Annotated in this window: 48 protein-coding genes and 1 pseudogene (2 of these 49 running past the window's edge); 25 read left to right on the plus strand and 24 right to left on the minus strand. The window is 72.6% G+C overall.

Features of this window, described 5'->3' with window-relative positions; translation table 11 throughout:
• The 8 genes from QSK22_RS22180 to QSK22_RS22215 form a co-directional block, all read left to right on the plus strand.
• Positions 1–90 carry the 3' portion of a hypothetical protein gene (locus tag QSK22_RS22180; RefSeq protein WP_285496220.1) on the plus strand. Its footprint begins 183 nt before the window's first position, so only the last 90 of its 273 coding nucleotides appear in the window; the start codon falls outside the window, past its left edge; its stop codon occupies positions 88–90.
• A 147-nt stretch (positions 91–237) separates the two neighbouring features.
• Positions 238–1,875, plus strand: coding sequence for a hypothetical protein (locus QSK22_RS22185; protein ID WP_502872351.1), 1,638 nt, complete (start codon positions 238–240; stop codon positions 1,873–1,875).
• 147 nt (positions 1,876–2,022) lie between these two features.
• Positions 2,023–3,564, plus strand: coding sequence for an SseB family protein (locus tag QSK22_RS22190; RefSeq protein WP_285496221.1), 1,542 nt, complete (start codon positions 2,023–2,025; stop codon positions 3,562–3,564).
• A gap of 85 nt (positions 3,565–3,649) precedes the next feature.
• Positions 3,650–5,269, plus strand: a complete 1,620-nt coding sequence (locus QSK22_RS22195) for an SseB family protein (RefSeq protein WP_285496222.1) — start codon at positions 3,650–3,652, stop codon at positions 5,267–5,269.
• Positions 5,266–5,634 carry a UCP033725 family protein gene (locus QSK22_RS22200; protein WP_285496223.1) on the plus strand — a complete coding sequence of 123 codons (369 nt, stop codon included), beginning with the start codon at positions 5,266–5,268 and terminating at the stop codon, positions 5,632–5,634. Before QSK22_RS22195 ends, QSK22_RS22200 begins: the two co-directional genes overlap by 4 nt.
• Before the next feature lie 37 nt (positions 5,635–5,671).
• Complete coding sequence (locus QSK22_RS22205; protein ID WP_285496224.1) at positions 5,672–6,424, plus strand: LamB/YcsF family protein; 753 nt, start codon at positions 5,672–5,674, stop codon at positions 6,422–6,424.
• The gene (locus QSK22_RS22210) at positions 6,421–7,038 is read left to right on the plus strand and encodes a 5-oxoprolinase subunit B family protein (protein WP_285496225.1); all 618 of its coding nucleotides are present in this window, start codon (positions 6,421–6,423) and stop codon (positions 7,036–7,038) included. The genes QSK22_RS22205 and QSK22_RS22210 overlap by 4 nt, the downstream gene beginning before the upstream one ends.
• A complete protein-coding gene (locus tag QSK22_RS22215) occupies positions 7,035–7,895 on the plus strand; it encodes a 5-oxoprolinase subunit C family protein (RefSeq protein ID WP_285496226.1) in 861 nt (286 codons plus the stop codon). Before QSK22_RS22210 ends, QSK22_RS22215 begins: the two co-directional genes overlap by 4 nt.
• Here QSK22_RS22215 and QSK22_RS22220 read toward each other — a convergent pair.
• Positions 7,883–8,623 (minus strand): SDR family NAD(P)-dependent oxidoreductase, encoded by a 741-nt coding sequence (locus QSK22_RS22220; RefSeq protein WP_285496227.1) that lies wholly within the window; start codon positions 8,621–8,623, stop codon positions 7,883–7,885. The two genes, QSK22_RS22215 and QSK22_RS22220, sit on opposite strands and share 13 nt — an antisense overlap.
• 81 nt (positions 8,624–8,704) lie before the next feature.
• Between QSK22_RS22220 and QSK22_RS22225 the strand changes: the two genes are divergently transcribed.
• Entirely contained in the window at positions 8,705–9,292 is a 588-nt protein-coding gene (locus QSK22_RS22225) for a TetR/AcrR family transcriptional regulator (protein ID WP_285496228.1), read from the plus strand.
• A 100-nt stretch (positions 9,293–9,392) separates the two neighbouring features.
• On the opposite strand, the gene QSK22_RS22230 is transcribed toward QSK22_RS22225, so the two are convergent.
• On the minus strand, positions 9,393–10,475 hold the full coding sequence (locus QSK22_RS22230) for a winged helix DNA-binding domain-containing protein (RefSeq protein ID WP_285496229.1): 1,083 nt from the start codon (positions 10,473–10,475) through the stop codon (positions 9,393–9,395).
• Positions 10,476–10,532: 57 nt separating this feature from the next.
• Positions 10,533–13,160, minus strand: coding sequence for an AAA family ATPase (locus tag QSK22_RS22235; RefSeq protein WP_285496230.1), 2,628 nt, complete (start codon positions 13,158–13,160; stop codon positions 10,533–10,535).
• Positions 13,161–13,448: 288 nt separating this feature from the next.
• Between QSK22_RS22235 and rnhB the strand changes: the two genes are divergently transcribed.
• Together rnhB and QSK22_RS22245 are read left to right on the plus strand one after the other, a co-directional pair.
• Positions 13,449–14,198 carry a ribonuclease HII gene (gene rnhB, locus QSK22_RS22240; RefSeq protein ID WP_285496282.1) on the plus strand — a complete coding sequence of 250 codons (750 nt, stop codon included), beginning with the start codon at positions 13,449–13,451 and terminating at the stop codon, positions 14,196–14,198.
• 156 nt (positions 14,199–14,354) lie between these two features.
• Entirely contained in the window at positions 14,355–14,993 is a 639-nt protein-coding gene (locus QSK22_RS22245) for an HhH-GDP family DNA glycosylase (RefSeq protein ID WP_285496231.1), read from the plus strand.
• A 1,338-nt stretch (positions 14,994–16,331) separates the two neighbouring features.
• Here QSK22_RS22245 and QSK22_RS34045 read toward each other — a convergent pair.
• The 3 genes and pseudogenes from QSK22_RS34045 to QSK22_RS22260 form a co-directional block, all read right to left on the minus strand.
• Positions 16,332–16,847, minus strand: a pseudogene (locus tag QSK22_RS34045) (TerD family protein); the annotation flags it as partial.
• Positions 16,848–17,009: 162 nt separating this feature from the next.
• The gene (gene lplAB / locus QSK22_RS22255; protein ID WP_285496233.1) at positions 17,010–18,059 is read right to left on the minus strand and encodes a lipoate-protein ligase LplAB; all 1,050 of its coding nucleotides are present in this window, start codon (positions 18,057–18,059) and stop codon (positions 17,010–17,012) included.
• Between the two features lie 82 nt (positions 18,060–18,141).
• Positions 18,142–18,759, minus strand: coding sequence for a TetR/AcrR family transcriptional regulator (locus tag QSK22_RS22260; protein ID WP_285496234.1), 618 nt, complete (start codon positions 18,757–18,759; stop codon positions 18,142–18,144).
• A gap of 127 nt (positions 18,760–18,886) precedes the next feature.
• Between QSK22_RS22260 and QSK22_RS22265 the strand changes: the two genes are divergently transcribed.
• Positions 18,887–20,017, plus strand: a complete 1,131-nt coding sequence (locus QSK22_RS22265) for a Gfo/Idh/MocA family protein (protein ID WP_285496235.1) — start codon at positions 18,887–18,889, stop codon at positions 20,015–20,017.
• Positions 20,018–20,350: 333 nt separating this feature from the next.
• Here the strand turns inward: QSK22_RS22265 and QSK22_RS22270 are convergent, their stop codons facing one another.
• The 3 genes from QSK22_RS22270 to QSK22_RS22280 all read right to left on the minus strand — a co-directional run bounded on the left by QSK22_RS22270 (position 20,351) and on the right by QSK22_RS22280 (position 25,080).
• On the minus strand, positions 20,351–23,179 hold the full coding sequence (locus QSK22_RS22270; RefSeq protein ID WP_285496236.1) for a vitamin B12-dependent ribonucleotide reductase: 2,829 nt from the start codon (positions 23,177–23,179) through the stop codon (positions 20,351–20,353).
• 109 nt (positions 23,180–23,288) lie between these two features.
• Positions 23,289–23,765 (minus strand): transcriptional regulator NrdR, encoded by a 477-nt coding sequence (gene nrdR / locus QSK22_RS22275; RefSeq protein ID WP_285496237.1) that lies wholly within the window; start codon positions 23,763–23,765, stop codon positions 23,289–23,291.
• Positions 23,766–24,777: 1,012 nt separating this feature from the next.
• Complete coding sequence (locus QSK22_RS22280) at positions 24,778–25,080, minus strand: LysM peptidoglycan-binding domain-containing protein (protein WP_285496238.1); 303 nt, start codon at positions 25,078–25,080, stop codon at positions 24,778–24,780.
• Positions 25,081–25,376: 296 nt separating this feature from the next.
• Here QSK22_RS22280 and lexA point away from each other — a divergent pair, with 296 nt between their 5' ends.
• Positions 25,377–26,078, plus strand: a complete 702-nt coding sequence (gene lexA, locus QSK22_RS22285) for a transcriptional repressor LexA (RefSeq protein ID WP_285496239.1) — start codon at positions 25,377–25,379, stop codon at positions 26,076–26,078.
• Positions 26,079–26,387: 309 nt separating this feature from the next.
• Here lexA and QSK22_RS22290 read toward each other — a convergent pair whose 3' ends face one another.
• On the minus strand, positions 26,388–26,729 hold the full coding sequence (locus QSK22_RS22290; RefSeq protein ID WP_285496240.1) for a YciI family protein: 342 nt from the start codon (positions 26,727–26,729) through the stop codon (positions 26,388–26,390).
• A complete protein-coding gene (leuS, locus tag QSK22_RS22295; protein ID WP_285496283.1) occupies positions 26,726–29,188 on the minus strand; it encodes a leucine--tRNA ligase in 2,463 nt (820 codons plus the stop codon). Before leuS ends, QSK22_RS22290 begins: the two co-directional genes overlap by 4 nt.
• A 636-nt stretch (positions 29,189–29,824) precedes the next feature.
• On the opposite strand from leuS, the gene QSK22_RS22300 reads away from it, so the two are divergent.
• The gene (locus tag QSK22_RS22300; protein ID WP_285496241.1) at positions 29,825–30,415 is read left to right on the plus strand and encodes a lytic polysaccharide monooxygenase auxiliary activity family 9 protein; all 591 of its coding nucleotides are present in this window, start codon (positions 29,825–29,827) and stop codon (positions 30,413–30,415) included.
• Positions 30,416–30,645: 230 nt separating this feature from the next.
• Positions 30,646–32,187, plus strand: a complete 1,542-nt coding sequence (locus QSK22_RS22305) for a long-chain-fatty-acid--CoA ligase (RefSeq protein WP_285496242.1) — start codon at positions 30,646–30,648, stop codon at positions 32,185–32,187.
• Between the two features lie 160 nt (positions 32,188–32,347).
• Here QSK22_RS22305 and QSK22_RS22310 read toward each other — a convergent pair whose 3' ends face one another.
• The 5 genes from QSK22_RS22310 to QSK22_RS22330 all read right to left on the minus strand — a co-directional run bounded on the left by QSK22_RS22310 (position 32,348) and on the right by QSK22_RS22330 (position 39,643).
• Positions 32,348–34,339 carry a glycosyltransferase gene (locus QSK22_RS22310; protein WP_285496243.1) on the minus strand — a complete coding sequence of 664 codons (1,992 nt, stop codon included), beginning with the start codon at positions 34,337–34,339 and terminating at the stop codon, positions 32,348–32,350.
• Between the two features lie 139 nt (positions 34,340–34,478).
• On the minus strand, positions 34,479–35,726 hold the full coding sequence (locus QSK22_RS22315; protein WP_285496244.1) for a cytochrome P450: 1,248 nt from the start codon (positions 35,724–35,726) through the stop codon (positions 34,479–34,481).
• 102 nt (positions 35,727–35,828) lie between these two features.
• A complete protein-coding gene (locus tag QSK22_RS22320; protein ID WP_285496245.1) occupies positions 35,829–36,719 on the minus strand; it encodes an alpha/beta fold hydrolase in 891 nt (296 codons plus the stop codon).
• 218 nt (positions 36,720–36,937) lie between these two features.
• Positions 36,938–38,203 carry a class I SAM-dependent methyltransferase gene (locus QSK22_RS22325; RefSeq protein WP_285496246.1) on the minus strand — a complete coding sequence of 422 codons (1,266 nt, stop codon included), beginning with the start codon at positions 38,201–38,203 and terminating at the stop codon, positions 36,938–36,940.
• Positions 38,204–38,278: 75 nt separating this feature from the next.
• Positions 38,279–39,643 carry an FAD-binding oxidoreductase gene (locus tag QSK22_RS22330; RefSeq protein WP_285496247.1) on the minus strand — a complete coding sequence of 455 codons (1,365 nt, stop codon included), beginning with the start codon at positions 39,641–39,643 and terminating at the stop codon, positions 38,279–38,281.
• 94 nt (positions 39,644–39,737) lie between these two features.
• Between QSK22_RS22330 and QSK22_RS22335 the strand changes: the two genes are divergently transcribed.
• The gene (locus QSK22_RS22335) at positions 39,738–40,289 is read left to right on the plus strand and encodes a pyridoxamine 5'-phosphate oxidase family protein (RefSeq protein WP_285496248.1); all 552 of its coding nucleotides are present in this window, start codon (positions 39,738–39,740) and stop codon (positions 40,287–40,289) included.
• Here QSK22_RS22335 and QSK22_RS22340 read toward each other — a convergent pair.
• Both QSK22_RS22340 and QSK22_RS22345 read right to left on the minus strand, forming a co-directional pair.
• The gene (locus QSK22_RS22340; protein WP_285496249.1) at positions 40,282–40,794 is read right to left on the minus strand and encodes a DUF1707 and DUF4870 domain-containing protein; all 513 of its coding nucleotides are present in this window, start codon (positions 40,792–40,794) and stop codon (positions 40,282–40,284) included. The genes QSK22_RS22335 and QSK22_RS22340 overlap by 8 nt on opposite strands.
• 87 nt (positions 40,795–40,881) lie before the next feature.
• Positions 40,882–41,712, minus strand: a complete 831-nt coding sequence (locus tag QSK22_RS22345; protein WP_285496250.1) for a polysaccharide deacetylase family protein — start codon at positions 41,710–41,712, stop codon at positions 40,882–40,884.
• Between the two features lie 164 nt (positions 41,713–41,876).
• Between QSK22_RS22345 and QSK22_RS22350 the strand changes: the two genes are divergently transcribed.
• On the plus strand, positions 41,877–42,245 hold the full coding sequence (locus tag QSK22_RS22350; RefSeq protein WP_285496251.1) for a hypothetical protein: 369 nt from the start codon (positions 41,877–41,879) through the stop codon (positions 42,243–42,245).
• Between the two features lie 451 nt (positions 42,246–42,696).
• The gene (locus QSK22_RS22355; RefSeq protein ID WP_285496252.1) at positions 42,697–43,773 is read left to right on the plus strand and encodes a hypothetical protein; all 1,077 of its coding nucleotides are present in this window, start codon (positions 42,697–42,699) and stop codon (positions 43,771–43,773) included.
• Between the two features lie 413 nt (positions 43,774–44,186).
• On the opposite strand, the gene QSK22_RS22360 is transcribed toward QSK22_RS22355, so the two are convergent.
• From QSK22_RS22360 to QSK22_RS22370, 3 genes are all read right to left on the minus strand, one after another.
• On the minus strand, positions 44,187–44,468 hold the full coding sequence (locus QSK22_RS22360) for a GlsB/YeaQ/YmgE family stress response membrane protein (RefSeq protein WP_285496253.1): 282 nt from the start codon (positions 44,466–44,468) through the stop codon (positions 44,187–44,189).
• Positions 44,469–44,954: 486 nt separating this feature from the next.
• Positions 44,955–45,977, minus strand: a complete 1,023-nt coding sequence (locus QSK22_RS22365) for a DUF4192 domain-containing protein (protein ID WP_285496254.1) — start codon at positions 45,975–45,977, stop codon at positions 44,955–44,957.
• Positions 45,978–46,045: 68 nt separating this feature from the next.
• Positions 46,046–46,543 (minus strand): phosphoribosyltransferase, encoded by a 498-nt coding sequence (locus tag QSK22_RS22370; RefSeq protein WP_285496255.1) that lies wholly within the window; start codon positions 46,541–46,543, stop codon positions 46,046–46,048.
• Positions 46,544–46,641: 98 nt separating this feature from the next.
• Here QSK22_RS22370 and QSK22_RS22375 point away from each other — a divergent pair, with 98 nt between their 5' ends.
• On the plus strand, positions 46,642–48,741 hold the full coding sequence (locus tag QSK22_RS22375) for an ATP-dependent DNA helicase (protein ID WP_285496256.1): 2,100 nt from the start codon (positions 46,642–46,644) through the stop codon (positions 48,739–48,741).
• A 55-nt stretch (positions 48,742–48,796) separates the two neighbouring features.
• Here QSK22_RS22375 and QSK22_RS22380 read toward each other — a convergent pair whose 3' ends face one another.
• Genes QSK22_RS22380 through QSK22_RS22390 form a run of 3 tightly spaced genes read right to left on the minus strand, consistent with a single transcriptional unit; the run spans position 48,797 to position 52,367 of the window.
• Complete coding sequence (locus QSK22_RS22380; protein WP_285496257.1) at positions 48,797–50,023, minus strand: pyridoxal phosphate-dependent aminotransferase; 1,227 nt, start codon at positions 50,021–50,023, stop codon at positions 48,797–48,799.
• A 50-nt stretch (positions 50,024–50,073) separates the two neighbouring features.
• Complete coding sequence (locus QSK22_RS22385; protein WP_285496258.1) at positions 50,074–51,588, minus strand: FtsX-like permease family protein; 1,515 nt, start codon at positions 51,586–51,588, stop codon at positions 50,074–50,076.
• The gene (locus tag QSK22_RS22390; protein WP_285496260.1) at positions 51,585–52,367 is read right to left on the minus strand and encodes an ABC transporter ATP-binding protein; all 783 of its coding nucleotides are present in this window, start codon (positions 52,365–52,367) and stop codon (positions 51,585–51,587) included. The genes QSK22_RS22385 and QSK22_RS22390 overlap by 4 nt, the downstream gene beginning before the upstream one ends.
• A 298-nt stretch (positions 52,368–52,665) precedes the next feature.
• Here QSK22_RS22390 and QSK22_RS22395 point away from each other — a divergent pair, with 298 nt between their 5' ends.
• The 6 genes in view from QSK22_RS22395 to QSK22_RS22420 are tightly spaced (each overlapping or abutting the next) and all read left to right on the plus strand, a layout consistent with a single transcriptional unit that may run on beyond the window.
• On the plus strand, positions 52,666–53,982 hold the full coding sequence (locus tag QSK22_RS22395; RefSeq protein WP_285496261.1) for an MFS transporter: 1,317 nt from the start codon (positions 52,666–52,668) through the stop codon (positions 53,980–53,982).
• The gene (locus QSK22_RS22400; RefSeq protein ID WP_285496262.1) at positions 53,979–54,530 is read left to right on the plus strand and encodes a VOC family protein; all 552 of its coding nucleotides are present in this window, start codon (positions 53,979–53,981) and stop codon (positions 54,528–54,530) included. The genes QSK22_RS22395 and QSK22_RS22400 overlap by 4 nt, the downstream gene beginning before the upstream one ends.
• Complete coding sequence (locus QSK22_RS22405) at positions 54,527–55,291, plus strand: SDR family NAD(P)-dependent oxidoreductase (protein WP_285496263.1); 765 nt, start codon at positions 54,527–54,529, stop codon at positions 55,289–55,291. The genes QSK22_RS22400 and QSK22_RS22405 overlap by 4 nt, the downstream gene beginning before the upstream one ends.
• Positions 55,288–56,208, plus strand: a complete 921-nt coding sequence (locus QSK22_RS22410) for a beta-keto acid cleavage family enzyme (protein WP_285496264.1) — start codon at positions 55,288–55,290, stop codon at positions 56,206–56,208. The genes QSK22_RS22405 and QSK22_RS22410 overlap by 4 nt, the downstream gene beginning before the upstream one ends.
• Positions 56,196–57,071 carry a hypothetical protein gene (locus QSK22_RS22415; RefSeq protein ID WP_285496265.1) on the plus strand — a complete coding sequence of 292 codons (876 nt, stop codon included), beginning with the start codon at positions 56,196–56,198 and terminating at the stop codon, positions 57,069–57,071. Before QSK22_RS22410 ends, QSK22_RS22415 begins: the two co-directional genes overlap by 13 nt.
• A protein-coding gene (locus QSK22_RS22420) for a dihydroxyacetone kinase subunit DhaK (protein ID WP_285496266.1) crosses the window boundary here: on the plus strand, positions 57,071–57,076 show its start. Its footprint extends 1,005 nt past the window's final position; the window shows 6 of its 1,011 coding nt (coding positions 1–6); its start codon is at positions 57,071–57,073; the stop codon falls past the right edge of the window. Before QSK22_RS22415 ends, QSK22_RS22420 begins: the two co-directional genes overlap by 1 nt.

Consider the following 57,076-nt stretch of genomic DNA (forward strand, 5'->3'; position numbering starts at 1 on the left):
CACCTGGTCGGGATGGTCAAGTCCCGGCCGCCGTCCGGGCGCGGCGACACGCCGTCCGGCACCCGGCGCCCAAGGCTCGTGGACGGCTGAACCGCCCCGTCCGAACGGCGGTGTCCGGGGGCCCGGCAGGGGTTCGGGTGGCCGCGGCGGGCGGGCGCCCGTATTCCGGCACGTCCCTTTTCGGCAGACCCCTATGTCATGGGCGATGCGCGGCGCCGAATCTGAGAAGCTAGGGACGTGAGTCCCCAGAGCAGCCGCCGTTCCTCCGGGGATCCAGCGCGCAACGGCCCGCAGCCTTCGGACGAGGTCTCCGCCATCTACGACGGCATGCTCCGGCACGCCCGCGAACTGCTGGCGGTGCGCAGCCCGCTGGACGCCGAACTGATCGTCAGCGAGATCCTCGGCTCCTGGTGGGGGCACCGCGCCGAGGGCGGCGACGTCGAGCAGATCATCGGCGAGGGGCTGATCGACCACGCGGTCCGCGCGGGCACCCCGGCGGCGCTGGCACTGCTGACCGGTATGGCCTACCTGGGCACCACCCGGCAGGCGATCAAGGCGGAGCGCGGGGCCCTGGAGCTGATGGACCGCGGCGTGCCGCGCCCCGGCTGGGCCGACCGGGTGGGCATGGTGGCGCCCGAGGCGTGCTACGTGACCCGCGACGTGTACGGCGACCAGGACTCGGTGGTGTGCCTCTACACCTACGGCGGCGCGGAGCGGCACGCCCTGGTGGTGCTGGTCGACCGCACCAGGCCGGGCACGCTGCTGGCGTCCCCGTCCCATGGCGGCGCGCACGGCGGCCGGGCCGCCGGCGAAGGCGGCCGCGTGGCGGCGGCGGGGATGGTCCGCGACGCGTGGGTGTCGTCCCGGGTGGACCGGCTGCTGGAGCACTGCCGCCGGGAGGGCCGCGACAACCCGCTGGTGCGCTTCGAGGCGCTGGACCCGCGGCAGGCGCGGGCGATGCTGGACGCGGCGCTGCGGCTGACCGACGAGACCGACGACCCGCCGGTCGCCGAGGGCTTCGCCGCCTACCACGCGTTCGTGCGGGCCCGGGTGCGGGCGCTGCCGCCGGGCGGCCGGCTGCCGCAGCCGCCGGTCTACGGCAGCGACCTGCGCGCCAAGATCGGGGTGGAGTTCCTGGCGTCCGACGAGGCCGAGGAGCTGTCCGACCGGTCGGCCGCCCTGCGCTGCGTCGACCACATCATCGACTACGGCTGCACCCACGACTTCGGCCGCCCGCTGCGGGTGAGTCCCGCCAAGTGCGAGCGGTTCCTGCTGGACTGGCTGCCGCGCAAGGTGCTGCTGTCGCCCAGCGAGCAGGAGGCGGTGCCGCACGTGCTGGCCGCGTGGGTGCGGTGGGCGGGCCGCCGCACCGGGCTGCCCGAGGAGGGCATCCGCGCCACGCTGGACGCGGTGTGGGACGCCACCGCCAAGTTCACCGCGGCCTACCACGACCCGTCGGCGTTCGGGCTGGGCCGCGAGCTGGTCGACCGGCTGCTGCCGGACGGGGACATGGAGGCGCTGCCCCGGCGTGCGTTCGCGCTGCCGTTCCTGTCGGGCACGCACCGGCTGCCGGACCGCGTGATCGACCTGGCCTCCCTGGACCCGGCCGATCCGCACGACCGGCGCATCATGATCGAATTCGAGCATCCGGGGGCGGCGCCCGAGCATGTGGCGGCGCACGAGCGGCTGGCGGAGCGGCTGTGGGACGGCGATCCGCCGCAGCTGTGGGAGACGGCGCAGGCGCTGCTGGACGTGGGCTACGAACGGCACGCGATCCTGCACAAGCTGATCGACCTGCTGGACGTCTACCACGGCGACCCGCAGGGGCTGCGCCGCGCGCTGCGTGTGCTGCGTCACGAAGCACCGCCGGAGTGAACTCCCGGTTTGCCAGAGGCGTCCGGGACGACAATCATCGGGATCTCGGCATCGTCTCGGCCGGCGGTCCCGCGCAAGGATCGGCCGGGTCGGCCGGTGAGGGTCGGCGGGCCCGGGGGTCGCGTGCCCCGGCCGTAGGGAGTGATCTTGTTGGAGTGGTCCGAGTTCGCCCGGCGTCTGGGACGCGAACTGGCGGTGCTCGAACGGGACACCATCCTGATCGTGCGCGAGCGCGACGAGAGCCGCCACTACGTCCAGGCGATGCGCGAGCCGGACCGGCTGTACGCCGAGGCGGTCAGCAACAACTTCCTGGACGGTCCGCTGCTGCTGACCCTCGCCGACGAGGAGGTGCTCAGCGAGGCGGGATGGCGTCCCCCCGAGGACCCCGCCCCGCGCAACTGGTGGACCGAGCTGCCCGCGTTCGCCGCCCTCGACGACCACGCCCGCCTGTCGGACATGATGGTCACCGCGCTGCGCGACGTGCAGGGCGTGCGGCGGCCCTCCGACCTGGTGTACGAGTCGTTCCACCGGCTGGGCACGGGCCAGATCGAGCTGCCGGACTTCGGCATCGAGGCGGCCAGTCCCGGCCAGCTCACCCGCCGCCGCAGCTCGGCGGAGGCGCTGGCGCAGGGCGGGTTCGGGCCGGGGCGCCCGCCGGCGCCGCGCGAGCCGCTGGACGGGCTGGTGGGCCGGGACATCGCCGTGCCGCCGACCGAGCCGAAGGGGCTGACCGGTCCGGAGGGGCCGACGCCGCCGCTGTCGGGCGGGGCGGGCCCGTCGGCGGCCGCCGGGGGCGGGGTCGACCTGGCGCAGCGGATCGGCCCGGCGCCGCTGGGCGCGCCGGTCCCCGACGCCGAGCCGGGCCCGTCCGCCGGACGGACGCCGCCGTGGCCGACCGTCGGCCCCGACGAGCTGGAGTCCCGGCTCGCCGACGCCAAGCAGCGCGGCGACCACACCACCTACTTCGAGCTGCTGCTGTCGGCCGAGCTGGTGCTGCCGGTGTCGGCGGCCCATCCGCGCGCCGCCGGGTTCCCCACGACGACGCTCGGCACGCGCACCTACATCACGGTGTTCACCTCGCCGCAGTCGCTGGCCCGGTCGATCGGGCGTCCCGGCGACCCGCCGTCCAGCCTGTACCGGCCGACCTCCTTCGCCCAGCTCGCCGCCGAGTGGCCCGACCCGGCCTGGCAGCTGGCCGTCAATCCGGGGCTGCCCAGCGAGGTGCACCTGGACGCGGCCGCCGTCGCCCGCCTGGACGCCCAGCAGCGCGCCCAGGGGCGGCACACCGCCCCGCGTCCCGCGGTCTCCGAGACGCCCGCCGGGCCGCCCGCCGAGCCGTCCACCGAAACGCCGTCTGCGCCGCCGTCGGCGCCTGCGCCCGCGTCGGCGGCCGACGGCCCTGCCCCGGACGCGCCGACGGCTCCCGCGCCGTCTCAGGGCCCTGTGGCGCCCCCTTCGTCGCCCGCCCCCGCCTCGGCCGCCGAGCCGTCCGCCCCGCCGCCTGCCGGGCCCGGGCCGATCGTGCTGCGGCCGCCGCACGGCGCGCGGCTGTGGCACTGGGCCGGCGAGGGCGAGGAGAGGCCGGTGGCGGTGTACGACGCGATCGGCGGCGTGTGGACGCCCGTGCGGTCCGGCCCCGGCACCGGCGCGGACGGCGCCGGTGCGCCTCCCGCTCCCCGTTCCGAATGATCTTCTGGGCCGCGCCCGCGCGCGGGCTGCCGGAAGGCTACCGTCGGGTACGGCACATCACCACGGACGCGGGAGTGGGGCCCGATTGGACTGGAACGACTTCGCCAAACGGCTGACCATCGAGCTGCTGCGACTGCCGGTCCGGGCGTTTTTGATCGTGGAGGCGCCGGGCGGTCTGCCGTACACCCAGGCGATGCGGACGGAGGACGGCCTGGAGGCCGAGGCGGTCAGCAGCGCGTTCCTGCCGCGGCCGCTGTCGCCCGCGCAGGAGCGCCGCCTGGCCGCGCTCGGCTGGCAGCGTCCCGACGAGCAGGGCGGTGGGGACGGCGCCGGCGGCGAGGTGCGGCGCAACTGGTGGTACCGCTTCGAGGAGAGCGACGGGTCCTCGCGCGACGACAAGCGGTTCGCCGAGGACTGCGCGATCCTGGCCGGGATGATGATCAACGCCTTCCGCGAGGTGCACGGCCTGCCCGACCCCCGCGGGCTGGTGTACCAGGCGGCGCGCACCGGGCCGGACGGCGGCGTCCTGGCGCTGCCGGAGCTGGGCATCCCCCCGGCGCCCGCCGAGGGCGGCGAGGTGGCGGCGCCCGTCGCCGCCGGGTCCTCGTCCGTGGCCGGCGGCGCGTCCGCGGACGTGGACGCGGCGCTCGCCGCCGCCCGTGAGCGCGGCGACCAGGAGGCCTATCTGCGCCTGCTCTCCGGGGCCACCCTGTATCTTCCGGCCCCCGGCCGGTCCGAGGGCCCCGGGCGCGGCGACGGACGGCACTACGCGACCGCGCGGATCGGCGAGGGGACGTTCGTGCTGGCGTTCACCTCTCCCGAGGCCATGGACACGTCCCTGCGCGGCCAGGCCGTCCACCATCGGACGAGCACCCTGGAGGAGCTGGCCCGGCACTGGCCGCATCCGGACTGGCAGCTTGCGGTCAATCCCGGCCTCCCCAGCGCCGCCTACCTGGACGCCCCGGCACTGGCCCCCCGGCGTCCCGGGGACGACGGGTCGGCCCCCGGGCAGGAGGCCGCGCCGGACTCCGGGCAGAACGCCGGGCGGGGCACCGGGCGGGAAGCCGGGCAGGGGGACGCCCCGGAAGGTGCTCCCACCGTCCGCAAGGCCGCCGCGCAGGCCGCGGCCAAGGGCGGCGAGGCCGTGCGGCCCCCGCTGCACGAGAAGGCCACCGACACGACCGTGATGCAGAAGGTCGTGCGTCCCGACCACGTGGCGCACTACGTGGAGGGCGGCTACGACCTGGTCGCCGGGTACGTGCACCGGTTGCAGGACGTACGCGAGCTGAACACCCCGTCGCGGCTCGTGCACGGGCTCGGGCTGGTGTGGGAGGGGTCGCCGTTCTCCGCGCAAAACGAGGAGATCCACGTCATCCGCTGGCAGGCCGTCCGCCCCGCCCTCTACCGCAGGCCGCTGGGCGGCATCGACGAGTGGAGCATGAGCATCATCCCGGGGGGCTGGGTCATCGAGAAGGCGCCGTTCCACGGTTCGGGGTACGCGTCCGGGGACGGACCGGCCATCCCCGAGTTCAAGGTGGACAGCCTGCGTCTTCCGCACGGCGCCGAGATGTGGCGCCTCGACCGTTCCGGGGCGGAGACGCTGGTGGCCGCCTACGACGCCGACCACCGCCGTTGGAGGCGGCACGACGGCGGCGACGCCGCCCCCGGGCGGTACCCACGGGAACGGGCGGGAGGACAGGGATGACGATGCGGCACGGGTACTACGCGCAGTGGCGCGGCACCGACTACGAGGCGAGCCCGGACGGCGACGTCGTCCGGCTGTACGTGTCGCGTCCCGCGGACGGGTTCACGCAGGTCGCCCCGGACCGGTACGTGCGGGTGGTGCCGGCCGCCGAGGTCGGCCGCCTGCACTACGTCAGAACGCGGTGCAGTTGGCGCGGCGAGCCGTTCGTGGTGCTCGGCGAACAGGGTGAGTGGCTGCGCGTGGAGTACACGGGGGGCAAGGCGCCGGTCGCCGAGCGGCTCGGCCTGGAGCCGTTCGACCGGGGCGTGTACCAGGCGTGGGCGCCGCGGGGCGAGGTCCGGGACGTGCACGAGGAGACCGTGTAGGCCGCCTCGGTGGTGGATCTGGGGTAGATCTGATGGCATGGCGGTCATCGACATCAACGCCGATCTCGGCGAGGGGTTCGGCATCTGGACGCTGGGCGACGATGCCGCGCTGCTCGACGTGATCACCAGTGCGAACGTGGCGTGCGGGTTCCACGCGGGAGATCCGCTGATCATGCGGCGGGTGTGCGCGGCCGCGGTGGAGCGCGGGGTGCGGATCGGCGCGCAGGTGTCGTACCGCGACCTGGCGGGGTTCGGGCGCCGCGAGATGGACGTGGCCCCGGCCGAACTGACCGCCGATGTGCTCTACCAGATCGCGGCGCTGGACGGCATCGCCCGTGCCGAAGGGGGCCGCGTCTCCTACGTCAAGCCGCACGGCGCGCTCTACAACCGCATCGCCCGTGACCCCGTCCAAGCGCGCGCGGTGACGGACGCGGTGCGCGCCTATGACGCGTCCCTGCCCGTCCTGACGCTGCCCGGGTCGTCGGTGTACAAGGTCGCCGACGGCCTGACCGTGGTGGCCGAGTGCTTCGCCGACCGCGCCTACACCCCGGAGGGGGCGCTGGTGTCGCGCCGCGAGGCGGGCGCGGTCATCCACGACCGCGACGCCGTGGTGGAGCGGGCCGTGCGGATGGCGGTCGACGGCACCGTCGTGGCGGTGGACGGCACCGAGGTGACGCTGAACGCGCGCTCCCTCTGCGTCCACGGCGACACCCCCGGCGCGGTGGAGCTGGCCCGGGCCGTGCGCGCCGCGCTGGCCGAGGCCGGGGTGCGGCCGGAGCCGTTCGCATGAGGGTCCGCAGGGAGGGCGACACGGCGCTGCTGGTGGAGGTGGACGACCTGGCGACCGCGCACCGGCTGAACGCGGCCGTCCGCGCCGCGGGGCTGCCGGGCGTGATCGACGTGGTTCCGGGCGAGCACACGGTGCTGGTGGTCGCCGACCCGGCGCGCTGCGACCTCGCCGCCCTGGCCGCCCGCCTGCCCGGGCTGCCGCTGCCCGCCTCGGCGTCCGGCGACGCGCCGCCGGTGGAGATCCCGGTGGTGTACGACGGGGCGGACCTGGACGAGGTCGCCGAGCTCACCGGGCTGCCGCGGGCCGAGGTGGTCCGGCGGCACGCCACGGCGTCCTACACCGTCGCCTATCTGGGCTTCTCCCCCGGCTTCGGGTACCTGACCGGCCTGGACCCGGCGTTGCACGTCCCGCGCCGCACGTCGCCCCGCACGGCCGTGCCGGCGGGCTCGGTGGCCATCGCCGGGCCGTACAGCGCGGTGTACCCGTCCCGGTCGCCGGGCGGCTGGCGGCTGCTCGGCCGCAGCGACCTGCCCCTGTGGGACGTGCGGCGCGACCCGCCGTCCCTGCTGCAGCCGGGCACCCGCGTGCGGTTCGTGCCGCAGGAGACTCCGTGATCGAGGTCGTGCGGCCCGGGCCGCTGGCGACGGTGCAGGACCTGGGCAGGTCCGGGCACGCGCACCTGGGCGTCCCCCGGTCCGGGGCGGCCGACGAGCGCGCGCTGCGGCTGGCCAACCGACTCGTCGGCAACCCCGAGGGCGCGGCCGGCGTGGAACTCACCCTCGGCGGCGCCGCGCTGCACTTCCACGCCCGCGCCTGGATCGCCGTGACGGGCGCGCCCCTGCCGGTGCGGATCGACGGCCGCCCCCACGGCATGAACGCGCCCTGCCACGTACCGGCGGGCGCCACCGTGGAGTTCGGCACGCCGCTCGCCGGGCTGCGCAGCTACGTCGCGGTACGGGGAGGTGTGGCCGTCGAGGAGGTGCTGGGGAGCCGTTCCACCGACCTGCTCTCCGGGCTGGGGCCCGCGCCCCTGTCGGCGGGCGAGTTGCTGCCGGTCGGCCCCCTCGGCGACCATGCCGACATCCACGTGGACGTTGCGCCCGTCCCGGCGTTGCCCCGGATGCCGCAACTGCGGGTGGTGCCCGGCCCCCGCGACGACTGGTTCGCCGAGGACGCGCTCACCACGCTCACGTCCACCCCCTACGAGGTCACCGCGGACAGCAACCGCGTCGGCGTCCGCCTGGACGGCGCCCCCCTGACCCGTGCCCGGCACGAGGAGCTGGGCAGCGAGGGCATGGTCACGGGGGCGATCCAGGTGCCGCCCAGCGGGCTGCCCATCATCTTCCTCACCGACCACCCGACGACGGGGGGCTACCCGGTGGTGGCGGTCGTGGTGTCGGACGACGTCCCGCTGGCCGCCCAGCTCCGCCCGGGCCAGCACGTGCGCTTCCGGACGGGTCAGGCCAGGTAGCCGCCGTCGATCGGCAGCACGGCACCGGTGATGAACGAGGCGCCGGGGCTCGCCAGGAACACCACACCGGCGGCGACCTCCTCCGGGCGCCCGTACCGGCCCATCGCGTTCATCGCGCGCTGGGCGTCGGAGGTCGGGCCGTCCGGCGGGTTCATGTCGGTCGCCACCGAACCGGGCTGGACGACGTTCACCGTGATGCCGCGCGGCGCCAGGTCGTGGGCCGCGCCCCGGCTGTAGCCGATGACCGCCGCCTTGGTCGCCGCGTAGTCGGCGACGGCGGGCTTGCCGGCCCGGGCGGCCAGGTTGGAGCCGATCGTGATGATCCGCCCGCCGTCCTCGAGCACCTGGGCCGCGGCCCGGATCGCCGCCGCCACGCCGGTGACGTTCACCGCGTACATGCGGTCCAGCGCCGCGCGGTCGGCGTCGGCCTCGTCGGTGCGCGCCCGCGTGATGACGGCCGCGTTGTTGACCAGGATGTCCAGCCGCCCGAACTCTTCGGCGACCGCCTTGACCAGCCGTTCGACCTGGGCGGGGTCGCCCTGGTCGGCGCGGTGCGCGGCGGCGCGGCGGCCCCGCCCCTTGATGTCGGCCGCGACCGCCAGCGCCTTGTCCTCCGCGGCCGCATAGCTGATCGCCACGTCGGCGCCCGCGTCGGCCAGTGCCCGCGCGGTCGCCGCGCCGATGCCCCTCGATCCGCCGGTCACCAGCGCCACTTTGCCGTCGAGCATGCCGCCCCTCCATTTCATACCGATCGGTACTGATTTCGGGGAAGTACTATACCGATCGGTACGAAACGAGGTGGGGAGCACATGGGAGCGGGCCGACCACGCGCCTTCGACGTCGACGAGGCCTTGGACCGCGCGCTGGAGGTGTTCTGGCGGCAGGGCTACGAGGGCACCGCCCTGTCCGACCTGACCGCCGCGATGGGCATCAGCCGGCCCAGCCTCTACGCCGCCTACGGCAACAAGGAGGCGCTGTTCCGCAAGGTCCTGGACCGCTACCTCGACGGCCCCGGCGGATACCTCCGGCAGGCCCTCCTCGCACCAACGGCCCGCGCCGTCGCCGAGGAGCTGCTGCGCGGCGCCATCCGCGCCACCACGGCCGAGGGCCGCCCCCGCGGCTGCCTGGTCGTGCAGTCCGCACTCGCCACCGGGGAGGACGCCGCACCCGTCCGCCGGCACGTCCGCGCGCACCGCCGCGCCTCCCAGGCGGCGCTGCGCGAGCGTTTGGAACGCGCCCGGGCCGAAGGCGACCTCCCGCCCGACGCCGACACCGCCGCCCTGGCCCGCTACCTGTGGACGACCGTCTACGGCCTGTCCGTCCAGGCCGCGGGCGGCGCCGCCCGCGAGGACCTCGAACGGGTCGCCGAGCTGGCCCTCAGCACCTGGCCCTCCTGACCCCAGCCCCCGCGCGGCCGGCGCCCCACGACCGGCATGTCATCGGCCGCGTGCGGCAAGCCGGGCTGCGCGCCCGGCCACGGCGCGGCGGGGCCTCCGGTCAGGCCGCCGACAGGGACCGCACGCGGGTGATCTCGGCTTCGAGAGGTTCGGCCGGGAGGTCCTCGAAGGGGGTCACGGCGACCTCGCCGTCCTTGGCCTCCCAGGTTCCGGCGACCCGGCCCTCGTAGAGGACCACCGGGGAGATCCAGCCCGCGGCGCGGCTGACCTCGGCGCGCCGCTCGGCGGGGATGAGGTACACGGCGTTCGTCCCGGCGCCGAGCACGTACGGGTCGAAGCCCCCGAGCAGGCGCACCGACCGCGACGGCTCGGTTTCCGCCAGCTCGTCGGCGTGCTCGGCGAGCACGTACATCGGCTCCCCGTCGACCTCGACGGTCGCCAGCTCGCCGCCGAGCGCCGCGAACCAGCCCTTGAGGTCCCTTTTGCGGCTGCCGCCGCGGGTCAGCCAGTTGTCGAACGCCTGCGGCGTCGCGGGGCCGTGCGCGCCCAGATAGGCCCGGATGACGGTGCGGGCGGCCTCCGCCGGCGGCGGCAGGCCGCGCCAGCCGGGCAGGTTCTCCGGCGACGTGAACGTCACGCGGTTGCCCTGGGAGGGGCCGTGGCACAGCACGCCCCACCAGGCCAGCGGCTTCAGCAGCGTGCCCCAGCCGGAGCCGAGCACCTCGGCCAGATGAGCCGAGCCGGTCTCGTCGACGATCGCGGCGGTGAGCTCCTGGCGGGTGAGCGCCTTCCCGCCCGCCAGCGCGCCGGCCGCCGCGGCCGCGATCGCCTCCAGGTCGGCGGGTGTGGCGCCGAAGGTCCGCTGCCAACTCGGTTTCTCCCAGTTGCGGAGCGTGCCGCACAGGGCGAGGTAGGCGCCGGCCTCCTCCGCGGGCAGCAGATGCAGGGTTCCGCGCATCGCCCAGGTCTTGACGAGCGTCCGCTCCTCCCACAGCGCCCGCGGCACGTCGCCCGGGACGGGGCGGGCCTGCCGCACCGCCACGGCCAGCTCGGCCGCCGAGGCGACCTGGGCCTGCACCCCGGCCAGCCGCCGCGCGATGCCGACGGCCGACCCGTCCCCCGGCGGATCGACGTACTGCCGCCGCATCCGCCAGGCCAGCACCTGCCCCCACGAGACCGTCATGCACCGATTGAACCGCGCCCCACCGACAATCCCGGACGGGGCGGCGTCGGGGCCGGGTCAGCCGATCCGGCCCGCGAGCTCGGCCAGGGCGGCGCGGACGTCCTCGGCGGTCAGGACGGTGAGGTCGGCGGGGGTGGCGGCCGCGCCGAGCCCGGCCGCGCGCAGCGCCCGCGACGCGCACGCCTTCTCGTAGACGGAGCGGGCGAAACGGCCGTTGCCCAGCTCGTCGACGCGCCCGAGCCCGCACGCCCGCTGGAACACCAGGGCCAGGTCGTCCAGCGCGCGCTCCTCCCAGCGGTCCCCGTTCTCCTCGGCGATCAGCTGCGCGATCTGCAGCAGCTCGTCGGGACCGTAGGAGGGGAAGTCGACGCGGACGTCGAACCGCGAGGCAAGGCCAGGATTGGACGCCAGGAAGCGCTCCATCTCGTCGGCGTACCCGGCCAGCACGATCACCAGGCGGTCGCGGTCGTCCTCGGCGCGTTTCAGCAGCGTCTGCACGGCCTCGGCGCCGAACGCGTCGCCGCCGGTGTAGCCGGGGTTGCTCAGCGCGTAGGCCTCGTCGATGAACAGCACTCCGCCCAGCGCCGAGTCGATCACCTTGTTGGTCTTGATGGCGGTGCCGCCGAGGTGGTCGCCGACCAGGTCGGCCCGCTGTGCCTCCACCACCTCGGGGCGGGCCAGCAGGCCGAGCGCGGCGAACACCCGGCCGAGCACCCGCGCCACCGTGGTCTTGCCGGTGCCGGGCGGGCCGGTGAACACGAAGTGCCGGGTCGGCGGGCGGGTGACCAGGCCCTGCTCCTCGCGCATCCTGGCCACCTGCAGCTGCGCGGCGATCTCCCGGACCTGCCGTTTCACCGGGGCCAGCCCGATCATGGCGTCCAGCGAGCCGAGCGCCTCGTCCAGGGTCGGGGTCTCGGCGTAGCCGCGGTACCGCTCGGTGATCTCGGCGAACGCGGTCTCGACGTCCTCGGCGCGCAGGGTCACCAGCTCCTCGGCGCTGGGCCGCCGCCCCTGCGCGGCGGCCGCGTCCATGACCCGCACGTCGCGGGCGCGGGCGGCGGCCTCGGTGAGCGACCGGACGAACCGGCCGTTGCCCAGCTCGTCGACGATGCCGCGCCGCTCCACCTCCTCGAACCGGGCGCGCAGGCGGCGCCGCGCGGCCTCGTCCAGCCGGTCGTCGCGCAGCCCGACGTGGTACTCGGCGATGCGCAGCAGCTCGGCGGGCCGGTAGGTGGGGAAGTGCACGCGGGTGGCGAACCGCGAGGCCAGGCCCGGGTTGGACGCCAGGAACTCGGTCATCTGCGGCTCGTATCCGGCCAGGATGACCACCAGGTTGCCGCGGTCGTCCTCGGCCCGTTTCAGCAGCGTCTGCACGGCCTCGGCGCCGAACCGGTCGATCTGCCCTTCGGCGGCGTTGACCAGCCCGTACGCCTCGTCCACGAACAGCACCCCGCCCAGCGCCGAGTCGACCAGCCGGTTGGTCTTGATCGCGGTGGCGCCGAGGTACTCCCCCACCAGGTCGGCGCGGTGCGCCTCCACCACCTTCGGCGTGGGCAGCAGCCCGAACGCGTAGAAGATCTTGGCGAGAACGCGGGCGACGGTGGTCTTGCCGGTGCCGGGCGGGCCGACGAACACCAGGTGCAGCAGCGGCTTCTCGGTGGGCACCCCGGCGGCGGCGCGCAGATGCGCGGCCTCGATGGACGCGGCGATCGCCCGGACCTGCCGTTTGACCGGCTCCAGGCCGACCATCGCCTCCAGTTCGGCCATCGCCTCGTCGACCGAGATCTCCGGCTGCCCGTCCGCACCGCGCCCGTCCGATCCGGCGACCGGGGCGGACAACGGGGCGGCGGCCGCGCGGGCCTGTTCCTGGGCGGTGACGGCGGTTCGGGCGTGGGAGGCGGCGCGTTGCTCGTAGGCGGCCTGTGTGGCCGCGGGCACGCCCGTAGGAAAAGCGTCGGTGTGTCCAGGCCCGCCCCCGGGGCGCTTCCCCGGGGGGCGCTTGCGCGGTTGCGGCCTGCCGTCGAGGGGCGGCGTGGGAGCGCCCTCGCCGGACGTGCGCGGCGGTGTTTCGACGCCCCCGGACGTGCCGGCCTGCTCCTGCACCCAGCCGGTGTCGTACGCCTCCGCGGCCATGGCCCGGCGCGCCTGGTCCCACCGGTAGGCGAGCACGGCCGCCGCGGCCAGCCAGGCGGGTGCCACGTGCAGGTCCGGCAAGGGATGGACGGCCGCGGCCGCGGTGAGCCCGGCCGCCCCCAAGGCGAGCAGCGCGGTGCGCCAGGGCGCGTACCCGCGCAGCCGCAACGCGACGAACGCCACCGGCAGCGCCAGCAGCCCCAGCAGGAGCGGGGCGTTCAGGTACGGGTCGTCGGCCCGTTCGGGGTACAGCCGTCCCAGCGGCACCGACACCGCCAGCCACGCCACGATCACCGACACGACGGCCATGCCCGCCGGCGACCGCAGCGTCAGGTGCACCACGACCATCAGGATGACCGTGAACACGGCGGCGCTGAGCACCGGCCCGTTAAGGACCACCGTGACCGCCACCACCAGCGCGACCCCCAGCACCGCCCCCAGGAACCGCAGGCCGGGCTGTATTTGGAAGTAACGTACACGCAGGCGCTCGAAAAGATCCCGCGCCGCGGTGCCCAGCGGCGGGCGGGAGCGGGACCTGCCGAACAATGCCATCAAGGCGAGTAAAGCGCAGGACCCCCCGGATCGGCACCATCTGGACGCGGTTCGTTGCCACGTGCCGAACCGGGCGCGTCCCCGGCCCCCGCGCCTTCCCCACCGACGGGCGGCTGTGTGCCGCACGTCACGGTGGGCGCCGCCCGCCGTTTCGCGGTCGGCCGCGGTATGCCCGCACGCGACGGGGCGGCGCCTCTACGATCGAACGGCCGCGGACACCCCGTCCGCTAGGGACAGCACCTTCGTACGGGAGGCCATGTGACGGACGCCACCGACGCGCTGCCGGGCCTGGAGCCGTCGGCCGGACCGGAGGCGGCGCCTCCGTCGGCCGGGTACGGGATCGAGCACGAGCTGCGCACGGCCCTCGGCGCGCGGCGCATCGCCGGGGTGGACGAGGTGGGGCGCGGCGCGTGGGCCGGGCCCGTCGTGGTGTGCGCGGCGGTCACCGACCTTTCGCCGCCGCCCGAGCTGCCGGGGCGGGGCGGCCGCACGGTCCGGCTGACCGACTCCAAGCTGCTGTCGGCGGCGCACCGGGAGGCGTTCGCCGAGGTGCTGCCCGGCTGGCTGACGGCGTACGCGTTCGGCTCGTCGGCCCCGGAGGAGATCGACGAGGTCGGCATGACCGAGGCGCTGCGCCGGGCCGCCGTCCGGGCCCTGGAGGCGCTGCCGGAGCCGCCCGACGCCGTCATCCTGGACGGCAAGCACGACTACATCGGCCCGGCGTCCGGGGGGTGCCGGTGGCGTGTCCGCTGCGAGATCAAGGCCGACCAGCGCTCGGTGACGGTGGCGGCGGCGTCGGTGCTGGCCAAGGTGCACCGCGACCGGCTCATGGCCGTTCTCGACGCGCAGTTCCCCGGGTACGGCTTCGCCGACGGCGCCGGGTACCCGTCCCCCGCCCACCAGAAGGCCCTCGAGGAGTCCGGCCCGACGCCGCACCACCGGCTGTCCTGGTCCTATATGGACGAGTTGCCCCGCTGGCGGCATCTGAAGAAGCATCGCGACCCGCTGGCGGGCGAGGGGCAGCTGAGCCTTCTGTGACCGTCTCTGCAACCGTCCACCGCGATACGAACGCTCCAAACCGACAAATACTACTTATCGCACATATTCGGGCGCGTGGCCGTGTCCGGCACCGCGCCGGCGGGAGTCATCCGCGCCTGCCTGGGTAAAAGCGCCGAATGACGGGAGGTGCGTGTCATGGACGCTGTCGTGAAGAGGCTGCTGCGCGAGGCGGGCGAGACCTACGCCGAGGAGGCCGGTGTCCCGCTCAAGGACCAACCCGCCGCCCTGTGGAAGCTGCTGGTCCTGTCCAACCTCCTCAGCGCCCGGATCTCCGCCGAAATCGCGATGGCGTCCGCCCGCGAGCTGTTCGAGGCAGGCGGCGGCACCGCACGCGGCATGGCCCGGCTGACCTGGCAGCAGCGGGTCGACGCGCTCGGCCGCGGCCACTACGTCCGCTATGACGAGAGCACCGCCAGTCACCTGGGCGATATGGCCGAGCTCGTCCAGGAGAAGTACAACGGCGACCTGCGGCGGCTGGCGATCGAGTCGGAACGCGACAGGGAGCGCGCCGGCCAGCTGCTCCGCGAGTTCCCCGGAATCGGCCCGGCAGGCGTCGACATCTTCTGCCGCGAGGCCCAGGCCATGTGGCCCTGGCTGCGCCCCTACTTCGACGAGCAGGCCCTCAAGGGCGCCGAACGCCTGGGCCTGCCCAAGGACCCCAAGCGGCTCGCCGACGAAGTCCCTGAAAAGGACCTGGCCCGCTTCGCCGCGGCCCTCGTCCGCGTGGCCCGCGACAAGGATTTGGCCCACTCCATCACCAAGAACGGCACGTGACCAAGAACGGCACGTGACCAAGAACGGCACGTGACCAAGAACGGCACGTGACCCCCGGTTTCCGGTAGTAGGCGGCCCCCGCGAGCGTCTGTCGTTCAGGGGGCCGCCCTGGGAACCGCACCCCGGAGAAGATCATGCGCAGCGCCAGCGGCGGCAAGACCAGATGTTGCGGCGACGCTCACCTCACCGCCACGCATGGACGGGCTGGCCACCTGCCGCCGGATGCGGGCCTGAGGCGCGATGATGCCGATGCTGATGTGAGCGCCGACTCATGGAACACCAGGCAGCGCTACGCCACGTCGCCTCCGGCCCCTGGACGACGATCGGGAGGGGCGTGCGCGAGGGCGATGACGGTCACCGAGGCCACGGCGGCCGATACCGTCACGGCGCCCCGCTGGTCGTCCATTCACGTCGCCCCGCACTGCCCGCTGTCCCGACCTGGCCCCTGAGCTGCACTTCGGGCCGCGTCCTTCGCGCAGACAGCAAGGGAAGGCCCTGCGTGAACAACTGGCTCGGCACAGCATGCGCAACCTCGCCCCGGCAACCCCCGCCCGTCCGCGCGGCCGTTCAGTCCTTGCCGCGTGAGGCGACCCACTCCAGGTTCCAGCCGTACGCCTGGTCGACGGCCAGCTTCCCCCAGCGCGGACGACCGGGCGGCGGCAGGATGTACCGCCCCTCGCGGCGCACCACCAGCTCGCCGCCCACGTTCTCGATCAGGGCGAGCACGACGTCGCGGGAAGCGTCGACGCAGTCGTCCATGCGCATCTGGATGGGCGCGGCACCGCGCGGATAGAGGGTGGCGACCGCGTCCAGCCCGCGGAAGTCGTCGGCGCCATCGTAGATCTCGGCGAATACCAAGATCCTTCTGAAGTCGGCGGTGTGGTCCAGATTGATGGTCAGGTTCTCGCCCGTCTCCACGGTTCCGGAGCGGTCGTCGCGGTCGAGCTGGATGTACGGAGGCCGGTCCAGCGCACCGAAGTCGCCGATGGCGTGCACGATCCCCTTGCGCCCGTCCTTCAGCTCCCACAGCGCGCACAGGTCGAGGTCCAGGTCCACGCCGCGCCGGAGCTTGCCCAGCAGTCCGCGGGCCGCGCCCGGCCGCGCGGACCAGTTCAGGTTGACCCGCATGTGCCCGGACGTGGCGCCGTGCTTGGTCAGCGACACCGACGGCGCGCTCTTGGTCAACGAGACCACGCCGCCCCGCTGAGGCGCAGACGCCGCCTGCTGAGGCGGCACCGCCCCGGCCGGCGGCGCGGATTGCACGGACGACACGGGTTGCACGGGCGGTGCGGGCGGCGGAGGAGGCGGAGGCGGCGCGGCGCTGCGCCCCGGGTCGTCAACGGTGATCCCGAAGTCGGTGGCCAGTCCGGCGAGTCCGGTGTCGTACCCCTGCCCGACCGCCCGGAACTTCCAGGCCCCCTGCCGCCGGTAGAGCTCACCCAGGACGAACGCGGTCTCGGTGGTCGCGCCCGGGTCGTCGAAGCGGGTCACCTCGGCGCCGGTCGCCGTGTCCAGCAGCCGGATGTACAACCCCTGGAGCTGTGCGAACGTCCCACCGTCCGCCGACGCCGCGATCACGATGCGTTGCACGTCGGGCTCGACCCGTGCCAGATCGACGCTCAGCACGTCACGCACGGTCGGCCCCTGCTGCTTGCCCTCATGCCGGACCGCCCCCGACCTGTGGGCGGGCTGGTTGTAGAAGACGAAGTCATCGTCCGAACGCACCTTGCCCGTCTCCGTGAGCAGCAACGCCGACGCGTCGGCATCGGGGACTCCGGGACCGCCCCGCCAGCCCAGTTCGACACGCACGGATGGAACAGGCACCGGCGTGTTGGCGCCCTTCTGCAGCGACATGAACGTTCCTCCCGGATCCACTGGCCCGCCGGTCCTGACCCTGGTTCCGTCCGAACCGCACGCCAAAGCCCGCCCGCCGTCCAACCTACGGCCAAGCCCTGCCCCCGGGCGACCCCTACACGAGGGCCTGCCGCGGCCGGTGGGACGCTCCGGAGCGGAAGGTCAGGGGACGCGGGCGGTCCAGGCCTGGTCGGTGAACTTCTCCGCCACCAGCTTCTCCGCCGTGCGCAGTTCTTCCTCGGTGAGCCGGTCGTCGGTCAGCCCGTAGCGGCCCCGGAAGTGGGCGACCAGCCGTTCGATGATCTGCTCGCGGGGCAGGCCGGTCTGCCGCCGTAGCGGGTCGACGCGCTTGTCGGCGCTGGCGATGCCCTTGTCGGAGATCTTCTCGCGGCCGATGCGCAGCACCCGGGTGAGCTTGTCGGCGTCGATGTCGTAGGCCATGGTCACGTGGTGCAGGACCGCGCCGGCCGCCAGGCGCTTCTGCGCCGCTCCACCGATCTTGCCCTGGTCGGAGGCGATGTCGTTGAGCGGCTGGTACCACGCCTTGACGCCCAGCTCACCGAGCGCGCCCAGCACCCAGTCGTCGAGGAAGGCGTAGCTCTCGGCGAACGACATGCCCGCCACCAGCGACTCGGGCACGTACAGCGAGTAGGTGATGGTGTTGCCCGGCTCGACGAACATCGCGCCGCCGCCGCTGATGCGGCGCACCACCGTGACGCCGTAGCGTTCGGCCGCGGCGGCGTCGACCTCGTTGCGCAGCGACTGGAAGCTGCCGATGATCACTGCGGGCGAGGCCCACTCCCAGATGCGCAGCGTCGGCGGACGCCGTCCGGCGCCGACCTCCACGGCCAGCACCTCGTCGAGCGCCATGTGCAGCGCGGGTTCCTGCGGGCCCTCGTGGATCAGCCGCCAGTCGTGGTCGTGCCAGTCGGACGCACTGGTGAGCGCCCGCCGCACGGCGATGGCCACCGCCTCGGCGGACAGCCCGAGCATGACCGTGCCCTCGGGCAGCCGCGCCTGCAGGCGGGCGGCGATGTCGCGGGCCTCGGCGGTCGCGGGCAGACCTTCGATCGCCGTGTTGATCTCTTCTAGGGCTTCGTCGGGTTCCAGGAAGAAGTCGCCGCTCACCCGTACGTTGCGCAGCCTGCCGTCCGACACGTCCAGATCCACGACGACGAGCTTGCCGCCGGGCGCCTTGTACTCTCCGTGCATCACACAGGTGGCAACCTCGGTGTCCCGGTCTGGATTCCGGCTGCTTGGAAAGGGCCGTCGGCCGACCCGGCTCACCGGCGGTTCACGGCGCGGAGGGCGGTGGCCCCGGCAGCTCCTCGGGCCGGTCGGTGCGCAGCCCGTCCAGGACGATCTGCAGGTTGCGTTCCCACTGGTGGTCGGCCGCGCGCACCCCGAGGGTGTGGTCGCCGGTGGAGACCGACACGAGCAGGAACGCCACGTCGGGCCAGGTGACGTCCGGCCGGACCACGCCGGCCCGCTGAACGCGCTCGACCAGGAGCCGCAGCCGTTCGCGCAGGTCCGCGCGAGCGTGATCGAGAGATCCGCCCAGCGCGTCGTTGATGTCGCACAGTTCGTTGCGCAGCCGGATGTAGCCCTGCGCGAACTCGCGAAAGCCCGTCCAGGGGTCGGGATGGGCGAGCGCCTGGTCGGCCCGCGCCACGATTTCGCCGAGCACCTCCTCCAGGACCGCCTCCAGCAGCGCTTCCAGAGAACCGACGCGGCGATAGAACGTGCCGATGCCCACACCCGCGCGACGAGCGATCTCATGCGCGGTGACCTCGCCGCCGATCTCGCGGACGGCCTCCCGTGTCGCGGCCACCAGCCGCTCGAGGTTGCGCCGGGCGTCGGCCCGGGGCCGCCGTCCGGACCCGTCGTCCAACAGCCGGTCCACCGCGCTCATACCGCGATCCTACCAATAACCGGACCTTCCTCCTCCGCTTTAAGTGGACAATCGACGTCCGCTTGAGTTATCGTCGCACAACCGGACGGCAGAAGTCCACTTATTCGTCGAGAAGGGCGGCGGAAGCATGCAGACGATCAAGGTCGGTGTCATCGGCGCCAGCCCGGACCGCGGCTGGGCGCGCACGGCGCACGTGCCCGCTCTGCGCGCGCTGCCGCAGTACGAGATCAGCGCGGTGGGCACCACCCGCGAGGAGAGCGCACGTGAGGCCGCCCGGCTGTTCGGCGCTCCCCATGCGTTCACCGATCCCCGCCGGCTGGCCGCCCATCCGGACGTCGACCTGGTGGCCGTCACCGTCAAGGTGCCGCACCACGCCGAACTGATCCGGGCGGCCCTGGACGCGGGCAAACACGTGCTCAGCGAATGGCCGCTGGCGCTGACCACCGCCGAGGCCGAGTCACTGGCCGAGGAGACCGGTCGCGCCGGCGTGCACCACGCGATCGGCCTTCAGGCCAGGCACTCCCCCGCCATCGCCTACGCCCGCGAGCTTCTGGCCGACGGATATATAGGTCAGGTGACCTCGGTGAACGTGTACGCGGCCCGCTCCAAGGGCGCGGGCGGCCGCATCAACGCCGATCTCGCCTACACGGTCGATCGCGCCAACGGTGCGGGGGTGTTCGAGGTCGCCGGCGGCCACACCCTCGACATCCTGGAATATCTCGCCGGAGAGATCACCGAGGTCGCGGGGCGGCTGTCGCTGCGGCGCTCCCGGTACACCGTCGTCGAGACCGGCCAAGCCGTCGAGGCGACCAGTCCCGATCACGTCCTGCTCGACGCCGTCCTGGCGACCGGGGCGGTCGCGTCCGTCCACCTGCACGACGCCAAAGTCACCCGTCCCCGCACCCGCCTGGAGTTCGCAGGCACCGAGGGCGACCTGGTCGTCATCACCGAGGGCGCGGGCCGTCTGAAGGCCGACCAGATCCAGATCGGCGCGCCCCGCATCCTGGCCGCCCGCGGCCACGGCTCCTGGCAGGAGCTGCCGGTACCCGCCCGTCACCGCGTTGTCGATGCCGCCATCCCCGACATCGCCGTGCTCAACGTCGCCCAGCTGTACGCGCGGTTCGCCGAGGACATCGGCAAAGACAGCCGCACCGTGCCCGGTTTCGACCATGCCGTCCGCCTGCACCGCCTCCTCGACGCCGTACGCCTGTCCGCCGACACCGGCACCCGGCAACCTGTCCCCAGCTCCCGCCCCTAGGGCGTGTTTTCGGGGTGCGCGGGCGCCGGCGTCGCGTACGCCGCCCCCCGGCGACTGCGCTGCTTGGCCCCTCCCGCTGTGTCTCCCGTGTCTGCCGTGGCGGGGAGACCGTCATCACCGCCGCCGGCGGCGACACCGGGCACGCCACCGCCCGCCGCGCGGCCACGATCAGCGGAGGGCGTGGTGGGGTTGCAGGGGACGCGGTGCGTCTGCCTTCGCGCGGGTGTCCTTTTGACCGAAGCGCCGAAGGGGGAACCGGCGGGAACCGGTTCCCCCTTCGGCCAGGCGTCTCAGCGGTCAGGTCGGATGCCGCACCGGATGCGGCGGTCGGGGTCAGCTGCAGCCGCTGGTGGAGCCGCAGCCTTCGCAGACGTAGCAGCTGCCGGCCGGGCGCATCTTGGTGCCGCAGGTCAGGCAGAGGGGCGCGTCGGCGGTGCGGCCCTGGCGGCTTTCGATGACCTCCATCGAGGAGTGCGGCTCGGACTCGGCGGCCGGGCGGCGCGGCGCGGCCGGCTTGGTGATCTCGGCGGACTGGGCCAGGATCTCCTGGTCGACCTCGGTCTCGGCGTGCAGGGTGGCCGGGTCCTCGCCGTTGGCCTGCATCGCCCGTTCCTCGGCGGTGAGGATGCCCAGTTCGGCGCGGGTCTCGTAGGGCAGGTGGTCCAGCGCCAGGCGGCGGAAGATGTAGTCCATCACCGAGGTCGCCATGCGGATGTCGGGGTCGTCGGTCATGCCGGCGGGCTCGAACCGCATGTTGGTGAACTTCTCCACCCAGGTCTCCAGCGGCACCCCGTACTGGAGGCTGATAGAGATCGCCATGGAGAACGCGTCCATCACGCCGGCCAGGGTGGAGCCCTGCTTGCCGAGCTTGAGGAACACCTCGCCGAGGCCGTCGTCGGGGTAGGACGAGGCGGTCATGTAGCCCTCGGCGCCGGCGACGGAGAAGCGGGTGACGGTCGCGGGGCGCTGCTTGGGCAGCCGCTTGCGGACCGGACGCGGGACCTCCACCGGCGCCGTGGCCTTCTCGGCCTTCTCGGTCTTCTCGGCCTTCTTGGCCGCCGACAGCGGCTGCCCGACCTTGCAGTTGTCGCGGTAGATCGCCAGGGCCTTCAGGCCGAGCCGCCAGCCTTCGAAGTAGACCTTCTCGATGTCCTCGACGGTGGCCTGCTCGGGCATGTTGACGGTCTTGGAGATCGCCCCGGACAGGAACGGCTGGACGGCGGCCATCATCCGCACGTGGCCCATCGGGCTGATCGCCCGCTCGCCCATCGCGCAGTCGAACACCTCGTAGTGCTCGGGACGCAGGCCCGGCGCGCCCACCACGTGACCGTGCTCGGCGATGTACTCGACGACCGCCTCGATCTGCTCCTGCTGGTAGCCCAGCTTCTTCAGGGCGCGCGGGACGGTGTGGTTGACGATCTGCATCGAGCCGCCGCCGACCAGCTTCTTGAACTTCACCAGCGCCAGGTCGGGCTCGATGCCGGTGGTGTCGCAGTCCATCATCAGGCCGATGGTGCCGGTGGGGGCCAGCAGCGACGCCTGGGCGTTGCGGTAGCCGTTCTTCTCACCGGTCTTCAGGCACTGCTGCCACTGCTTGGTCGCGGCGGCATGGATGGCCCGGTCCATCTCGTCCAGCGTGCGGATCTCGTCGTTGGCGGCGGCGTGCTTGCGCATGACGCGCTTGTGCGCCTCGGCGTTGCGGGCGTAGCCGGCGTACGGGCCGACCACCCCGGCCAGTTCTGCGGAGCGGCGGTAGGCGACACCGGTCATCAGCGAGGTGATCGCGGCGGCGAGCGAGCGGCCGCCCTCGGAGTCGTAGGCGTGCCCGGTGGCCATCAGCAGGGCACCGAGGTTGGCGTAGCCGATGCCGAGCTGGCGGTAGTCGCGGGTGGTCTTGGCGATCTTCTCGGTCGGGAAGTCGGCGAAGGTGATGGAGATGTCCATCGCCGTGATGATCAGCTCGGTGAGCTTGGTGAAGCTCTCGACGTCGAAGGTGTCGTCCTCGCGCAGGAACTTCAGCAGGTTGATGCTGGCCAGGTTGCAGGAGGAGTTGTCCAGGCTCATGTACTCCGAGCACGGGTTGCTGGCGGTGATGCGGCCCGACTCGGGGTTGGTGTGCCAGTCGTTGATCGTGTCGTCGTACTGGATGCCCGGGTCGGCGCACTCCCAGGCGGCCTGGGCCATCTGCCGGAACAGGTCGCGGGCCCGGACGGTCTCCACGACTTCTCCGTTCAAGCGGGCGCGCAGCCCGAACTCCCCGTCGCTCTCCACGGCGCGCATGAACTCGTCCGACACGCGCACCGAGTTGTTGGCGTTCTGGTACTGGACGCTGACGATGTCCTTGCCGCCCAGGTCCATGTCGAACCCGGCGTCGCGCAGGGCCCGGATCTTGTCCTCTTCGCGGGCCTTGGTCTCGATGAACTCGGCGATGTCGGGGTGGTCGACGTCCAGCACGACCATCTTGGCGGCCCGGCGGGTGGCGCCGCCCGACTTGATCGTCCCGGCGGACGCGTCGGCGCCGCGCATGAACGACACCGGTCCGCTGGCGGTGCCGCCGGAGGAGAGCAGTTCCTTGCTGGAGCGGATGCGGGAGAGGTTGACACCGGCGCCGGAGCCGCCCTTGAAGATGATCCCCTCTTCCTTGTACCAGTCCAGGATCGACTCCATCGAGTCGTCCACCGAGAGGATGAAACAGGCGCTGACCTGCTGCGGGGACTTGGTGCCGACGTTGAACCAGACGGGGGAGTTGAAGCTGAACAGCTGGTGGACCAGTGCGTGCTTCAACTCGTGGTCGAAGATCTGGGCGTCCTCCTCCGAAGCGAAGTAGCCCTCGGCCAGACCGGTGTCAACGTAAACCTTGACCACCCGGTCGACCAGTTGCTTGAGACTGTGCTCGCGCTGGGGGGTGCCGAGGGCTCCGCGGAAGTACTTCGACGTCACGATGTTGACGGCGTTCACCGACCAGAAGTCGGGGAACTCCACACCGCGCTGCTCGAAGTTGATCGAGCCGTCCCGCCAGTTGGTCATGACAACGTCACGACGTTCCCAGCGGATCGTGTCGTACGGATGCACGCCGGGCGTGGTGAAGATCCGCTCGACCTTGAGCCCCTTGCGGCTCCCCCTGCCGCGCCGGGCTGCCGAGCCGCTCACCGTCTCCGTCATGACCTTCCCCCTCTCGGGCCCTCCCGCCGGGCCCTGTCCAGGAATAACCTCGCCCGCCGGCCGTTTGCTCCCGGCCGCGGGCGTTCTCAACAGTCGTGAAGCCCGCCCCTCACAGGGGCCGGCCAGGCTCCCCCGAGGAACCGGCCTTGGTACGCAGTGACTCGATCTCTCTGGCGAAGTCGTCCAGCGTCTCGAAACCCCGGTACACCGAGGCGAACCGCAGGTAGGCGACCTCGTCGAGCTCTCCGAGCGGGCCGAGAATGGCCAGTCCGATCTCGTGCGAGGGGATTTCGGCCGCCCCCGTGGCGCGGATCGCCTCCTCCACCCGCTGCCCCAGCTTGGCCAGCGCGTCCTCGTCGACGGGACGGCCCTGGCAGGCGCGGCGGACGCCGGCGATGATCTTCTCCCGGGAGAACGGCTCGGTGACGCCGCTGCGCTTGGCCACCATGAGCAGCACGTTCTCCTGTGTGGTGAACCGCTTGCCGCATTCCGGGCACGACCGGCGGCGCCGGATGGCCGATCCGTCGTCGGTGGAGCGGCTGTCGATCACCTTGGTGTCAGGGTTGCGGCAGAACGGGCAGTGCACTCGTTCCCTCCTCCCCTGACAGATCAAGCCACACGAGAAATCGTCCCCCACAAGACACAACTTGTGGTTAATGACACCCGTGTGACTACTAGATGTTGTGGTCAACCGTAGGACTCCCGGAGGGGCAACGCAACCTGGATCACCACCCCCGGCAGTAGACCCTCGTCACACCGGGCCCACTGGTGCGGGCCCGGCGTGTCTCCCCCGCCGCACCCCAAGAACCACCACAAATCACGCAAACCCCTTCGCCACAAGGCTTCCGCGCGTCCTCGCCGACCTCCCCGACCGGGAGGTCACCGCGCAGGCCGCGCCCACCCCACAGGTCCCCGAAATTCGCGACATCACCCCGGCGGCCGGCCGACCGTGATGGAGGGTGCGACGGAACCGACCGCACGCCAACGAGGCGGCGCGGGCGACCGACGGCCGCGTGGGACGGTGGCCGAACACGGCGGCGAAGCCCACAGACCGCCCCACACGTGCCGCCGACAGACCGCGGCAACGCGAGAACACCTCCGCCTGACCTCGGTACCGATCCGGTACGGGTCACGCTGGCAGCCGCGTGCGCGGGAGCCGACCCGACCACCGAAGCGGCTCTGCGCATCGCGCAACGAGACCGCAACGAGATGGCCGACGCCGCCCGCGCACTCCCTAGCTGCTGCGCGCGCAGCCGGTGGCGAGTGGCCTGGTCTTCGGGCGAGGTGGTCGCCGGAGTGGCTCTGTGGCGGCCTGACGAGACGGGGCGCCTGGGCCGGCGTTGTTCGTTGCCTGCTTGGTGTGCGTTCCGCTGCCTTGGCGGATCCCCGCCCTCGGATTTTTGCCTTTCGGGTGTTCTGCTCCCGGTCGGTGGCTGTCACGTGAATGTCGGGCCGTCTGGGGCCGGGGGCAGCGGCTCGGTCCCCGGGTGGGGGCCGAGCCTTTGGTCGTCGCCGCGTCGGCAGAGCAGGTGCCGCTTCCGGCTCGGCGGGTAAGTGGGCTTTGCGGCCGCCGCGGGAGCGGACGGCGTGCAGCCGGGTCAGTCGTGGGCGGGGAGGCGCAGGCGCTGGCCCGGGCGGACGATCGTGGTGGACAGGTTGTTGAGGTCCATGATGCGGCGGACCAGCAGCTGAGTGTCGTCGCGGGGGCGCTCGCGCTGGGCGATCGTCCACAGTGAGTCGCCGTGGCCGACGACGACCGTCTTGCCCGGGCGGAGGCTCGGGTCGGACGAGTCGGGCCCGCCGGCGCCGGCCCGGGCCGTCGCGGTCAGCCACAGCACGACCAGGAGCGGCACCGCCAGCAGGCCGATCATCACGAGGCGGCCGCGTCGAGTCAGCCGCAACTCGTCCCACGCGCCCTCCGCAGGGGCCCCCAGCGGCGGCGCGGGGCGAAGGTGCGTGGAGAGGGCCGGAGCTTCGGCCGTTATGCAGTGTGGGTGGAGCGAACCCGCCATCTCGGTCCCCTTCGTGACCGACAGCCGATCTTCGAATGAATATTCGATCGAACGTCTGTACGATGTTGTACCGCAGCCCCCCGAGAAACGCGAGTACATTCTTCGAACAATTGTTTGATCATTGCAGCCGGACGCGATAACGTTCGGCGAGGAGTGACGAAGCGAGCGTCGGGAGGCGACGAACGATGACCAAGGTCCGGGAGCTGCCCGACGGCCCCATGGACGAGGCGGGTCTGACCCAGCGCCAGCGCATGGTGCTGGAGGTGATCCGCGACTCGGTGCAGCGCCGCGGCTACCCGCCGTCGATGCGCGAGATCGGCGAGGCCGTCGGCCTGACCAGCACCTCCAGCGTGTCGCACCAGCTGCGCGCGCTGCAGCGCAAGGGGTATCTGCGCCGCGACCCCAACCGGCCGCGGGCCGTCGAGGTGCGGGTCCCGGGCGCCACGCCGGTGCGCACCGACACCGAGACCCCCGACGCGCCCGGCGCCGGGCAGGACACCGCGCCGCGACCCGCCCCCGCCTACGTGCCGCTGGTCGGACGGATCGCCGCCGGCGGTCCGATCCTGGCCGAGGAGGCCGTGGAGGACGTGTTCACCCTGCCCAAGCAGCTGGTCGGCGAGGGCACCCACTTCCTGCTGAAGGTCACCGGCGACTCGATGATCGACGCGGCGATCGCCGACGGCGACTGGGTGGTGGTGCGCCAGCAGCCGGTGGCCGAGCAGGGCGACATCGTCGCCGCGATGATCGACGGCGAGGCCACCGTCAAGACCTTCAAGCGCCGCGACGGCCACATCTGGCTGGTCCCCCAGAACCCGGCCTACGAGCCGATCCCCGGCGACGAGGCGTCGATCCTGGGCCGCGTCGTCGCCGTGCTGCGCAAGATGTGACGTCCCGGCCCGGCGCGGCCAGGTCACTCCCGCGCGCCCGTCACCGGCCCCCGGGGCGGTGGCGGGCGTTCGCGTGCGCCCCGCGTTCCACGCAGGGTGCGTCACCTCGACAACCGCGTGCGGACGCACTCGTCTCCACCCATTCCAGTTCCAGCTCGTCCACGACCGCCGCTCGGCGCCCGCGCCCAGGCCGCGCCTGCCAGGCCACGCCGAGTACGGCCGCGGCGGTGAATCTCCGCTCGCGGCCGTCAGGCTCGGATTCGGGCCCGCCGGTGCCTGGACCGCGGGCTGCGCGGCCGATGCGCCGCGTCAGCCGGGCGGTTCTCCCGGGGCGCGGACGCGGGACGGGCCGACGCCGACCAGTCCCGCCAGAGCCGGATGGACCCGGCCCACATCGACTGTAATGATCTCGTATTCGGCCACGCCCGCGCAGACGAACGGGTCATTCTCGGCGATCTTTTCGATCTCGGCGCGGTCGGTCCCACGCGCGATGATCGCGCCGCCGTGCTCGGACGGCACCGTCTGCCCCGAGGCCGGGAACGTGCCCGCCCGGTGGTGGCGGTCCAGGTACGCCGCGTGGGCGGGCACGTGCGGTGCGGCCTCCTCCTCGGTGCCGCGGTAGCGCAGCCGCAGGATGTGCAGCGTGCTCACTTGGCCGGCACGATGTTCACGATCTTGGGCGGGCGGACGATGACGCGCTGGACCCGCGCGCCGGCCAGGGCCTCGTTGACCTTGGCGGAGGCCAGCGCCAGCCGCTCCAGCTCGTCCTCGGCGATGTCGGGCGGCACCTCCAGGCGGTCGCGGACCTTGCCCGCGACCTGCACCACGCAGACCACCGACTCGCGCACCAGCAGGGACGGGTCGGCCTGCGGCCAGCCCGCGGTCGCCACCGACGGCTCGTGGCCCAGCCGCTCCCACGCCTCCTCGGCGGTGTAGGGGGCGAACAGCGACAGCAGCACCGCGATCGTCTCGGCGGCCTCCCGCACGGCCGGGTCGGCGGGGCCGGGGCCCTCGTCGATGGCGCGGCGGGTGGCGCTCACCAGCGTCATCAGCCGGGCGATGGCCACGTTGTAGCGGTGCTGCTCGATCAGCGTGGTGGCCTCGTCGATGGTGCGGTGGGTGACCCGCCGCAGGTCGACCGAGCCGCCCGCGGGGTCGGTGCCGGGCGCGGACGCCACCTCGGTGGCGATGCGGTGCACGCGCGCCAGGAACTTGACCATGCCGGGCTGGGACACGTCGGCCCAGTCGATGTCGTCCTCGGGCGGCCCGGAGAACAGCATCGCCAGGCGCACCACGTCGACGCCCCACTGCTCGATCTGCTCACCCAGGTCGACCATGTTGCCCAGCGACTTGGACATGGCCTTGCCGTTGAGGATCACCTGGCCCTGGTTGACCAGCCGCGTGAACGGCTCGGTGAAGTCGACCATGCCCAAGTCGTACAGCACCTTGGTGAAGAACCGGCTGTACAGCAGGTGCAGGGTGGCGTGCTCGACGCCGCCGGTGTACTGGTCGACCGGCATCCACTTGCGGACCCGCTCGACGTCGAACGGCCCGTCCTCGTAGTCCGGCGAGCAGTACCGGAAGTAGTACCAGGACGAGTCGACGAAGGTGTCCATGGTGTCGCTGTCGCGCTTGGCCGCGCCGCCGCACCTGGGGCAGTCGACGTTGACCCAGTGCTCGGCGGCGGCCAGCGGCGAGGTGCCCTTGGGCCGCAGGTCGGCGCCGCGCAGGTCGTCGGGCAGCAGCACCGGCAGCTGGTCGTCCGGCACCGGGACCTCGCCGCAGGACGGGCAGTGCACGATCGGGATGGGGCAGCCCCAGAACCGCTGCCGGGACACCAGCCAGTCGCGCAGCCGGAAGTTGACCGCGGCCCTGCCCAGGCCCTTCTCCTCCAGGATCTCGATGATCCGCTCGATCGCGTCGGCCTTGCTCAGCCCGTCGATGGGGCCGGAGTTGACGATGCGCCCGTCGCCCGCGGTGGCCACGCCGGTCTCGGCCGGGTCGGGCTGCCCGGTCTCCACCACCACGCGCACCGGCAGCCCGAACTTCAGCGCGAAGTCCAGGTCGCGCTGGTCGTGCGCGGGAACGGCCATGATCGCGCCGTGCCCGTACTCGGCCAGCACGTAGTCGGACGCCCAGATCGGGATGCGCTCGCCATTGACCGGGTTGATCGCGTACCGGCCCAGGAACACGCCGGTCTTCTCGCGCTCGGTGGACAGCCGCTCGATCTCGCTCTCGTGGGAGACCTGCTCGCGGTAGGCCTCGAACGCGGCGCGCTGCTCGGGGGCGCAGATCTCCTCGGCCAGGTCGGCGTCGGCGGCCACCACCATGAAGGTGGCCCCGTACAGGGTGTCGGGGCGGGTGGTGTAGACGGTGACCGGCTCTTCGCGGCCCTCGATGGCGAACTCGACGTCGGTGCCGGTGGAACGGCCGATCCAGTTGCGCTGCATCAGCAGCACCCGGTCGGGCCACTTGCCCTCCAGGGCGGCCATGTCGTCCAGCAGCCGGTCCGCGTAATCGGTGATCTTGAAATACCACTGGGTCAGCACGCGCCGCTCGACCAGCGTGCCGCAGCGCTCGCAGTGGCCGCCGATGACCTGCTCGTTGGCCAGCACGGTCTGGTCCTTCGGGCACCAGTTGACCCGGCCGCCGCGCCGGTAGGCCAGCCCGCGCTCGTAGAAGCGCAGGAACAGCCACTGCGTCCACCGGTAGTACTCGGGGTCGGAGGTGTGCAGCCGCCGCGACCAGTCGAAGGACGGGGCGTACCGCCGGAACGACGCCTCCTGGGTGGCGATGTTGTTGTAGGTCCACTTCACCGGGTCCGCGTTGTTCTTGATCGCGGCGTTCTCGGCGGGCAGACCGAAGGAGTCCCAGCCCATGGGGTGCAGGACGTTGTAGCCGCGCTGCGTCCAGTAGCGGGCGGCCACGTCGCCGATGGCGTACGCCTCGGCGTGCCCCATGTGGAGGTCACCCGAGGGGTATGGGAACATGTCCAGCGCGTAGCGGCGCTCGCGGCCGTCGTCCTCCTCCACCGCCTTGAACGGCTCGAGCTCCGCCCAGCGGGCCTGCCACTTGTGCTGAACGGCCCGGGGGTCGTACCCGTCGTTCAGGGAGGCGGGCCCCCCTGAACCTCCCTGGGTGGCTCGGGAGGTGTCGTCGCTGCTCACGGTCGCTACTCCACTGGTCCTGTTGGTACCGAACGGCTCTCGCCGCGGGGCCTTGGGCTGGTGCGCCGCCGGTTCCGGGGAACGCTCCCCAGCCCCCGGCGCCCGCGCCGGAGGACAGACACGAAACGACCCCTCGCAATGGAGGGGTCGCCGCGCCGACTGGTTTCGTCCGTCAGCGCGGCCGGCTAAGAAGCAGCCTTCCTGTCCGCATATACCAAGACTAGCGCAGAGGCAAGGCCGAGCGGGGGCGCACATGGACACTGGCCGCCGGCGTCCCCGCGCCCCCGCCCGGGCGCACAGCGCCGCGGCGGCGATGAACCGGCCGAGCGTTCTTTTCCAGCACCGGTGCAGCCGCACGACGCACCCGGATGACCGCGGCCACCGCGATGCCGGCGGCACCGGCGGCGAGCACGTCCCCGACCTCGCATCGGAGCCTCTCCCCGCCCCGGCGGCCGCGGGAACGGCAGGGCGGGGCGTTTTGGGTCTTGACGGAGCGGCGGCGGCCGTTACCCTACGGAATCAATAGGAAGGTTTCCTATTAGTTCGCGCCGGTCTCCCACCCCGCCAGGAGGAACGCGCATGCCCCGCAAGAGCTCCCTCGCCGTCGCCGCGGCCGTCGCCGTCGGCCTGCCCCTGGTCGGCGCCGCGCCCGCGTTCGCGCACGGCTACACCACCTCCCCCGTCAGCCGCGCCCTGCACTGCAAGCAGGGCACCGTCCAGAACTGCGGCCCCATCCAGTGGGAGCCGCAGAGCGTCGAGGGCCCCAAGGGCTTCCCCCAGTCGGGGCCCGCGGACGGCACGATCTGCGCCGGCGGCGACAGCCGCTGGGCGCCGCTGGACGACCCGCGCGGCGGCCAGTGGCCCGCAACGCGGGTCGGCTCCGGCCAGTCGTTCACCTTCTCCTGGACCCTCACCGCCGCGCACGCCACCACCTCGTTCCGCTACTTCATCACCCGCGACGGCTGGGACCCGACCCGGCCGCTCACCCGGTCCGCCCTGGAGCCGACGCCGTTCCTGCAGCAGGACTACGGCGGTGCGCGGCCCCCGTCGACCGTGTCGCACACCGGCACCCTGCCCGCCCGGTCCGGCCGCCACCTCATCCTCGCCGTCTGGGACATCGCCGACACGGGCAACGCCTTCTACCAGTGCGCCGACGTCGACTTCGGCTGATCCGGCCGGCCTCCTCCCCGCGGCGGCCCGCCGCCCCCTCTCCGGCGGGCCGCCCTCCGCCGCGCCCCAGCCCGCCCGTCAGATAACCGCCCGGTCACATTTGCCGGGGGGCGCGGAAAGTGCTCGTCAGAGGGGTGCGCGGACGGGGCGCCATCCAGCAGGATGGGCGCTACCGGTTTTTGGACTCGCCGGTAACAACCGGTCGGTGACGCCCCGCACTGAGGAGTGCCATGCTCAACCTCTCGGTCCTGCTGGAGGACGCCGCCCGCAAGTCGCCCGACCGCGACGCCGTCGTGTTCGGCGACATGCGGCTGTCGTACGCGACGATCGACACCATCGCCAACCAGGTGGCGAACCTGCTGCGCGCACGCGGCATCGGCCCGGGCGACAAGGTCGCGCTGTCGTGTCCGAACGTGCCCTACTTCCCGATGGTGTACTTCGGCATCCTCAAGGCCGGCGCGGCGGTCGTCCCGCTGAACGTGCTGCTCAAGCCGCGGGAGATCGCCTACCACCTGGACGACTCCGACGCCAAGGCGCTGTTCGCGTTCGAGGGCACCCCCGAGCTGCCGCTCGGCGAGGCGAACCACGCCGGGTTCCAGCAGGCCGCCGGGTGCGAGCACATGTTCCTGATGACGGCCGACCCGGGGGCCGCCGAGTCGCCGTACGAGGACGCCGAGCTGTTCTGGCCCGCGGTCGGGGCGCAGCCGGGCACCTGCGAGCCCGCGCAGACGTCCGCCGAGGACACCGCGGTGATCCTCTACACCAGCGGCACCACCGGGCAGCCCAAGGGCGCCGAGCTGTCGCACCTGAACATGCTGATGAACGCGTTCGTGTCGGACACCATGTTCAACCGCACCGAGCACGACGTGTCGCTGGTGACGCTGCCGATGTTCCACGCCTTCGGGCAGTCGTGCGTGATGAACGTGGGCATCCGGCGCCGCGCCACGCTGGTGCTGCAGCCCCGGTTCGAACCCGCCGAGGCGCTGCGGCTGATGGCCAAGGAGAAGGTCACCATCTTCGCGGGCGTCCCGACGATGTACTGGGCGCTGCTGTCCGACCAGGGCACGGTGCCGGCGGAGGACGTGGCGCGGCACCTGCACACCTGCGTGTCGGGCGGGGCGTCGCTGCCGCTGGAGGTGCTCAAGGGCTTCGAGGCCAAGTTCGGCGTCAAGGTCCTCGAGGGCTACGGGCTGTCGGAGACCTCGCCGGTGGCCTCGTTCAACCAGGCGGACATCGGCCTGAAGCCCGGCTCGATCGGCACCCCCATCTGGGGCGTGGAGATGAAGCTGATCGACGACGACTGGAAGACGATCGAGGGCGAGGGTCCGGGCGAGATCGCCGTGCGCGGCCACAACGTCATGAAGGGCTACTACGGCCGGCCCGAGGCGACCGCGGAGGCGATCCGGGACGGCTGGTTCCGCACCGGCGACATCGCCCGCCGCGACGAGGACGGCTTCTACTTCATCGTCGACCGCTCCAAGGACATGATCATCCGCGGCGGCTTCAACGTGTACCCGCGGGAGATCGAAGAGGTCCTGATGACCCACCCGCAGGTCTCGCTGGCCGCGGTAGTGGGCGTGCCGCACGACAGCCACGGCGAGGAGATCAAGGCGTACGTGATCCGCACCCCGGGCGCCACGATCACCGAGGAGGAGCTGGTCGCCTGGGGCAAGGAGCAGTTCGCCGCCTACAAGTACCCGCGCATCGTGGAGTTCCGCGACGAGCTGCCCATGACCGCCACCGGCAAGATCCTCAAGCGCGAGCTGCGCTGACCTCCTGGCTTGGGGCCCACCGCTCTCGACGGCAGCGCCGTCCGGAGCGGTGGGCGCACCGCGACGCGCCGACGCCCCTGGTCCGGGACGGATACGGCAGTCCGCGACATGCCTGACATACCGATGGGCACCTGTACCGACGCCGTGGAAGCGTCCTGTTCTAGAACAGGACGTGCTCTTCGGCGAAGCCGTAGAAGGCGACGCGGCCATTGGCGAGCAGGCGCCGGTCGTCGGGCCGCCAGGTGTGCCTGGCCGGGTCGGCGTGCCGGATGGTGACGAACGAGTACCGGTCGGCCGCGTACAGCCGGACTCCGTCGCCGCGCAGCCGGCGGAACAGGTCGGTGTCCTCGCCGCGCGGCAGGTCGGCGAACCGGTAGGCCCGCAGCAGGTCGGCCTCGGCCAGCAGGGCGCCGCCGCGCAGGTGGTCGACGTGGCGGTGCTCGTGGTCGGGCCAGCGCAGCACCGTGGCGCCCGCGGACTCCAGGTAGGCGTAGTGGGCGAGCTTGCCGACCACGCCCGCGTCGGCGTAGGAGAACGCGGCGACCAGGTCGGCGACGTAGTGCGGGCCGTACAGCTCGTCGTCGTCGATCTTGCCGATGTAGGCGCCGCCGGCCGCGTCCAGGCCGAGGTTCAGGCAGGCGCCGAGCGGCAGCGACCGGTCGGCGGCCAGCACCGCGACGTCGTCGAGCCCGGCCTCGCGGGCCCGCTTCTCGACCGCCGCGGGCTCCTCGTCGAGGCCGTGCAGCACGACGACCAGCTGCAGGGGGCGCCAGGTCTGCCGCGCGGCCTGGGCGATGGCGTGGTCGATCTGGCCAGGGCGGTTCGTCGACAGCACCAGCGAGACGGGTGGCGGCACGAGGGGTGCGGGATCGCGTAGGCCGACCGCTTCCAGGAGGGTGCCGACGCGGTGCCGGTAGGTGTGCGCGGCGAGCACCTCGCGCAGCGCCAGATGGGCCTGCCGGTCGCGCAGTTCGGGCGCGGCGAGCAGCGCGCGCAGCACGGTCCGCCCCTCGTCGGCGTCCGCCACCGCGGGGCCGAACGCGGGTGCCTCCCGCCGCAGTACGACCGGGATGCCCGCGGCCGCCGCCTCGTAGGGCTGCCGCCCGTCCGCGGCCAGCAGCACCTGGTAGTGCTTGCGCGCCGTCAGCGACTTCTCGTACGGCAGGGGCTCGACGACGCGCTGCCGGTACTTGTGGGGGAAGCCGTTTCCGCGCAAGTGCGCGCCGAGCTTGGGGGCGGGGGCGAGGAGCGGTTCGTCGTCCTCGTCGTAGTCGCCCTCGTACAGCAGGGGGTAGCGCCCCTGGCCGGGGACGCGGACCGGGTTGTGCAGCCGCGGCTGCGCCGCGAAGGGCAGCAGGCGCACGCCGTCCGGGTGCCGTGCGGCGGTGGCCTCGTCGACGGCGAAGACGTGGTCGAACAGGGCGGCGTGGTCGGGCGGGCCGTCGCCGGTGTCCCAGTACACGGTGGGCACGCGGTGCTCGCGGCACCACGCGGCCATCTCCTCGACCGGCAGCCCGGTCGCCGCGGACGCGACGAGCAGCAGGTCGGGGCGTTCGGCCGCGAAGACGTCGCGCCAGTCGCCGCTGCCGGGGCGGAAGCCGTCCAGTTGCCGCCACTCGTACCGCAGCGCGAGCGCGAGGGCCGGGGACGCGACGACGGCGGCGGTGACGCCGGGCCGGTTGACCGGGCCGTCGGGGATCGCCGCGGCGGGCGCGTCGAGCGGCTCGGTGTCGGCGACGCGGATCTCCGGTCGCCGGGTCCGCTTCGGCGCGGCGGGCGGCGCCGGGGGCAGCGCGCGGCCGCGCAGCACCCCGGCGACCCGCCGGTAGGACGCGGCGGCCAGCGGGCGCCGCCGCACCGCGGTCAGCGCCTCGCCCAGCCGCCACCAGCGCCGCCGGCGCATCGCCTCGGCCTGCCATTCGGCCTGCTCGGCGCGGTGCGCCTGGTCGGCGGCGCGCTGCTGCGCGTCGCCGATGTCCCGGACGGCCTCGGCCAGCCGCCGCCTGAGCAGTTCGATGTGCCGGTCGCGGTCGCGCCTTTCGTGCTCGACCTCGTCCAGCCGCGCCCGCAGGGCCGCGTTCTCGGCGGCCAGCCGGTCGGCGCGTTCCCGCTGCGCCGCGGCGTCGTCGGCGGGCCTGCCGGTCTGCGTCACGGGCCTCTCCCAAGTGAACGTCGCTGGGGTCGACCTGCCACGCTAGGCGGCCTGCAGCGTTCCAGCGGGCGACGTCACCGGGTGTTCGCCGAACGTTCGGCGGGCGGAGGCGTTCAGCGGCGACGTTCAGCGGCGACGTTCACAACGTGTACGGCAGCCGCTTGATGCCGTTGATGAAGCTGGACTCCAGCCGGTCGGGCTCGCCGTCGGCGCGGATGTCGGGCATGCTGCGCAGCAGCTCGCGGAACATCACGGTGATCTCGCGCCGGGCCAGGTGGGCGCCCAGGCAGAAGTGCGGGCCGGGGCCGCCGAACCCCACGTGCGGGTTGGGGTCGCGCAGGATGTCGAAGCGCTCGGGGTCGGTGAAGACGGTCTCGTCCCGGTTGGCCGACCAGTAGTAGAGCAGCAGCTTGTCGCCCTCCTTGATCTCGTGGTCCAGGAGGGTGGTGTCGCGGGTGGCGGTGCGCCGCATCCAGATGACCGGCGACACGTACCGGACGATCTCCTCGACGGCGCCGGCGATGCGCCCCTCGAAGTCGTCGACGAGCAGGGCGCGCTGGTCGGGGTGCCGGGTGAACAGATCCAGGCCGTGCGCGATGGCGTTGCGGGTGGTCTCGTTGCCCGCCACCACGAGCAGGATGAAGAACGAGCCCAACTCTTGGTCGGTGAGCGACTCCCCGTCGATGTTGGCGTTGACCAGCGCGGAGGTGAGGTCGTCGGTGGGCTCGGCGCGGCGGTGCCGGGCCAGCTCCTCCACCAGGTCCTTGAGCGTCTGGCCCGCCTCCATCAGCGCCAGCGCGGCCCGCTCGAAGTCGTCGGCGGGCAGGAACTCCGGGTCGTTGCCGGCGAGGATCACGTTGGTGGCGTCCAGGACGGTGCGGTGGTGGTCGGGCGAGATGCCCATCATGTCGCAGATGATGCGCAGCGGAAGCCGGGCGGCGATGTCGGCCACGAAGTCGCCGGTGCCCTCGCCGGCCTTCACCCGTGCCGTCAGGTCGGCGGCGACCTGCTGCACCTTGTCCTCGAACTGCTGGATCATGCGCGGGGAGAACGCCCGGGAGACGATGCGGCGGATCTTGGCGTGCCGCGGATCGTCCATGTTGATCATGGAGCCGAAGTACTCGTTCAGTTCGCCCGGCATGTCGGGGATGCTGATGGCGCCGCGTCCGGAGCAGAAGTCCTGGGGCCGCCGGGACGCCTCCTGCACCTCGGCGTGCCGGGTGAGGGCGTAGTAGCCCGGCCCCTGCGGGACGATCTTCACGTCCGGCTCCTCGAAGTGCACCAGGCGGGGCTCGCGGCGCAGCGCCTTGAACGCCTCGTTCCGGTGTTCCAGCGGAAGCCGCCAGAAGTCCGGGTCCGTCAGGTTGATGTCGTCGACCTTGAGCATCGCGCCACCCGAGTTTCAGAACGTCATTCGGTTTACAAATAGCCTCGCAAAGTAAACCGGCAGCGCGGGAGTCCCATCCGCGTGACAAGCGTCACACTCGCGCTAGGCGGCGGTGATCCAGTCCAGGATGAGCCGGTTGACCTCGGCGGGACGTTCCAGGTGCAGGAAGTGGCCCGTGCCGGGGACGAGTTCGGCGCGCGAACCGGGCGGCAGGTGGGCCAGCACGGCCGTAAGGTCCCCGCCCGGCGCGAACGCGTCCGCGCCCACGCACCCGTCGTCGGCGCCGTGCAGGTAGAGCAGCGGCCGCTCGGCCGGTGCGGACACCGCCTCCTGCTGCGCCGCGTACCGGTCGAGGTGGCGCCGCGGGTCGAACATGGCGCGGTAGTAGCCGAGGGCGGCGGCGAGGTTGGCGGGTTCGGCCAGGCAGTCCATGACGCGGGCGACGTCGTCCGCCGCGTCGTAGCCGGGCGACCAGTCGCGCCACAGCCCGGCGACGAACTCGGCGTTCACCGCGGCCTCGGCCAGCGGCGTCTGGAACAGGAACATGTAGAACGACCGCTTGAGCTGCTCGTAGCGGGCGAACGCGGTCAGCATCGACGCCATCGGCGGCACCGCGAGCGTCACGGCGCGGCGCCACCGGCCGGGCGCGTGGGCGACGGCGCCGTAGGCGGCGAACGCACCCCAGTCGTGCCCGATGAGCACCGCGTCGGGGCCGCCGCCGAACGCCTCGTGCAGCGCCACGGCGTCGGCGACGAGCGCACCGACCTGGTACGCACCGTCGTCCGGCACCGCCGTGGGCGCGTAGCCGCGCATGAACGGGGCGACGGCGTGGTAGCCGGCGGCGGCCAGCTCGGGCAGCAGGTGCCGCCACGTGTGGGCCGAGTCGGGGAAGCCGTGCAGGCACAGCGCGAGCGGCCCGCCGTCCGCTCCGGCCTCCAGACAGCCGAACTCCAACCCGTTGGCCGTGACGGCCCGCGCGCGCACGTCGTCCACCTCGGCTCCCTCCCCGGTCCACCGAGCGCGACGTTACCCCGGCCGCCCACCGGCGCCCAGACCCCGGCGTTCGCCGCTGCCGTGCCCGGCGTCCGCCGAGGGCCTGACCGATGCTGCGCACGTCGAGCGGCTGCCGGGCGGCGCAGGGGAAACGGGCTTGCGCGGGTCACGCCCGCGGAAACCCGTCCCTCTCGTCTGCTACGACGCTCGTACGCGGATCACACGCCCCAGTCGGGGCGCAGCGGCATGTGCGAGTTGCCCTTGGAGTCGAGCTTCACGCCCAGCGTCTGGTGCAGCTGGATCCAGTTCTGCTCGAAACCGATGATGCAGCCGGCCATGTACACCCGCCACACCCGGGCGGTGCCCTCGCCGACCTCGGCGACGGCCTCTTCCCAGTGCGCATCCAGGTTGCGGCACCAGCCCGCGAGGGTGCGGGCGTAGTGCTCGCGCAGGTTCTCCTGGTGCCGGATCTCGAAGCCCGCGTCGTTCATCTTCGACTGCACGTACCCCGGGCCCTCGAGCTCGCCGTCGGGGAACACGTACCGGTTGATGAACCCGCCCGGCTTCATCGCCGGCGCCATGTTGTCGGGCCGGGTGATGGTGTGGTTCAACATCCGGCCGCCCGGCACGAGCTTGTCGTACAGGAAGGAGAAGTACGACGGCAGGTTGGCCTTGCCGATGTGCTCGGTCAGCCCGATCGAGGAGATCGCGTCGAACCCGCTCTCCTCCACGTCCCGGTAGTCCAGGTGCCGCACCTCGGCCAGGTCCGACAGGCCGCGGTCGGCGATGGCCTTCTGCGCCCACTCCGCCTGCTGCTTGGACAGGGTGACGCCCAGCGCCTTCACCCCGTACTCCTTGGCGGCGTGCATCACCATGCCGCCCCAGCCGCAGCCCACGTCCAGCAACCGCATGCCCGGCCGCAGGCCGAGTTTCTTGGCGACCAGGTCGTGCTTGTGGAACTGCGCCTCCTCCAGGGTGGCGTCCTCCCGGGGGAAGCACGCGCACGTGTAGGCCATCGACGGCCCCAGCACCCACTCGTAGAAGGTGTTGGACACGTCGTAGTGGTGCGAGATGGCCTTGGCGTCGCGGCGCTTGGAGTGGCGCAGCCAGGACGGCACCCGGCTGAACGGCGCCTCCTGGGGCGGCGGCGGCAGACGCCGGCTGACCGCCGCGCGCAGCAGCGGGTTGCGCACCACCTCGCCGAGGATTCTGGCCTTGTCCCCCCACGACACGTCCCCCAGCGCCTGCTGCATCGTCGACAGCGCGGTGTACATGTCGCCATGGACGTCGAGGTGCCCGCTGACATACGCCCGGGCGAGCCCGAGAGAACCCGGCGAGTGCACCAGGTAGGACACCGCGTACGGGGATCGCACCTCCAACCGGATGTCGGCCCCCGGACTGCCCGACCGCGACCCGTCGTACGCGACGAACTCCACTGGCGCGTCAGGCCCGACGAGCTCCTCGAAGACCCTGGCCAGCGTCATGTTCTTCCTCCTGTCTCTCCGCCCCGAGCCGGGCCGTGCCCCGGTTCCGCCGGGGCATCCCCCCGGTGGCGCGGCTCAGCGCCCGCGCACACATTTGTCGTAGAGGTCCAGCAGGCGCTTGTCGGGGTCGTACGTCTCCTTGAGCCGCCGGTAGGTCTCCCCGTCGTAGTGCCGCCAGAACTCGTCACGGCTGTAAAAAGCAGTCGAGTAGAGGGACTTATGCCCCTCAAGCGCGGCGACCTTACGTTCGATGAGCCGGTTGTGGTACTCGGGGATCTTCCCCGGAGGCAGCCTGACCGTCCCCCAGAAACCGACGTTGACGTAGGTGCGGCCCGGCTCCAGCGGGTACAGCGGCCAGCGGTCGCGCGCGCGCAGCGGGCACAGCCACACCGGGCTCATGCCCACCTTGTCGTGGAAGAAGTCGAGGAACTCCGGCAGCCGCTCCACCGGCACCTCGATGTCCTGGATGACGTCCTCGCGGGGACGCTGCCCCCGCCACCGGTCGATCCGGGCGACGACATGGAACCGCCGGTCGTAGGCCACCAGCTTGCGGTACACGTCCGACCGCTTGGCCTTGTCCGGCCACAGCCGGCGCACCAGCGGATGCTGGACGCCGAACGCCCGCGAGCACCAGAACCAGTCGGTGTCCCAGCGCCAGATGTAGTCGCGCACCGTCAGAAAGTCGACCGACCGCTGCTGGATGGACCGGTAGTAGATCTTCTGGCCGGTGTAGTCGGAGGTGTAGGGCGCACGGTCGGTGAACGTCCCGACCGTCAGGTACGCCTCGCCCGGACCGAACACCGTGCCGTCGAGGAAGTCGACCGGCTCGCCCTCGTACTCCCCCGCCTCGCACAGCTCGGCGATCGCCTTTGCGCACGCCTCCGCCGAGCCGTACCGCAGGTGACGCAGCCGCACGTACGGCTTGACGGGCATCAGCTCGATCTTCAACCGCAGCGTGTAGCCGAGCGTGCCGTAGGAGTTGGGGAACCCGTAGAACAGGTCGGCGTGCTCGTCGCGGGTGGCGGTGACGACCTGGCCGTCCCCGGTCAGCACCTGCATCTCCAGCACCGCCTCGTGCGGCAGGCCGAGCCGGAAGGACGACGACTCGATGCCGAGGCCGGTCACCGCGCCGCCGAGCGTGATGGTCTTCAGCTGCGGCACCACCGTGGGCATCAGCCCGTACGGCAGGGTCGCGTCCACCAGGTCCTCATAGGTGGTCATGCCCTGCACGTCGGCGGTGCGCGCCTCCGGATCGACGCTCAGCACCTTGTCGAACCCCGAAACGTCCAGCCCGGGCGCGTCCGACGGGTCCCGCCAGCGGAACAGGTTCGACGTCTTCTTCGCCAGCCGCACCGGCGTCCCCGGCGGAATGGCGGCGTACGACCGGCGCAGCGCGTCCACCGCGCGCTGATGATCGTCTCTGATCGCTAGCTCGGTCATCAGTCCTCCCCCACGCACACACAAGTAAATCGATCATCCCATGTATCGTCCACATATCCATGGGGTTAGCGTCGTCACAGGAGGTGAGGAGTCGATGGGAAAGATCTACGACCGCATCGACGAGCGGCTGCGCGCCTTCATCGCCGCGCAGCCGATGTTCTTCGTGGCCACCGCCCCCGCGGACGGCCACGTGAACGTCTCGCCCAAGGGCTACGCCGACACCTTCGCCGTGCTCGACGACCGCACCGTCGGCTACCTCGACCTGACCGGCTCGGGCGCGGAGACCATCGCGCACCTGCGGGAGAACGGCCGCATCACGGTCATGTTCTGCTCGTTCGGCCGCACCCCCGGCGTCCTGCGGCTGTACGGCACCGGACGCGTCGTGACACCCGGCTCCCCGCAGTGGCCGGACCTGGCCCGCCGCTTCCCCGTCGACACTCCGGGCAGCCGCGCCGTCACCGTCGTCGCCGTCGAAAGGATCGCCGACTCCTGCGGTTTCGGCATTCCCTACATGGAACCGGCCGGCGACCGCGACATGCTCAGGGAGTGGGCGGCGCGCAAGACCCCCGAGAAGCTGAGCGCCTACCGGGCCGAGAACAACGCCACGAGCATCGACGGGCTGCCCGCCCTGGACGGGATCATTTGACGGGCCGCAGGATCCACGGGTGGCGGAACGGCCGCCCCACCAGCGCGTGCACGGCCGCGACGCCCGCCACCACCCAGGTGATCGAGTAGAGCATCGCCCCGACACCGAACGTCAGGACCGTCACCGCCAGCACGGTCAGCTGGAAGTTCACCGCCTCGGCCGCGTGCCGCCGCACGTACTGCGACTTCCTGCCGCACACCAGCATCAGCACCAGCGGGGCCACGAACAGCGTCAGGACTCCGGTGAAATGCGCGAGCGCGGCCACAACCCGCTCCTCGCCCGTCGGCTCCCCCTCCGCCTCCGGCAGCCCCGGCCCCGGGGTCAGATCGCGCATCACCGTCGCCAGATCGCTCCGGGTCTTGGCCGTCATGGCCAGGTGCATGCGCATATCGAACTCGGCATGCTCCAGGCGCCCCTCGGCGTAGGCGTCCTGCAGGCGCGCGACGACCTGCTCCCGCTCCGCGTCCGACACCCGCAGGTCCCCGGTGGCGAAAGTGCTGTCCATACCTTTCATCGTCGGCGCCCCGCCGCTCGCCCGGAATCGGGGACAGCCCTGAACCGCCCCTGATTCCCTCCCCGAGAAGGACGGGCGTCACCTGGGGTCGGAGCCGTCGGTCGTCACCGGCTCCAGCTCGGTGTACTCCTTGCCGGGCGTCATCCGCTTCCCGAACAGCTGGGACACCGTCACGAACGTGTACCCCCCGGCCCGGAGCCGCTCGATGATGCGCGGCACGGCCCGCACCGTCGTCGGATGGATGTCGTGCATCAGCACGATCATCCCCGGCCGCACCCCCTTGAGCACCCGCCGCTCGACCGCCCCGGTGTCGCGCACCTGCCAGTCGAGCGGATCGACGGCCCACAGCACCTGCGCCAGCTTCAACCGCTTGGCGACGCCCGCGACCGTGGTGTCGGTGGATCCGTAAGGGGGGCGCATCAGCAGGGGCGTCACCCCGCTGGCCTTGCGGATCGCGTCCTGTGTGCGCGCCAGCTCGCTCTCCACCGTCGCGCCGGAGGCACGCCCCAGGTCGGTGTGCGACCAGCTGTGGTTGGCCAGCTCGTGGCCCTCGGCCGCCTCCCGCCGCACCAGGTCCGGATACGTGGCGGCGTTCCTGCCGATGAGGAAGAACGTGACCTTGACGTGCTGCCGGGCCAGGATGTCCAGCAGCTTCCCGGTACCGGGCATCGGCCCGTCGTCGAACGTCAAGGCCACGCACTTGGCCCGCGCGCAGTCCACCGGGGGCGGCTTCGGCGTGGGAGTCGGGGTGGGCGCGGGCTTCGGCGCCGGGACCGCGACGGGGGCGGACGGCTCCGTGCCCGCAGGGGCGAGCGTGCTGAGCCATCCGAACGACGCCAGCACGGCGACCGCCGCGGCCGACCTCTGGATCGCGGCCGACCAGCGCCGACCGGTCACCGAACCCCCCATGTAGATGATCTTCCCCCCGGGCCAGCAGTGTAAGCCGCCGTCCCCGGACCGCAGGCGGACATACGTGCCTGTGTCGGGAACCCGTTCGACGGGGGCGGCGTTATCGTCATACGCACATACGTCCCGGAACCCCTCCGGGGCGGCACCGGACGACGGGGACGGCGATGAGGTTCCGCGACCGCTTCGGCATCCGCAAAAACCGCGGCCCATCGGTCACCAGGCTGGACCGCGAGGCCACCGACGCCGACATCGAGGCGCTCATCGCGTTCGCGCGCAGCCGCCAGGGCGTCGAGTTCTACGTGGAGCCCGAGACGTTCGCCACCGACACCACCGCGGTCGCCGTCGCCCACGACGGCGAGTGGACCCGCCGCCGCGTCGGCTCCCCCAAGGTGATCGCTAAGGTGGCCCGCGACCTCAAGCTCCCCGTCTACGACGTCCAGGTCGTCGGCTACCCCAACCGCATGCGCGTCTGGAACGAACGCAACCGCGACCGCCGCATAGACCCGGGCGCCCCCGGCCAAGCCGTCTCCTAGGGCCTGTCTCGAAGTGTGATGAGTGGCGGCAAGTCGCACGCCGGACGCAGTGAGGCATCGCGGCCGCGATCTGCGAACCGGCCGATCAGGCGGGCGGCCAGCGCCGGCGCGGTGTGCGCGGCGGCCGACCACCCGGGTTCGGCAAGCCCGCCGTCCGCTACCAGGCCACCGTCCACATCGCCACCAACAACGAACGGCTCCGGCCAACTTTGAAACACGCCCTAACGGGCCGCCGCCCGGCACGTCTGACGTCAACACGACCAGGACGGCAAGGCCGAACGGACCGCTGCTGACGAAGGCCGATCAGCAGCGGGTAGGACGCGGGTACGCAGCCGCAGCACAATCACCCCCTGGCCATCCCCCTCCCAGCGACCGCCCCCGCTGACCGGCACCGACACCACCGAATCGGCATCCTCAGCGAACGTGGCCGCTCCGGCTCAAGCCGATCGCGATGCCCATACCGCGCCCCCGGCTGCCGACATCGTCCGGCGATCTCGTTCCGCAGCACGGCGAGCCGGTCGAGCACCCCGGCACGTTCGCGACACATCACCAGCAGACGTCGACCTCGCATGAAGGCACCCAGAGCAGCCGCCGCCCGCCCTTGCGGCTCTTTCCGCTCGGCCGACCACGAAAGACGCCATTAACCCATCGTGACGATACGATCACTGCTAGTTTGCAGTGCGTGCCAACATCCGATCACGAGCTGCCGCTGGAGATGGTGCGCAACCGGCCGCAGCTCGTTCCCGAACTACTGCGCAGCGTGTTCGGCCTCGATGTGCCCGGCGACGTCCAGGCCACCCTGACGTCGGAGTCCTATGCCGACGTTCATCCGGCCGAACTGCGCTGCGACGCCACCGTCCTGCTGGACGATCCGAACGCGCCCACTCTCGGTGTCGTGGTGGAGTCGCAGCTTCGGGCCCGGGAGGAGAAGACCTTCAGCTGGCCCGCCTACCTGGCCATGCTGCGCCTGCGCCGCAAATGTCCGGTGACACTGCTGGTGTTCTGCCCCGACCGGGCCACCGCACGAAACTGCGCCGTCCCGATCGACATGGGGCATCCCGGGTGGGTGCTCAAGCCCCTGACCGTCTATCCCGGGATGCTGCCTCCCATCACCGACCCGGCCACGGCCTGCCGACTCCCCGAACTCGCCGTGCTCAGCGCCCCCGCCCATGCCGACGGGCCGCACGCGAAGGCCGTCGTCAGCAGCCTTTCCGCCGCCCTCGACGTCCTCACCGGTGATACCGGTGCGTTGTACCATGACTACGTGATGTCGCGGTTCTCTGACGCCGCCCGCAAGCTCCTGGAGGAGACTGTGAAACTCGACAACTACGAGTGGAAGTCGGAGTTCGCCATCACCCACCGGGCCGAGGGCGAAGCCAGGTCGATCCTGCTCTTCCTTGAAGCCCGCGGCATCACCATCCCAGACCACATCCGCGACCACATCACCAGCTGCACCGACCTCGACCAACTCGACCACTGGGTACAGCGCGCCGCCACCATCAACACCGCCGACGAGCTTCTCACCTGACTGCGCCTGCAGCAGCCGTGTACCGGCGGCGGCCACTGGCGAGCAGGCGCAGCGACCGCCACAAGCCGCGGTTTGCGGGCACGTCCTGCCAGACCACCCCAGAGTGAAACTCGAGCACGATTTCGTTCAGCAGCCGTCAGTCCGAGCGCGGACGTGCCATCCGCTGTCTGGGCAGCAATGCAGCACAGTCCGCCCGGCACCGACGACACACCGGGCATCACGTGTTCGTCAGGCGACGGCCATGTGACAAGACTGCCCAGGCATCGGGTCGCGTGGCTTGCATGCGGTCGTGTGCTTGTGGGGCGTACGGGTCCGCTGAGGCGACAGGGCTGTACGGGAGGAGTCGAGCCTCATTCGACATTCAGTTCGTCGACGGTGGAACGGCGATCCGTTGCCGAGTCGCTTGTCAGCGATCAGCGACGGACGCCGCGGTGGCCGCGCCGTTGGAAGGCGGCGACGGCGGCGACACCGATGACGGCCAGACCGACCTGGAAGACCAATTCGATCCAGTCGACGCCGGCCGTGGTGGCCACGCCGACGCCACGGGCGATCGCGGTGCCCACCAGAGCGGCGATGATGCCCACGAGGATGGTCAGCAGGATGCCGATGGGCTGCTTGCCGGGCAGCACGAGTCGAGCGAGCGCACCGATGATGGCGCCGATCACAATGGCCGTGATGATTCCGGTGACGGTCACAGTCCGCCTCCTTTAATTGGGGATCACTGCTTCCTCTATGCCCCGCTCTGTCGCTTTACACATGGCGGCCCGGAATAGCGCGGACTGCATCCCGCCTCCTCCCGGGTCTCCGGGCGAGGAGCCCCGCACGTTCTAGGGCCTGTTTCGAAGTGTGGTGAGTGGCGGCATGTCGCACGCCGGACGCAGTGAGGCATCGCGGCCGCGATCTGCGAACCGGCCGATCAGGCGGGCGGCCGGCGTCGGCGCGGCGTGCGCGGTGGCCGACCACCCGGGTTCGGCAGGCTCGCCGTCCGCTACCAGGCCACCGTCCAGATCGCCACCATCAACGAACGGCTCTGGCCAACTCTGAAACACGCCCTAGTCGCCACCTAGTCGCCACGCGGCCGGGTGCGGGGTGGCCACCGATCGGGGGGTGAGGGGCTTGGAGGGCGTGCCCCCGGCGGCGGAGAGGGGCTCGGCTCGCCGGGGGCGTGGGCGATCAGCGTGTCAGGGGTCGGGGGTGTCGTGGTCGCCGTAGGCTCTGGCCAGTTCTTCGGGGGTCATGCCCAGGCGGGCCTTGGCGGGTGGGATGCCCGCGGCGATGACGTCGCTGAGCAGGGCGGCCATGGAGTAGTCGGGGTCGGCGCGGGCGGCCCGGTCGAGGGCGACGTTGGCCAGGCCGCCGTCGCCGATGATGAAGGCGGCGTAGGCCAGCAGGCAGGCTGGGCCGGGCACGTAGGGTTCCTCGACGCGGCGCAGCACATACCGCCAGAAGTCGATGTCGGCCCTCGGCGAGTCCTCGTCGATGCGGACCCAGGCCTCGTCGCGGACGCGCACGTTGGTCAGCAGGACGCCGAGCCAGGCGACGTCGTCGTCACTGGGAGGGGTGTCGCGGGACGGGAGGTCGGCGATGAGGGCGACGCCTTCTTCGGCCATGCGGGAGCGGATGCGGGCGGGAGACAGCCCCTCGCGGGCCCAGGCGAGGAAGCGGCGTTCGGCGCGTTCGGTGGCCTTGCGCATCGCGGCGCGGACGGGGCCGCCGAGCGGGGCGACCGAGCGGGCGAGTTCTTCGCGGTCCGGGAGGGCGACGTGGCCGGCGAGGGTGGCCTGGGCGGCGACCGGGCTGACGGTGATGTCGTAGGGGCGGCCTTCGGGCGGGCAGCAGCCGGGGTCGACGCAGGTCATGGACCACCAGCGCCCCTCGGCGACGCGCAGCGCCTCGACGACCTGCACGCCCTTGGCGGTCAGCGTCTCCCAGACGTCGGCGACCGCGGCGGCCACCGGGTCGGCGGGGCCGTAGCCGAGCACCAGGGCGCGGCGGAAGTGGTTGCGGGCCAGGATGCAGGCGGTGCGTTCGCAGCCCGCGCGGCCGGCCGGTAAATCCAGCCGCAGGGCGCAGGTGTGGTGCGGGCCGTCGAAGCCGACCACCACGAGGCTGTCGGCGGGATGGAACCCGAGCAGGTAGGGAACGGCGGCGATGGCGTCCTGGGGCGTCCGGATGACCAGCGGCCCCACCGTCGTGTTCGTCATGCCACGAGGTTCGCAGTCCGCGCACTCCTCGCGACAGACCAGTCACGGATTGTGGATAACTCTCCGCATTAGGCGTCGAGCACCTGGTGTTCATGCTGGAAGACCGGCGGCAGCGTGGACCACGGGAAGTTGATCCAGCGGTCGGTCCGGCGCCACACGTACTCGCACTGGACCATGGTGCGGGGCTTTTCGTAAATCACGGCGCAGCGGACGTCGGCCACGTGGTCGGCGCAGAAGTCCCGGACCAGCTTGAGGGTGGCGCCGGTGTCGGCGACGTCGTCGGCGACCAGCACGCGGGCGCCCGACAGGTCGACGGCGTTGGGCACCGGAGGCAGCATCACCGGCATGTCGAGGCGCTGGTCGACGCCGGTGTAGAACTCCACGTTCATGACGTGCAGGTTCTTGACGTCCAGCGCGTAACCGAGGGACCCCGCGACGAACAGGCCGCCTCGGGCGATGGACAGGATGAGGTCGGGCCGGTAGCCGCTGTCGGCGACCGCCCGCGCCAGCTCGCGGCTCGCCTGTCCGAACGACTCCCAGGTCAGGACTTCTCTTTCCACAGACACGCCCCCTATCTTGGCCGATTCCGGCGAATGCTCGCGCACCCGGGTGCATTGACCGTCCCGCTCCCGAGGGAGCGCCGGGAACGGTAGCGTTGGGCGACGTGCCTGCCCCTGATCTGCTGTCCGACGCCGTCGATGACACTCCGCTACCGGACGTCGCCACCCTTCTCGCCGCGGCCGTGGCGGCCGTCGGCGGGGCGGAGCGGCCCGGTCAGGTGCGGATGGCCGAGGCGGTGCGGAAGGCCATCGCGTCCGGGGAGCACCTGGCGGCGCAGGCGGGCACCGGTACCGGCAAGTCGCTGGCCTACCTGGTTCCGGCGATCCGGCACGCGGTCGCCGAGGACACGACGGTGGTGGTGTCCACGGCGACGATCGCGCTGCAGCGCCAGCTCGTCGACCGGGACCTGCCGCGGCTGGCGGAGGCGCTGACGCCGCTGCTCGGCGCGGAGCCCAAGTTCGCGATCCTCAAGGGGCGGCGCAACTACCTGTGCCTGAACCGGGTGCAGACCGGCGCTCTTGAGGAGCCGGAGGATGAGGGGCTGTTCGACCCGCAGCAGCTGTCGGCGCTGGGCCGCCAGGTCAAGCGGCTGAACGAGTGGGCGGACGAGACGACGACCGGTGATCGCGACGAGCTGGTTCCGGGCGTGAGCGAGCAGGCGTGGCGGCAGGTGTCGGTGACCGCGCGCGAGTGCCTGGGGGCGCAGCGCTGCCCGCAGGGCGCCGAGTGCTTCGCCGAGCGGGCGCGGGCGGAGGCGGGCGAGGCGCACATCGTGGTGACCAACCACGCGCTGCTGGCGATCGACGCGCTGGAGGACTTCCAGGTCCTGCCCGAGCACGACGTGGTGATCGTCGACGAAGCGCACGAGCTGGTGGACCGGGTCACCTCCGTGGCCACCGACGATCTGAGCGCGGCGGCGGTCGATGTCGCGGCGCGGCGCTGCGGTCGGCTGGTCGAGGACGGCGTCGCCGACCGGCTCAAGGAGGCGGGCGAGGGGCTCGGCGTGCTGCTGGAGGAGATGCCGCCGGGCCGTATGGACGTCCTGTCTCCGGCGTTGGGCAACGCGCTGGCCGCGGTGCGGGACGCCGCGCACGCCTGTCTTACGGCGCTGGGCCCCGAACGCAAGGAGAACGACCCCGGGGACATGGCGGCGCGCAAGGCCGCACGTTCGTCCGTGGAGGATGTGCACGACACGGCCGTACGGCTGCTGGACGCGTTCACCCCCGAGATCGCGGCGCGGTCCGACGTGGTGTGGCTGGACAAGCCGTTCGTGCAGGAGGGGCGGCCCCGGCGTCCGCCCGCCCTGCATGTGGCGCCGATCGGGGTGGGCGGGCTGCTGCGCGCGACGCTGTTCGACCGGCGCACCGCGATCCTGACGTCGGCGACGCTCACGCTGGGCGGTTCGTTCGAGCCGCTGGCCCGGCAGTGGGGGCTGCCCCCGCTGGGCGGCGAGGGCAAGGACGCGTCCCGCCCGACCGGCGACGACGCCGCCAAGAGCGACGCCGGGAAGGACGACGGCAAGGTGGCCTGGTCCGGGCTGGACGCGGGCTCGCCGTTCGACCACGCCAAGTCCGGGATCCTCTACGTGGCGCGCCACCTGCCCCAGCCGGGGCGCGACGGGCTGACCGACGCGTACCTGACGGAGATCACCGAGCTGATCGAGGCGGCGGGCGGGCGGACGCTCGGGCTGTTCTCGTCCATGCGGGCCGCCCGGCAGGCCGCCGACGAGCTGAAGGACCACCTGTCGCATCCGCTGCTGTGCCAGGGCGACGACGCCACGTCCCTGCTGGTCAAGCGGTTCGCGGAGGACGAGCGGACGTGCCTGTTCGGCACCCTGTCGCTGTGGCAGGGCGTGGACGTCCCCGGCCCCTCCCTGCAACTGGTGATCATGGATCGGATTCCGTTCCCCCGCCCGGACGACCCGGTGGCGTCGGCGCGGCAGCGGGCGGTGGCGGCGCGCGGCGGCAACGGGTTCATGGCGGTGGCCGCCACGCATGCCGCGCTGCTGCTCGCGCAGGGCGCGGGCCGTCTGCTGCGGTCGATGGACGACCGCGGGGTGGTGGCGGTCCTCGACCCGCGGCTGGCGACGGCCCGTTACGGGTCCTTCCTCAAGGCGTCGCTGCCGCCGTTCTGGCCCACGACCGATCCGCAGGTCGTCCGCAGCGCCCTGCGCCGCCTGGACGCCGCCGCGACCGGCGCCTGACCCGCGACGGCACCGCGTCCTCCCGGTTGTGCCGGCCGTCCGCGCGCCGGGAAGGTCAGCGGCGGGTCGTCTTGCGGCGGGTCTCCAGGAACTCGCCGATGCGACCCACGGCCTCCTCCAGGTCGTCGGCGTACTGGAGGGTGACGACGCGGAAGTGGTCGGTGGCGGGCCAGTTGAACCCGGTGCCCTGGACGATGAGCAGGTTCTGCTGCTCCAGCAGGTCGAGGGCGAACCGCATGTCGTCCTCGATCGGGTACATCTCCGGGTCCAGGCGGGGGAACGCGTACACCGCGCCCTGCGGCCGGACGCAGGTCACCCCGGGCAGGTCGTTGAGCAGCTTCCAGGCGCGGTCGCGCTGTTCGCCGAGCCGCCCGGTCGGCAGCACCAGGTCGTCGATGCTCTGGTATCCGCCGAGCGCGGCCTGGATGGCGTGCTGCGCGGGCACGTTCGGGCACAGCCGCATGTTGGCCAGGATGTCCAGGCCCTCGATGTAGGACTCGGCGTGCCGCTTGGGCCCCGACAGCACCACCCAGCCGGAGCGGAAGCCCGCGACCCGGTAGTTTTTGGACAGGCCGCTGAACGTCAGGCACAGCAGGTCGGGTGCGAGCGAGGCGATCGAGATGTGCTCGGCCCCGTCGTAGAGGATCCGGTCGTAGATCTCGTCGGCGAAGATCAGCAGGTTGTGCCGCCGGGCGATCTCGACCAGGCGCTCCAGCACCTCGCGGGAGTAGACGGCGCCGGTCGGGTTGTTCGGATTGATGATCACCAGCGCCCGGGTCCGGTCGGTGATCTTCGCTTCGATGTCGTCGGGGTCGGGGTTCCACCCGGCGGCCTCGTCGCAGATGTAGTGGACGGGCGTGCCCCCGCACAGCGACACCGCCGCCGTCCACAGCGGGTAGTCGGGCGCGGGGATCAGCACCTGGTCGCCGTTGTCGAGCAGCGCCTGCAGGGTCATCACGATCAGTTCGGACACGCCGTTGCCGAGGTAGACGTCCTCCACGTCCAGCCCGGTGATGCCGTGCTGCTCCTCGTAGCGCTGCACCACGGCGCGGCGGGCGGGCAGGATGCCTTTGGAGTCGCTGTAGCCGTGCGCCTCGGGCAGGTTGCGGATCATGTCCTGCAGCAGTTCGGGCGGCGCCTCGAAGCCGAACGGGGCGGGATTGCCGATGTGCAGCTTGAGCACCCGGTGCCCCTGGGCCTCCAGCTGCTTGGCGCGCTTGAGCACCGGCCCCCGAATGTCGTAGCAGACGTTGGCGAGCTTTCCCGACTGGTTGACCTGCATGGACACACTGTAGCGGCGCCTGATCAGCCGTCCGCGCCCCGGCCCTGCCGTCAGCCGGACGCCGCGTCTCGGATGGTGAGACGGGACGCGCGGCGCGCCGCGGGGAGCGCCGCCGCCGCACAGGCCGCCGCGCCCGCAAGCGCGACCGCCGCCAGCGGCACGGGCGGGGCGGTGAACGGCCGCTCCTGAGCCCCGGTCAGCGCCCACCCGGTGAACAGCCCGAGCGCGGCGCCGCCCGCCGTGCCGGACAGCGCGACGGTCAGCGCCTCCCACCGCACCATCGCCCGGACCTGCGCCCGGGTCGCCCCCACGGCGCGCAGCAGCCCGATCTCGCGGGCGCGTTCGCGGACGCCGAGCGCCAGCGCGCCCGCGGTCCCGGGCAGCGTGGTCGCGAGCGCCAGGGCGAACAGTGCGTAGACGACGCCGAGGAAGGCGTCCACGTCGGCGGCGTACGCGGAATGCTCCCGGACGGTCGGCGCGCCGTACGGGCGGGCCAGTACGGCGATGGCGGACGCAGCGTCGTCCGGCGCCGCTCCCGCCGGCCGCACGAACGCGACACTGTCGCGCCCCTGCCGCGTGCGGACCTCCGCCACCGCCTCGACCTGCGGCAGCGCGGCGATCTCGGCGGCGAGCCGCGGGTCGAACCCGCTGGTGCCGCCGTCCACCACGAGCCCGCCGCGGAAGGAGCCTGGGAGGCCGTCCTCCAGCGACGCGCGCAGCGATTCGGCGTAGACCGTCAGCAGGGTCGCCATGCCGATCCCGGCCATCAGCGCGGTCGCGGCCCCGGCCGTGCGGCGCGGGCTGCGGGACGCGCCGTCGCAGGCGAGCACCCCGGGCGTCCGCCGCAGCCGCACCGCCACGGCGCCCGCGAGCGCGGCGGCGGAACGCAACGCCACCGGCCCGAGCAGCGCCATGGCGCCCAGCAGCATGATCGCGCCCGCTGCCGCCATCGCCGGGGTCGCGGCCAGTCCTCCCCACACGACCGCGCCCACGGCCACGGCGCCGCCCGCCGCCCCGACCAGCACGCGGGCCTCCGAGACACCGCCCTCGCCGTCGGCGCCGCGCAGCACCGTCGGCAGCGCCGCGGCGAGCGCGGCCGACACCCCGGCCAGCGCGGCGAGTACGAGCGTCCCTCCGGTGACCGCGACGCCCCGCGCGGTCAGGTCCAGGACGCGTTCCAGCATCGCGGCGCAGCCGACGCCGCCGGCCAGCCCGGCGAGCGTCCCGCCGACACCGGCCACCAGCGCCTCGACGGCCGCCAGCGCGCCGACCTGGGCGCGGGACGCGCCGACGGCCCGCAGCAGCGCCGACTCCCGCACGCGCCGGGCCGCCGTGACGGCGAACGCGTTGTGGACGGTGAACGCCGTCGGCACCACCGCCACCAAGCCGAACACCTCCAGCGCCGTCCCCAGCTCGCGGGCGAGGCCGCTTTCCGCACCCGCTTCGAAGGTGTCGCCGAGCACCAGCGTGCCGGATATGAACATCACGCCCAGGAACACCGCCGCGAGCAACCCCGCCAGCCCGCCGCGCCGCGCCCACACCGTGCCCAGCGCCAGCCGGATCACGACCGTCCGCCCAGGTCGCGCATGTGGTCCAGCACCTCCGCTGCGGTGGGGTGGCGCACGACGTCGGCGACCCGCCCGTCCGCCAGGAAGACCACCGTGTCGGCGCGGGCGGCGGCGACGGGGTCGTGCGTGGCCATGGCGACGGTCTGCCCGAGGTCGTCCACGGCGCGGCGCAGGAACGTCAGCACCTCGGCGCCGGTCCGGGAGTCCAGGTCGCCGGTCGGCTCGTCGGCGAACACGATGTCGGGGCGGGTCACCAGCGCGCGGGCCAGCGCGACTCGCTGCGCCTGCCCGCCGGACAGCCGCGCCGCCCGGTGCCGCAGCCGGTTCCCGAGGCCGAGCACGCGGACCACCAGATCGTGCCACTCGGGGTCGGGACGCCGGCCCGCCAGCGTCAGCGGCAACGTGATGTTGTCGGCCGCGGTCATGGTGGGGACCAGGTTGAACGCCTGGAACACGAGCCCGATGCGCTCGCGCCGCAGCCGGGTCAGCGCCCGGTCCGACAGCCCGCCGAGCTCCGTGCCGCCCACGAAGACCCTGCCGGACGTGGCGGTGTCCAGGCCCGCCGCGCAGTGCATCAACGTCGACTTGCCCGCCCCCGACTGCCCCATGATCGCGGTGAACCGCTCCGCGGGGAACTCCACGGTCACGCCGTCCAGCGCGCGCACGGCCGTATCCCCCGACCCGTACACCTTGGTCAGCTCGACCGTCCGCGCCCCGCGCTCGCCCGCAGGCCGGTCTTCCAGGACCGACCGCCGCGCCTCTGCCGCGTTCCCCATGCCGACGATGCTGGCGGCGCGCCCGCCGCCGCGTCGTCGTGCGGAGAGAGTGATCGCGCCTGCACCCGGGGACGCAGCAGCGCCCCGCCCCGTACGCCGCCAGGTGTACGCGGAGACGATCGCGTGCCGATCAATGGGACGCGTGCGTTGTGCCACAGGGCCCGCTTCCAGCATTGTCCCTCTTACGCACCGCTTCCTTCTCCCACCCCATTTCTTCGAGGTGAGTGCTTTGTCACGAGACCATGGACGTTCCACTCGTCCAGCCGCACAACCGGCAAACGAAACGGCGGCCGACGACATGAGGCGCGCGGTCCTGCGCAAGGTGACCCGCCGGTTCATGCCGCTGATCGGGCTGTGCTACATCGTGCTGTACGTCGACCGTCAGAACATCGGCATCGCCGCGCTGACGATGAACGACGACCTGGGGATCTCCGCGACGGCGTTCGGGTTCGCCGCCGGGGTCTACTTCTGGAGCTACACGCTCTGCGAGCCGCCGAGCAACTACGTGCTGGCCAAGGTCGGCGCGCGGGTCTGGATCCCGCGGATCATGGTGACCTGGGGTCTGGTCACCATGGCCATGGCGCTGGTCACCGGGCAGCTGAGCCTGACCGTGATGCGGCTGCTGCTGGGCATCGCCGAGGCCGGCTTCTCCCCCGGCATGCTCTACTTCGTCTCGCGCTGGTACCCCAAAGCCGAACGCGGCGCCTCGATGTCGTGGATCGTCACCTTCATCTGCCTGTCCGCGCTGGCCTCGCCGCTGTGCACGCACGTGATGATCGGCATGGACGGGCTGGCGGGCATGGCCGGCTGGCGCTGGCTGTTCATCGTCACCGGCGTCCCCGCGGTCCTGCTCGGCCCGATCTGCTACCGGGTGCTGCGCGACCGTCCGGCGAAGGCGACGTTCCTCAGCCCGTCCGAGCGGTCCTGGCTGCAGCGCACCCTGGACGCCGAGAGCGAGCAGACCGCCCGCACCGGCGGGCACTCGTTCCGGCAGGGGCTGTCCCACCCGCGGGTGCTAGCCCTCATCGCCGTCTTCTGCTGCGTCACCTTCAGCCTCAACGGCTACCAGCTGTGGCTGCCGCAGATCATCAAGGAGTTCGGGCTGACGACGCTGCAGACCGGATGGCTGGTCGCGGTGCCGCCGATGCTGGCGATCGGCCCGATGCTGTGGTGGACCAGGCACTCCGACCGCACCCGGGAGCGGGGTCTGCACTTCGCGGGCGCCGCCGGGGTCTGCGCCGCCGGGTTCGCCGTCGCCGCCGTGTTCCTGCACTCCCCGGTGGTGGCGATGGCGGGGTTCTGCGTCGCGGGCATCGGGCTGTACGCCTCGCTGGCCATCTTCATCACGATGCCGTCGAGCTTCCTCACCGGGGCCGCCCTCGCCGCCGGGTTCGGCCTGATCAACGGGCTGGGCAACGTCGGCGGCTACTTCGGCCCGCAGGTCACCGGGTTCATCCAGGACTCCACCGGCGGCTTCACCTGGGCGGTCGCGGCCTTCGGCGCCGTGATGCTCGTCGCCGCGGGCATCGTCCTTCCGCTCACCCGCCGCGCCGGGCGGAGTGCGGACACCGGGCGGGGCGCGGACCCCGCATCCACCGTGAAGGAGGCGGTATGAGCCGGATCTTCGGCCCGCTGCGGCAGAACGGGTACGTCGTCAGGGACGTCGAGCGGGCGATCGCTTACTGGACGGACGTCATGGGCGTCGGCCCGTTCTTCCTCATCGACGACCAGCCGCTGAACGGCTTCGAGTACCGGGGGCGGCCCGCCGCGCCGAGCATCCGTGTCGCGCTCGCCCACACCGGCGGGGTGCAGATCGAGCTGATCCAGCAGACCAACGACGAGCCGTCGGCGTTCCGGGACTTCCTGCGCGCCGGTCACGAGGGACTGCAGCACGTGGCCTTCTGGACGACTCGCTTCGACGCCGACCTGGACCGGGCCCGGCGGCATGGCCTGGAGGTCCTGCAGTCGGGCAGGTCCGGCAGCGGGGCGCCGGACGAGCGCTTCGTGTACTTCACGGCGCAGGACCATCCGGGAACGGTCATCGAGCTGTCGGAGACGGCCGGGCGCAAGGGCGCCCTGTTCCGGGCCGTCGAGGAGGCGGCGCGGGACTGGGACGGCACCGACCCGGTCCGCCCGATGGCGGCCCTGCTGGACCGGCGATGAGCGGCACGGCGTTCGTCACCGGCGGCGCGTCCGGGATCGGGCTGGCGACCGCCCGCACCCTGCGCGACCAGGGTTGGAACGTCGTCATCGCCGACCTCGACGGGTCCGCGCTGCGGCGGGTCGGCCGGGAGGTCGACGGCGTGCGCGCCGTCGCGCTCGACGTTACCGACGCGCCGGCCGTCGCCGCCGCGGTCGGCGCTGCGGAGGCCGAGTTCGGCGCCGTGGACGCCCTGGTCAACTGCGCGGGCGTCGTCGAGAACGCGCCGTTTTTGACGGCCGCCCCGGAGACCTTCCGCCGGACGCTGGAGGTCAACCTGACCGGCACGTTCCTGGTGGGACAGGCCGTCGCACGGGGCATGGCGGCGCGCGGCCGCGGGTCGATCGTCAACATCGCGTCGGTGTCGGGCCTGCGCGGCGGCCCGTACCGCGCCGCCTACGGCGCGTCGAAGGGCGGCGTCATCGCGCTGACGAAGGTGATGGCCGTCGAGCTCGGGCCCTGCGGCGTCCGGGTCAACTGCGTGGCGCCCGGCGCCACGGACACCCCGCTGGTGCGGGTGGCGCAGCCCCCCGCGATCCGCCGCGCCGTCCTCAGATCGATCCCGCTGGGCCGGTACGCCGACCCCGCCGAGACGGCGGCGGTGATCGCGTTTCTGGCCGGGGACGGCGCCGCCTTCGTGACCGGCCAGATCTGGGGAGTCGACGGCGGGCAGCTCGCGGGCGCCGGCTGGCGCCCGGAACCGAACGAGGAAAGGCCAGGATGAACAAACTCGTCATCGGCGTCCATCCGAACGAGAACACCATGCGCGTCCCGAACCGCGACGTGCCCTGGACGCCCGAGGAGATCGCCCGGGTCGCGGCCGAATGCGCGGACGCGGGCGCCTCCCTCATGCACTACCACGCCCGCACGCCCGACGGGGGCGCCGACCACTCGGCGGCGGCCTATGCGGAGATCGCACGGCGGGTGCGGAGCCGGTGCGACATCCTGCTGGCTCCGTCGATGGCCAACGCGCCGGGCAACACGGTGGAGGAGCGGCTCGCCAACGTGGCCGAGACCGCGGGCGATCCGGCCACCCGCGCCGACTTCCTCGTCATGGACATGGGGTCGGCGAACATGGACCTCTTCGATCCGGACGCAGCGCGTTTCCGCACCGAGGACCGGGTCTACGTCAACGACACCGCCACGCAGCGGCACCTGTTCCGGCGGGCGCGGGAGCTGGCGCTCAAGCCGTACCTGGCGTCGTTCAACGTCGGCTGGACGCGGACGATCCTCGCCCACCTGGAGGCCGGAGAGTTCGCGGAGCCGGGTGTGGTCGTGTTCGTCCTCGGCGGCCCGGAGTTCACCGCCGCGCATCCGGCCACGGTGGAGGGGCTGCGGGCGCAGCTGGCCTTCCTGCCTCCCGGACGGCGGATCGAGTGGATCGTCTCCGCCCATCGCGGAAACGTGCTGCCCGTCGCCGAGGCGGCGATCGAGATGGGCGGTCACGTGGCCATCGGCGTCGGCGACCACCACTACGGGGAACTGGGCCATCCGTCCAACGCCGAACTCGTCGCACGGGTCGCCGAGCTCGCCGCCAGAGCGGGCCGCGAGATCGCCACGCCCGACGAGGCCCGCGAGATTTTCGGCCTCGGCCCCGGCACCCGCCCCGGCACCGCAGGGAGCACGCGTTGTTCGTCCTGAACGAGTACGGCACCGAACCCGAGACCGTCCTGGAGTCGCACGGCATCCGGGTCCTGACCATGGACTCCATCGCGTTCGCCTCCCCCGCGCTGGCGGGCGAGGTCATCGTGACCGGCTCGCACGGCGGCGCCAGCGCCGGGCAGTACGCCCGGCGGGCGGGGGTGGCCGCGGTCGTGTGCAACGACGCCGGCGTCGGCAAGGACGACGCCGGAATCGCCGGGCTGCGGGCGGTCGGCGCCGACGGCGTCGCCGGAATCGCGGTGGGACACGACTCGGCGCGTATCGGCGACGGCATGGACGCGTGGCTCAACGGCGTCGTGACCTTTGTGAACGATCCGGCGCGGGCCGCCGGGGTGCGCCCCGGCCTGCCCTTGCGGGACCAGGCCGGCGCCCTGATCGAGCATCTGGCGGCATCGCCCGCAAAGCGCCGCGCCGACACCGGCGAGGGCGGGGACGAACTGCGCCGGATCGTCGTGGTGGACCGCCCCCGGGGCGGCGTCGTCCTGCTCGACAGCATGTCGCAGGCCGGGGAGGACGATCGCGGCCGGGTGGTCGTGGCGGCCTCCAACGGAGGCAAGGAGTCCGGCCGCATCGCCGTCCTCGTCGGGTGCGCCTGCGCGGTGTTCAACGACGCGGGCGTCGGCAAGGACGGCGCCGGGATCGCCGGGCTGGCGCTGATGGACCGGGCCGGGCTGCCGGGTGTGGCCGCCTCCCACCTGTCGGCGGCCATCAGCGACGGTCCCGACCTGTGGCACAGCGGCGTCATCTCGCATGTGAACGAGGCCGCGCGGGCCGCCGGGTTCCAGGCCGGGGCCCGGGTGGCGGACGCGGTCCGCCGTTTCGTCGAACGGAGGGAGGGCTGATGCCT

Origin of the sequence: Actinomadura sp. NBRC 104425 (genome assembly GCF_030269545.1) — a bacterium.
Lineage (GTDB): Bacteria > Actinomycetota > Actinomycetes > Streptosporangiales > Streptosporangiaceae > Spirillospora > Spirillospora keratinilytica.

What these genes read in the sequence shown, in the direction of transcription:
- QSK22_RS22395 (WP_285496261.1), top strand. Translation starts at nt 52,666, where the DNA reads ATGAGGCGCGCGGTCCTGCGCAAGGTGACCCGCCGGTTCATGCCGCTG.
- QSK22_RS22300 (WP_285496241.1), top strand. Translation starts at nt 29,825, where the DNA reads ATGCCCCGCAAGAGCTCCCTCGCCGTCGCCGCGGCCGTCGCCGTCGGC.
- QSK22_RS22405 (WP_285496263.1), top strand. Translation starts at nt 54,527, where the DNA reads ATGAGCGGCACGGCGTTCGTCACCGGCGGCGCGTCCGGGATCGGGCTG.
- QSK22_RS22345 (WP_285496250.1), bottom strand. Translation starts at nt 41,712, where the DNA reads ATGGGGGGTTCGGTGACCGGTCGGCGCTGGTCGGCCGCGATCCAGAGG.
- QSK22_RS22410 (WP_285496264.1), top strand. Translation starts at nt 55,288, where the DNA reads ATGAACAAACTCGTCATCGGCGTCCATCCGAACGAGAACACCATGCGC.
- QSK22_RS22235 (WP_285496230.1), bottom strand. Translation starts at nt 13,160, where the DNA reads ATGGCATTGTTCGGCAGGTCCCGCTCCCGCCCGCCGCTGGGCACCGCG.
- QSK22_RS22390 (WP_285496260.1), bottom strand. Translation starts at nt 52,367, where the DNA reads ATGGGGAACGCGGCAGAGGCGCGGCGGTCGGTCCTGGAAGACCGGCCT.
- QSK22_RS22220 (WP_285496227.1), bottom strand. Translation starts at nt 8,623, where the DNA reads ATGCTCGACGGCAAAGTGGCGCTGGTGACCGGCGGATCGAGGGGCATC.
- QSK22_RS22225 (WP_285496228.1), top strand. Translation starts at nt 8,705, where the DNA reads ATGGGAGCGGGCCGACCACGCGCCTTCGACGTCGACGAGGCCTTGGAC.
- lplAB (WP_285496233.1), bottom strand. Translation starts at nt 18,059, where the DNA reads ATGCACGGAGAGTACAAGGCGCCCGGCGGCAAGCTCGTCGTCGTGGAT.
- QSK22_RS22315 (WP_285496244.1), bottom strand. Translation starts at nt 35,726, where the DNA reads ATGCTCAAGGTCGACGACATCAACCTGACGGACCCGGACTTCTGGCGG.
- QSK22_RS22265 (WP_285496235.1), top strand. Translation starts at nt 18,887, where the DNA reads ATGCAGACGATCAAGGTCGGTGTCATCGGCGCCAGCCCGGACCGCGGC.
- QSK22_RS22380 (WP_285496257.1), bottom strand. Translation starts at nt 50,023, where the DNA reads ATGCAGGTCAACCAGTCGGGAAAGCTCGCCAACGTCTGCTACGACATT.
- QSK22_RS22200 (WP_285496223.1), top strand. Translation starts at nt 5,266, where the DNA reads ATGACGATGCGGCACGGGTACTACGCGCAGTGGCGCGGCACCGACTAC.
- QSK22_RS22245 (WP_285496231.1), top strand. Translation starts at nt 14,355, where the DNA reads ATGGACGCTGTCGTGAAGAGGCTGCTGCGCGAGGCGGGCGAGACCTAC.
- QSK22_RS22325 (WP_285496246.1), bottom strand. Translation starts at nt 38,203, where the DNA reads ATGACGCTGGCCAGGGTCTTCGAGGAGCTCGTCGGGCCTGACGCGCCA.
- QSK22_RS22350 (WP_285496251.1), top strand. Translation starts at nt 41,877, where the DNA reads ATGAGGTTCCGCGACCGCTTCGGCATCCGCAAAAACCGCGGCCCATCG.
- QSK22_RS22355 (WP_285496252.1), top strand. Translation starts at nt 42,697, where the DNA reads ATGCCCATACCGCGCCCCCGGCTGCCGACATCGTCCGGCGATCTCGTT.
- QSK22_RS22205 (WP_285496224.1), top strand. Translation starts at nt 5,672, where the DNA reads ATGGCGGTCATCGACATCAACGCCGATCTCGGCGAGGGGTTCGGCATC.
- QSK22_RS22305 (WP_285496242.1), top strand. Translation starts at nt 30,646, where the DNA reads ATGCTCAACCTCTCGGTCCTGCTGGAGGACGCCGCCCGCAAGTCGCCC.
- QSK22_RS22260 (WP_285496234.1), bottom strand. Translation starts at nt 18,759, where the DNA reads ATGAGCGCGGTGGACCGGCTGTTGGACGACGGGTCCGGACGGCGGCCC.
- QSK22_RS22270 (WP_285496236.1), bottom strand. Translation starts at nt 23,179, where the DNA reads ATGACGGAGACGGTGAGCGGCTCGGCAGCCCGGCGCGGCAGGGGGAGC.
- QSK22_RS22230 (WP_285496229.1), bottom strand. Translation starts at nt 10,475, where the DNA reads ATGACGGTCTCGTGGGGGCAGGTGCTGGCCTGGCGGATGCGGCGGCAG.
- QSK22_RS22330 (WP_285496247.1), bottom strand. Translation starts at nt 39,643, where the DNA reads ATGACCGAGCTAGCGATCAGAGACGATCATCAGCGCGCGGTGGACGCG.
- QSK22_RS22365 (WP_285496254.1), bottom strand. Translation starts at nt 45,977, where the DNA reads ATGACGAACACGACGGTGGGGCCGCTGGTCATCCGGACGCCCCAGGAC.
- QSK22_RS22400 (WP_285496262.1), top strand. Translation starts at nt 53,979, where the DNA reads ATGAGCCGGATCTTCGGCCCGCTGCGGCAGAACGGGTACGTCGTCAGG.
- lexA (WP_285496239.1), top strand. Translation starts at nt 25,377, where the DNA reads ATGACCAAGGTCCGGGAGCTGCCCGACGGCCCCATGGACGAGGCGGGT.
- QSK22_RS22210 (WP_285496225.1), top strand. Translation starts at nt 6,421, where the DNA reads ATGAGGGTCCGCAGGGAGGGCGACACGGCGCTGCTGGTGGAGGTGGAC.
- QSK22_RS22340 (WP_285496249.1), bottom strand. Translation starts at nt 40,794, where the DNA reads ATGGACAGCACTTTCGCCACCGGGGACCTGCGGGTGTCGGACGCGGAG.
- QSK22_RS22335 (WP_285496248.1), top strand. Translation starts at nt 39,738, where the DNA reads ATGGGAAAGATCTACGACCGCATCGACGAGCGGCTGCGCGCCTTCATC.